This window comes from Carnobacterium sp. GW821-FHT04C06 (assembly GCF_059420345.1).
Window position 1 is genome coordinate 287032 of the sequence record NZ_JBWKTN010000005.1, and the last position, 57671, is coordinate 344702.

At 34.6% G+C, this 57671-nt stretch carries 51 protein-coding genes and 1 other annotated feature (2 of these 52 only partly in view); of the genes, 14 read left to right on the forward strand and 37 right to left on the reverse strand.

The genetic code is table 11. The features are described from left to right. Positions 1-735: the 3' portion of a rod shape-determining protein RodA gene (gene rodA, locus AC07SW_RS10815; RefSeq protein WP_494632863.1), read on the forward strand. The gene continues 423 nt to the left of window position 1, outside the view; only the last 735 of its 1158 coding nucleotides appear in the window; its start codon lies beyond the left edge, outside the window; its stop codon occupies positions 733-735. A 22-nt stretch (positions 736-757) separates the two neighbouring features. After that, complete coding sequence (locus AC07SW_RS10820) at positions 758-1888, forward strand: FtsW/RodA/SpoVE family cell cycle protein (RefSeq protein WP_034570551.1); 1131 nt, start codon at positions 758-760, stop codon at positions 1886-1888. Between the two features lie 115 nt (positions 1889-2003). Here AC07SW_RS10820 and trmB read toward each other — a convergent pair whose 3' ends face one another. The 5 genes from trmB to AC07SW_RS10845 form a co-directional block, all read right to left on the reverse strand. Continuing rightward, the gene (gene trmB, locus AC07SW_RS10825; RefSeq protein WP_034570554.1) at positions 2004-2648 is read right to left on the reverse strand and encodes a tRNA (guanosine(46)-N7)-methyltransferase TrmB; all 645 of its coding nucleotides are present in this window, start codon (positions 2646-2648) and stop codon (positions 2004-2006) included. 82 nt (positions 2649-2730) lie between these two features. After that, entirely contained in the window at positions 2731-3522 is a 792-nt protein-coding gene (locus AC07SW_RS10830) for a phosphotransferase family protein (protein ID WP_034570557.1), read from the reverse strand. A 220-nt stretch (positions 3523-3742) separates the two neighbouring features. Then, entirely contained in the window at positions 3743-5176 is a 1434-nt protein-coding gene (locus tag AC07SW_RS10835; protein WP_119907835.1) for an MDR family MFS transporter, read from the reverse strand. A 218-nt stretch (positions 5177-5394) separates the two neighbouring features. Next, positions 5395-6255, reverse strand: a complete 861-nt coding sequence (gene dat / locus AC07SW_RS10840; RefSeq protein ID WP_034570563.1) for a D-amino-acid transaminase — start codon at positions 6253-6255, stop codon at positions 5395-5397. Between the two features lie 105 nt (positions 6256-6360). Further along, positions 6361-7329 (reverse strand): LacI family DNA-binding transcriptional regulator, encoded by a 969-nt coding sequence (locus tag AC07SW_RS10845; protein ID WP_119907834.1) that lies wholly within the window; start codon positions 7327-7329, stop codon positions 6361-6363. A gap of 143 nt (positions 7330-7472) precedes the next feature. On the opposite strand from AC07SW_RS10845, the gene AC07SW_RS10850 reads away from it, so the two are divergent. Beyond that, positions 7473-8918 (forward strand): glycoside hydrolase family 1 protein, encoded by a 1446-nt coding sequence (locus AC07SW_RS10850; protein WP_485401618.1) that lies wholly within the window; start codon positions 7473-7475, stop codon positions 8916-8918. Positions 8919-9091: 173 nt separating this feature from the next. Here AC07SW_RS10850 and AC07SW_RS10855 read toward each other — a convergent pair whose 3' ends face one another. From AC07SW_RS10855 to AC07SW_RS10870, 4 genes are all read right to left on the reverse strand, one after another. Further along, positions 9092-10243 (reverse strand): pyridoxal phosphate-dependent aminotransferase, encoded by a 1152-nt coding sequence (locus AC07SW_RS10855; protein ID WP_494632866.1) that lies wholly within the window; start codon positions 10241-10243, stop codon positions 9092-9094. A 13-nt stretch (positions 10244-10256) separates the two neighbouring features. Beyond that, entirely contained in the window at positions 10257-11882 is a 1626-nt protein-coding gene (locus AC07SW_RS10860) for a pyridoxal phosphate-dependent decarboxylase family protein (protein ID WP_311907224.1), read from the reverse strand. 212 nt (positions 11883-12094) lie between these two features. Further along, positions 12095-13327: an ABC transporter permease gene (locus AC07SW_RS10865; protein WP_119907830.1), complete on the reverse strand. Its 1233-nt coding sequence runs from the start codon at positions 13325-13327 to the stop codon at positions 12095-12097. Then, entirely contained in the window at positions 13328-14062 is a 735-nt protein-coding gene (locus AC07SW_RS10870; protein ID WP_119907829.1) for an ABC transporter ATP-binding protein, read from the reverse strand. A 171-nt stretch (positions 14063-14233) separates the two neighbouring features. On the opposite strand from AC07SW_RS10870, the gene AC07SW_RS10875 reads away from it, so the two are divergent. From AC07SW_RS10875 to AC07SW_RS10890, 4 genes are all read left to right on the forward strand, one after another. Then, positions 14234-14662: an HIT family protein gene (locus AC07SW_RS10875; protein WP_119907828.1), complete on the forward strand. Its 429-nt coding sequence runs from the start codon at positions 14234-14236 to the stop codon at positions 14660-14662. Positions 14663-14665: 3 nt separating this feature from the next. Then, the gene (locus tag AC07SW_RS10880) at positions 14666-15040 is read left to right on the forward strand and encodes a YtxH domain-containing protein (protein ID WP_034570581.1); all 375 of its coding nucleotides are present in this window, start codon (positions 14666-14668) and stop codon (positions 15038-15040) included. Positions 15041-15237: 197 nt separating this feature from the next. Next, a complete protein-coding gene (locus AC07SW_RS10885; RefSeq protein ID WP_463684916.1) occupies positions 15238-16125 on the forward strand; it encodes a peptidylprolyl isomerase in 888 nt (295 codons plus the stop codon). 153 nt (positions 16126-16278) lie between these two features. After that, complete coding sequence (locus AC07SW_RS10890) at positions 16279-17202, forward strand: peptidylprolyl isomerase (RefSeq protein ID WP_034570587.1); 924 nt, start codon at positions 16279-16281, stop codon at positions 17200-17202. 35 nt (positions 17203-17237) lie between these two features. On the opposite strand, the gene AC07SW_RS10895 is transcribed toward AC07SW_RS10890, so the two are convergent. From AC07SW_RS10895 to AC07SW_RS10915, 5 genes are all read right to left on the reverse strand, one after another. Next, positions 17238-18200, reverse strand: a complete 963-nt coding sequence (locus tag AC07SW_RS10895) for a 3'-5' exoribonuclease YhaM family protein (protein ID WP_119907825.1) — start codon at positions 18198-18200, stop codon at positions 17238-17240. A gap of 39 nt (positions 18201-18239) precedes the next feature. Next, complete coding sequence (locus AC07SW_RS10900) at positions 18240-21047, reverse strand: ATP-binding protein (protein ID WP_494632870.1); 2808 nt, start codon at positions 21045-21047, stop codon at positions 18240-18242. Next, positions 21037-22278: a metallophosphoesterase family protein gene (locus AC07SW_RS10905; RefSeq protein WP_119907823.1), complete on the reverse strand. Its 1242-nt coding sequence runs from the start codon at positions 22276-22278 to the stop codon at positions 21037-21039. The genes AC07SW_RS10900 and AC07SW_RS10905 overlap by 11 nt, the downstream gene beginning before the upstream one ends. A 125-nt stretch (positions 22279-22403) precedes the next feature. Further along, positions 22404-22751 carry a YlbF/YmcA family competence regulator gene (locus AC07SW_RS10910; RefSeq protein ID WP_034570596.1) on the reverse strand — a complete coding sequence of 116 codons (348 nt, stop codon included), beginning with the start codon at positions 22749-22751 and terminating at the stop codon, positions 22404-22406. 101 nt (positions 22752-22852) lie between these two features. Further along, entirely contained in the window at positions 22853-24979 is a 2127-nt protein-coding gene (locus AC07SW_RS10915; RefSeq protein WP_034570598.1) for a PBP1A family penicillin-binding protein, read from the reverse strand. A 450-nt stretch (positions 24980-25429) separates the two neighbouring features. Between AC07SW_RS10915 and AC07SW_RS10920 the strand changes: the two genes are divergently transcribed. Beyond that, positions 25430-26767: a hemolysin family protein gene (locus AC07SW_RS10920; protein WP_238328314.1), complete on the forward strand. Its 1338-nt coding sequence runs from the start codon at positions 25430-25432 to the stop codon at positions 26765-26767. A gap of 45 nt (positions 26768-26812) precedes the next feature. On the opposite strand, the gene AC07SW_RS10925 is transcribed toward AC07SW_RS10920, so the two are convergent. The 3 genes from AC07SW_RS10925 to argR form a co-directional block, all read right to left on the reverse strand. After that, the gene (locus AC07SW_RS10925) at positions 26813-27673 is read right to left on the reverse strand and encodes an aldo/keto reductase (protein WP_494632872.1); all 861 of its coding nucleotides are present in this window, start codon (positions 27671-27673) and stop codon (positions 26813-26815) included. Positions 27674-27752: 79 nt separating this feature from the next. Beyond that, the gene (locus AC07SW_RS10930) at positions 27753-29288 is read right to left on the reverse strand and encodes a phosphohexomutase domain-containing protein (protein ID WP_034570602.1); all 1536 of its coding nucleotides are present in this window, start codon (positions 29286-29288) and stop codon (positions 27753-27755) included. Positions 29289-29333: 45 nt separating this feature from the next. After that, positions 29334-29789, reverse strand: coding sequence for an arginine repressor (argR, locus tag AC07SW_RS10935; protein WP_034570604.1), 456 nt, complete (start codon positions 29787-29789; stop codon positions 29334-29336). 169 nt (positions 29790-29958) lie between these two features. Further along, positions 29959-30181, forward strand: a binding site (T-box leader). An 85-nt stretch (positions 30182-30266) separates the two neighbouring features. On the opposite strand from argR, the gene argS reads away from it, so the two are divergent. Beyond that, the gene (gene argS / locus AC07SW_RS10940) at positions 30267-31958 is read left to right on the forward strand and encodes an arginine--tRNA ligase (RefSeq protein WP_494632873.1); all 1692 of its coding nucleotides are present in this window, start codon (positions 30267-30269) and stop codon (positions 31956-31958) included. A 49-nt stretch (positions 31959-32007) separates the two neighbouring features. Here the strand turns inward: argS and AC07SW_RS10945 are convergent, their stop codons facing one another. The 6 genes from AC07SW_RS10945 to arcA all read right to left on the reverse strand — a co-directional run bounded on the left by AC07SW_RS10945 (position 32008) and on the right by arcA (position 38446). Next, positions 32008-32469 carry a hypothetical protein gene (locus AC07SW_RS10945; protein ID WP_119907820.1) on the reverse strand — a complete coding sequence of 154 codons (462 nt, stop codon included), beginning with the start codon at positions 32467-32469 and terminating at the stop codon, positions 32008-32010. Positions 32470-32646: 177 nt separating this feature from the next. Continuing rightward, positions 32647-33348: a Crp/Fnr family transcriptional regulator gene (locus AC07SW_RS10950; RefSeq protein WP_051915652.1), complete on the reverse strand. Its 702-nt coding sequence runs from the start codon at positions 33346-33348 to the stop codon at positions 32647-32649. A gap of 280 nt (positions 33349-33628) precedes the next feature. Further along, positions 33629-34573 carry a carbamate kinase gene (gene arcC / locus AC07SW_RS10955; protein WP_119907819.1) on the reverse strand — a complete coding sequence of 315 codons (945 nt, stop codon included), beginning with the start codon at positions 34571-34573 and terminating at the stop codon, positions 33629-33631. A gap of 26 nt (positions 34574-34599) precedes the next feature. Further along, complete coding sequence (gene arcD / locus AC07SW_RS10960; RefSeq protein WP_034570611.1) at positions 34600-36042, reverse strand: arginine-ornithine antiporter; 1443 nt, start codon at positions 36040-36042, stop codon at positions 34600-34602. A 118-nt stretch (positions 36043-36160) separates the two neighbouring features. Beyond that, a complete protein-coding gene (gene argF, locus AC07SW_RS10965; protein WP_034570615.1) occupies positions 36161-37177 on the reverse strand; it encodes an ornithine carbamoyltransferase in 1017 nt (338 codons plus the stop codon). Positions 37178-37207: 30 nt separating this feature from the next. Beyond that, positions 37208-38446 carry an arginine deiminase gene (gene arcA, locus AC07SW_RS10970; protein ID WP_034570618.1) on the reverse strand — a complete coding sequence of 413 codons (1239 nt, stop codon included), beginning with the start codon at positions 38444-38446 and terminating at the stop codon, positions 37208-37210. 508 nt (positions 38447-38954) lie between these two features. Here arcA and AC07SW_RS10975 point away from each other — a divergent pair. Continuing rightward, complete coding sequence (locus tag AC07SW_RS10975; RefSeq protein WP_135018377.1) at positions 38955-40256, forward strand: NCS2 family permease; 1302 nt, start codon at positions 38955-38957, stop codon at positions 40254-40256. Between the two features lie 48 nt (positions 40257-40304). Here the strand turns inward: AC07SW_RS10975 and AC07SW_RS10980 are convergent, their stop codons facing one another. The 4 genes from AC07SW_RS10980 to AC07SW_RS10995 all read right to left on the reverse strand — a co-directional run bounded on the left by AC07SW_RS10980 (position 40305) and on the right by AC07SW_RS10995 (position 44114). Then, positions 40305-41111, reverse strand: a complete 807-nt coding sequence (locus tag AC07SW_RS10980; RefSeq protein ID WP_463684912.1) for a TraX family protein — start codon at positions 41109-41111, stop codon at positions 40305-40307. A gap of 149 nt (positions 41112-41260) precedes the next feature. After that, positions 41261-41773 (reverse strand): tRNA (uridine(34)/cytosine(34)/5-carboxymethylaminomethyluridine(34)-2'-O)-methyltransferase TrmL, encoded by a 513-nt coding sequence (gene trmL / locus AC07SW_RS10985; protein WP_034570624.1) that lies wholly within the window; start codon positions 41771-41773, stop codon positions 41261-41263. A 27-nt stretch (positions 41774-41800) separates the two neighbouring features. Then, a complete protein-coding gene (queG, locus tag AC07SW_RS10990) occupies positions 41801-42952 on the reverse strand; it encodes a tRNA epoxyqueuosine(34) reductase QueG (protein ID WP_238328681.1) in 1152 nt (383 codons plus the stop codon). A gap of 304 nt (positions 42953-43256) precedes the next feature. Next, positions 43257-44114, reverse strand: coding sequence for a methyltransferase domain-containing protein (locus tag AC07SW_RS10995; protein ID WP_034570627.1), 858 nt, complete (start codon positions 44112-44114; stop codon positions 43257-43259). A 229-nt stretch (positions 44115-44343) separates the two neighbouring features. Here AC07SW_RS10995 and AC07SW_RS11000 point away from each other — a divergent pair, with 229 nt between their 5' ends. Together AC07SW_RS11000 and AC07SW_RS11005 are read left to right on the forward strand one after the other, a co-directional pair. After that, positions 44344-45297, forward strand: a complete 954-nt coding sequence (locus AC07SW_RS11000) for a LacI family DNA-binding transcriptional regulator (RefSeq protein WP_494632874.1) — start codon at positions 44344-44346, stop codon at positions 45295-45297. An 86-nt stretch (positions 45298-45383) separates the two neighbouring features. Continuing rightward, a complete protein-coding gene (locus AC07SW_RS11005; RefSeq protein WP_034570632.1) occupies positions 45384-45854 on the forward strand; it encodes a Dps family protein in 471 nt (156 codons plus the stop codon). A 35-nt stretch (positions 45855-45889) separates the two neighbouring features. Here the strand turns inward: AC07SW_RS11005 and AC07SW_RS11010 are convergent, their stop codons facing one another. Beyond that, positions 45890-47314, reverse strand: a complete 1425-nt coding sequence (locus AC07SW_RS11010; protein ID WP_135023335.1) for a cryptochrome/photolyase family protein — start codon at positions 47312-47314, stop codon at positions 45890-45892. Between the two features lie 155 nt (positions 47315-47469). Here AC07SW_RS11010 and AC07SW_RS11015 point away from each other — a divergent pair, with 155 nt between their 5' ends. Both AC07SW_RS11015 and AC07SW_RS11020 read left to right on the forward strand, forming a co-directional pair. After that, on the forward strand, positions 47470-48042 hold the full coding sequence (locus AC07SW_RS11015; protein WP_135023337.1) for a DUF1836 domain-containing protein: 573 nt from the start codon (positions 47470-47472) through the stop codon (positions 48040-48042). Further along, positions 48039-48896 carry a DegV family protein gene (locus tag AC07SW_RS11020; protein WP_034570640.1) on the forward strand — a complete coding sequence of 286 codons (858 nt, stop codon included), beginning with the start codon at positions 48039-48041 and terminating at the stop codon, positions 48894-48896. The genes AC07SW_RS11015 and AC07SW_RS11020 overlap by 4 nt, the downstream gene beginning before the upstream one ends. A 39-nt stretch (positions 48897-48935) precedes the next feature. Here AC07SW_RS11020 and helD read toward each other — a convergent pair whose 3' ends face one another. The 9 genes from helD to AC07SW_RS11065 form a co-directional block, all read right to left on the reverse strand. Further along, positions 48936-51230, reverse strand: coding sequence for an RNA polymerase recycling motor HelD (helD, locus tag AC07SW_RS11025; RefSeq protein WP_494632876.1), 2295 nt, complete (start codon positions 51228-51230; stop codon positions 48936-48938). Positions 51231-51354: 124 nt separating this feature from the next. Beyond that, the gene (locus AC07SW_RS11030) at positions 51355-51768 is read right to left on the reverse strand and encodes an acyl-CoA thioesterase (protein WP_135023341.1); all 414 of its coding nucleotides are present in this window, start codon (positions 51766-51768) and stop codon (positions 51355-51357) included. Positions 51769-51770: 2 nt separating this feature from the next. Continuing rightward, positions 51771-52475 (reverse strand): YjjG family noncanonical pyrimidine nucleotidase, encoded by a 705-nt coding sequence (locus tag AC07SW_RS11035; protein WP_034570648.1) that lies wholly within the window; start codon positions 52473-52475, stop codon positions 51771-51773. 20 nt (positions 52476-52495) lie between these two features. Then, entirely contained in the window at positions 52496-52978 is a 483-nt protein-coding gene (locus tag AC07SW_RS11040) for a nucleoside deaminase (RefSeq protein ID WP_119907809.1), read from the reverse strand. 134 nt (positions 52979-53112) lie between these two features. Further along, on the reverse strand, positions 53113-54465 hold the full coding sequence (locus AC07SW_RS11045; protein WP_135023345.1) for an Nramp family divalent metal transporter: 1353 nt from the start codon (positions 54463-54465) through the stop codon (positions 53113-53115). Between the two features lie 150 nt (positions 54466-54615). Continuing rightward, the gene (locus AC07SW_RS11050) at positions 54616-54777 is read right to left on the reverse strand and encodes a hypothetical protein (protein ID WP_167736715.1); all 162 of its coding nucleotides are present in this window, start codon (positions 54775-54777) and stop codon (positions 54616-54618) included. Positions 54778-54797: 20 nt separating this feature from the next. Then, on the reverse strand, positions 54798-55961 hold the full coding sequence (locus AC07SW_RS11055) for a hypothetical protein (protein ID WP_494632879.1): 1164 nt from the start codon (positions 55959-55961) through the stop codon (positions 54798-54800). A 21-nt stretch (positions 55962-55982) separates the two neighbouring features. Beyond that, positions 55983-56822, reverse strand: a complete 840-nt coding sequence (locus tag AC07SW_RS11060; protein ID WP_034570660.1) for a YitT family protein — start codon at positions 56820-56822, stop codon at positions 55983-55985. Between the two features lie 26 nt (positions 56823-56848). Further along, positions 56849-57671, reverse strand: partial view of a M20/M25/M40 family metallo-hydrolase gene (locus AC07SW_RS11065; protein ID WP_119907807.1) — the 3' portion only. 290 nt of this gene lie beyond the right edge of the window; the window shows 823 of its 1113 coding nt (coding positions 291-1113); its start codon lies off the right edge, out of view; the stop codon is at positions 56849-56851.

Here is a 57671-nt window from a genome sequence, read left to right on the forward strand (position 1 = left end):
ATTGTAGCTATCAGTATTCCTCCAGTAGTATTGGTTATGTTACAGCCAGATTTGGGAACCACAATCGTTTTTTTAGCCATCATTAGTGGGATCACTCTTTTATCAGGTATTTCTTGGAAAATCCTACTCCCTTTATTTTCAACCTTTGTTGGGATTATTACTACGCTATTCTATTTTGTTTTATTTAACCGACCGATTCTTTATCGTTTTGGATTTCACAGCTATCAATTTGATCGAGTTGATGTTTGGCTTGAACCTTATAAGGATATTTCGGGCGATTCTTATCAAACCATTCAAAGTATGAAAGCAATTGGTTCTGGACAAATTACTGGAAAAGGTTTGGGAATTTCAGAAGTTCACGTGCCCGAAAACCATACTGATTTTATTTTTACTGCTATTGGTGAAAATTTTGGATTTGTAGGCGGTGGTATCTTGTTACTAATTTACTTTTTATTGATTTATCGCTTGGTGGTTACATGCTTTTTAACGAAAAGTGAATTTTATACGTATATTGTCACAGGGGTTTTAATGCTAATTTGTTTTCATATTTTTGAAAACATTGGCATGACGATTGGCATCTTGCCCGTTACTGGGATTCCGTTGCCTTTTATTAGTTACGGTGGCTCTTCTTTGTTGGGGAATATGGCGGCTGTAGGTTTAGTTTTATCCATGAACAAGCACAACCGCGAGTATGTATTCTCGACAAATCATAAAAAATGGCATTTTTTGACATAGTTTGTTGTCCTAGGAGGTTTACATGAAAAAAACAAATCGTTTCTTTTTATTGATTTATTTTTTGCTACTTTGTTTCGGTATTTTAATGGTTTATTCAGCAAGTAGCGATAGCGCTCAAACAAATACTGGAAGCAGTATCACTTATTTTAGAAATCAGGGAATCTATGCAATTGTTGGAATTCTTTCACTGTTTTTCGTAAGCAAATTAAAAAAATCCTTTCTTGTTCATCCAAACTTATTAAAGACCCTTCTTACTGGAATGTTTGCCTTGTTAGGTTTTGTTCTTTTAACTGGCAAAATAAACGGAGCCAGTCGCTGGATCAATATTGGTTTTTTTAATATTCAACCTGTTGAGCTAGCTAAGATTATTTTGATTTGGTACACTGCCTTTATTCTTTCAAAAAAACAAAAACAGTTAACAAGTAATTGGGTGCAAGTTATTTGGGCGCCTTTGATTGTTTTAAGTTTGGTCGGAATGTTATTATTTCTTCAGCCTGATACAGGCAGTGTTTTGATTTTAGCTGGGATTGTTCTGGTACAAATTTTTGCATCTGGGATTCCTTTTTATTTAGGGGTGTTAAGTTCACTCTTTATCTGTTCTGTGATGTCCGGTTATATTTTCTTAGTCAGCCGTTACGGAACCTCTGTAATAGGCATGTCTGCTTATCGATTTGATCGCTTTAAAGCTTTTTGGTCACCTTTTGAATTAGAAAATGGTGCAGGTCATCAACTGGTGAATTCTTACTATGCGCTAGATCGCGGTGGACTGTTTGGCGTCGGTTTAGGAAAAAGTGTTCAAAAAACGGGTTATTTGCCTGAACCACACACTGATTTTATTTTAGCGGTGATTGGAGAAGAGCTAGGCCTACTAGGAATTATTTTTGTTTTAACCTTACTTTTCAGTTTAATCTTATGGGTATTCTACTTAGGTATCAAGTTGAAAGATCCTTTCGCATCCTTACTATGTATTGGTGTCGGAATGATGTTTTTAATTCAAAGTTGCATCAATATTGGCGGTGTCACTGGGTGGCTTCCCATTAGTGGGGTAACTTTACCTTTTGTTAGCTATGGTGGCTCTAGCTTGATTATTTCCTCAATTGCGATTGGTTTAGTTTTAAATGTTAGCGATACTTTTCGCGCTGTTAAAACCTAACTTTATAGTATATAAATAAGGCTTTGGTTGACTAGTTTGTTTGTTTAATGAACCAAAATTTATAAAAAACCAGACAAAAGATAACACTATCTTTTGTCTGGTTTTTAGATTGCTTTTATTTTTTAGGAAAACTGGCTACAACTCTGTATATACGTTGTCCACGATTTGAGAATTTTTCTTCATACTCAGTCATTACATTGCCTTCAAAATCACTTTCATGTAAATTCAACCAAACTTTTTCAATTAACATGCCATATTTTGAAAAGCTATGAAGTGAATATTCAAATAAGCCTTGATTATCTGTTTTAAAATGAATTTCACCTTGTGGAATCAATATTTCCTCATAGCCAACTAAGAAATCATGATACATCAAACGACGTTTTTCGTGCTTTGTTTTAGGCCATGGGTCTGAAAAATTCAAGTAAACTTGACTCACTTCGCCCTTTGCAAAGTATTGTGTTAAGGCTCCACCATTTACATGAAGCAATTGTAGATTTGGTAAGTCTTCAGCAATTAATTTATCAAGTGCTACTACTACGACACTCATTTGCAGTTCAATTCCGATGTAGTTGATTTCTGGATGAAGTTTGGCCATTTCAGTAACAAAACGTCCTTTTCCAGTTCCAACTTCAATGTGAATAGGATTATTATTACCAAAACGTTCCTTCCAACGTCCTTGCCATTTTTCAGGTGTATCTACCACGTATTGGGGATAATTTGCAATTTTTGCAGGTGCTCCTGGTTTATTTCTTAAACGCATTTAATTCTCCTCTTTCGCTTCTATAATTATTATTGGGTTAAAAAACAGAATTCTCTTCAGTAAAAAGAAGAGAATTCCATTGCTAAGCTTCTTTAGTGCTTTGATAAATAGCTTGTAAAGTTAAAATATCTTGATTCATCTCGTGAAAACGCGATTGATAATGATGACGTTTTGTCTGTTGTAAAAAATTAATAAGTGCATACCACTCAATTCGTTTGATAACTTCATCTGTTACGACAGTTCCATAGTTTTCTAACCATTCTCGCCAGCTTTCTTTGGGTACATATTGACACAACAACATGCTTAAATCCATTGCTGGATCAGCCAAAACAGCCATATCCCAGTCTACTAAATACAATCGGTTCTCATCAGATAGCAACCAATTTTTACGGTAAATATCCCCATGGCATACTTGTGGTTTTACAGATTCCATTTGAGATACTTCCTGAGTTAGTTTAGCTAAAATTTCTTTTAATAAGGGATGAATCGCTAAGTCATGCGGCAAAGCCATTTTATATGAACGTAATAATTTTTCTGGTGACACTTCTTCTCCACCGACACGATACAGCATCTTACGCAGCGTTTCTGAGTGATGAATTTTATATAATAATTTTGCAACGCTTGGTGAAGACATCTCTTCACTTGCCAAGGTACGACCATTTAGCCATTCTTGAGCCGTTAAAACATCTCCGTTACCGATGCGTTTCGTCCAAACAAGTCTAGGGGTAATACCTTCGACAGAAAGTGCAGCTAAAAAAGGCGAAGAATTTCGCTTCAAAAAAAGCTTTTCTTCTGCTCTAATTCCCATATATGCTTGGCCAGTATCTCCACCAACTGGAAGCAATTTCCATCCTGTATCTATTTCAAAATCCATCTTAATCATTCCCTAACTTAAATTAACGAACTTACGTACTAGAGCCAAAAATGATAGACATCAATAAGATATCTATCATTCTATTCACTCCTTATTTTAGGTTGCTTCTGCTTCTACGTCAAGCATATATACACTGTTTTACCAAAAAAAATAAAAAAAGCTTGAAAACTCACATTTTCATCTCTAAAAAATGAGTTTTTCTAAGCTAATTTTAACGAATTTAATTCGTATTTTCTTGAACAACTTTTATTTTTGATTTTGGTGCTTCATCTCGAACAAACAAACTGAGTATCAAACCAATTAATGAAAAGATTCCGACTACGAAAAAGACAGCTTGAAAACCACTTAGCGAAGCTAACTGCGGGCTTCCTTTATGAGCTGCTGCTGCACTATTTGATACCATCATCATGATGACAACAAATAGTGCCGTTCCCATTGAACCAGCTAACTGTCGTTGAGTATTAAACATCGCACTTGCATGTCCTGCCATTGATAAGGGAACCGCATTAAAAGCACCTGTTTGAAGAGGCATTAAAGTCAAAGCAATTCCTAATGAACGAACTAGCTGAATCCCAATAATTGTTGAAAGAGATGATGTTAATGTTAAACGTCCGATCATAAAAGTAGTAACTGTTATTAAAAACAGTCCTGTAATGGCTAATATTTTTCCTCCGTATCGATCAAATAAGCGCCCAGTAATAGGGCTCATTACAGCGATGACGATTGAACCTGGCAGTAAAATCATACCTGATTTCATAGGGTCGAAACCACGAATACTTTGGAAGTAAATTGGAAATAAAATAATCCCACCATACATTCCAGCCAAAATAATAAAGGAAATGATCACATTTAATCTAAAGCCTCGGAATTTAAATACCTTAAAATTGAGCAAAGGGTGCTCTGAAGCATTGCATCGTTTAATTAGTAATAAAATAGAAGCAATACCGACTAGCAGGACACCTCCAACATTGATACTAAAGAAATCATGAGAAGCCGCATTGCTGAAACCAAATAGCAAGCCACCAAATCCTAATGTAGAGTAAACGACACTTAACCAGTCTAAACGAGGCTTTCCAACCTCACTCACATTTTTCAGAACAAAGTATGCTACAACTACATCAAGAATTGCAAATGGTAAAATAAAGTAAAAAAGCATATTCCAACTGTAATTTTGAACAACCCAACCGGAAAAGGTAGGACCAATTGCTGGCGCGAAGTTCATGGCAAGTCCAATTAATCCCATTGCGGAACCTCTTTTTTCAATTGGAAACATATACAGAACCACAATCGTTTGTAATGGTAAGACAATTCCAGCTCCAATTGCTTGAATCATTCTTCCTCCAATCAATACCCAATAGACACTAGAAGTTGCCGCAATCAATGTTCCTATTGTAAAACAAATCATGGCAAATAAGTAAAGCTGCCTTGTTGTAAATCGTTCAACTAAGTAAGCCGTAATTGGAATCATAATCCCATTAATCAGCATATAGGATGTGGTTAACCATTGACCACCTACTGCTGTAATCGAGAATTCTTTCATAATACTTGGGAGCGCTGTGCTCATCAAGGTTTGGTTTAATATTGTTACAAATGTCCCCATAATAATAACGCCTAAAATCGTTACAATATGGGATTTTTGATGCTCATGTTCCACATCGATTCCCCCAATCATCATTTGATTTGCGATGTAGATTTTAATTAAACAGCTTTAAAATACCAACTGTTTTTTTATAATTTCAACGAACCTTTATTGGACTAGTTAGAAATAATCAAACTTCCACATCACAAAAGACGCTACTCTGGATAGAGCTAGCGCCTTGTTTGCTTTTATAATCGTATCATAAATTTCTCATGCAATCAATAGTTAGATATTTATCGAACTTTCCCACAAACTTCTTCAACTGCTTTTACATATAAATCTTGAAGTTGCTTCACAACAGGTCCTCGTTTGCCATCATTCACTTTAACCCCATCAATTTCAACAATTGGCATTGCTTCAATCGTTGTACTTGATGAAAAGACTTCATCCGCATTTTTCAATTGTTCTAATGTAAAGGCTTCTTCTTTAACTGGAATACCTGCTTTTCTAGCAACATCTAATAAGACAATTTTAGTGATTCCTGGTAACACTAAATTGCCATCTGGATGAGTATAAATGACGCCATCTTTGACCATCCACATATTTGTCGAAGCTCCTTCAGTGACAATACCATCACGATGCTGTATTGCTTCTTCTGCTCCAACTTTGTGGGCTTCATGCTTAGCCATTACATTTCCCAGCAAACTAATTGATTTAATATCACAGTGCAACCAACGCATATCAGGCAACGTAATCACTGAAATACCACGATCCATTTTTGCTTGATCTCTTGGGACTTTAGTAGTTGACGCCGTAAAAACAGCGGGCACTTTTATTGGATCTGGGTAAGAGTGGTCTCTTGGAATCGCAATTCCTCTTGTTACTTGGAAGTAAATATTACCAGTTTCAATTTCATTTTCTTTCATTAACTTGTATAGGCGTTCTTTTAATTCATTTTTAGTGAAGGGAAGGACTAAGTCAATTTTTTTAGCTCCTGTAAAGAGACGGTCAATATGTTCGTCAGCTGTAAAAAAAGTGCCATTATATGCACGAATAACTTCATATAACCCATCACCAAATTGATAGCCTCTATCTTCCATATCAATTTTCACTTCATTGCGTTCTACTATTTTATCATCCAATAAGACTTTCATAATTAGTCCCCTCTCAATACACATTCATCTATTTTGAAGCTATCATATCAAAAATCACCCTGCAACGCACGTCATTTATCTGAAAATTCAAAAAATCTTAAACTTTTAGGTTGTTCCGCGTTCAATTAATTTAAATTCAAGCTTATGCAACGGTAATTCTTTATGTTTTAATTGATTGTACAGTTTAAAAAAAGCATTCTCTGCTTGTAAGTGCATGGGATAATCTATGGTTGTTAAATTAAATAGTTCAGAAATAAAAGTGTTGTCAAACCCTATAATTGCGACTTGATTAGGAACAACGATTTCTAATTCTCTTGCTTCTGCTAAAAAGCCCACCGCTACATTATCTGTTGGAAATAAAACTGCCGTTGGAGGCGTTGTTTCCTTTACCCACCATTGAGCAATTTTTCTCCCATCATTTGAGCTATGCAAATCATAAATAATATCGTCTAGCTTAGGATCAAGTTGCTTTTCGAGACAGAAATCGTGCCATGCTTTTACTCGTGCGACTGTATTGAGACTTTTTTCAATGCCAAAAAAGGGTTTGATTTTACGATGACCTTTTTCATACAAATGATACAGCCCTAATTTGAACCCTTCATAATGATCCATAAAAATAGTGTCAATTTTTGTTGATTGAACTCTTTGCCAAGTCACAATGGGTCCATATTTACTGTATTTTTCAAGTACTTCCCATTCATTTGAGCGAACAATATGAAAAATGCCATCAATTTGTTTTTGTTTTAATTTTTGAAAAGCTTCCACTTCACTTTTTTTATCATAATCTGTCAATAATAAAGTCACTTGGTAGCCATATTTTTTAGCAATTGTTGCAAAACTACTTAGAAAAATGGTAAGCACATCTGAAAAGTCTGGTGATACAATGCCAATATTCTTGGTTTCACCGTTTTTTAAATAAATGGCATTCTGATTGGGTGTGTAATCAAGTTCGTCAATAATTTTTTGAACTTTTTTTCTAGTTTCTTCTTTTACATAGCCATTATTGGAAATCACTCGTGAAACAGTTGATCTTGAAACTTCTGCTAGCTTTGCAATTTCATTGATATTCGACATGCTAGCACTCTCCTTTTCGTTCGATTCATTACATATTGTAGCATTATTTAACTGGAATTTCAGAGAAGATTTTATTTTTATTTGACATGGGATGCATCTCATAGTTTATGCTAAGAGAAATAAATGAATTGAGGTGCTTTTTAATGTCAAATACAAAATCTATTTTCCCAAAAAACTTCTTGTGGGGTGGTGCTACGGCAGCAAATCAGCTGGAAGGCGCTTATTTGGAAGATGGCAGAGGCTTGTCTGTTGCAGATGCCTTACCTGGTGGAAAAGACCGCTTCAAAATCGTAGCAAGTCCTGACTTTAATTTTGAGCTTGATGAATCTAAATATGTCTACCCAAACCATAAAGGAATCGACCATTATCACCGCTACAAAGAAGATATCGCGTTATTTGCTAAAATGGGCTTCAAAGTCTACCGCTTATCTATTGCCTGGTCACGTATTTTTCCAAATGGTGATGAGACCACACCTAACGAAGCTGGTTTAGCCTTTTATGATAACATTTTTGATGAATGCTTAAAATACGGAATTGAACCTGTTGTGACAATTTCTCATTATGAAATGCCGTTACACTTAGCTAAAGAATATGGTGGCTGGGGCAATCGCAAATTAGTTGATTTTTATGAGCGCTATGCAAAAGTTGTTTTAGAGCGTTACCATACAAAAGTAAAGTATTGGATGACATTTAACGAAATTAATAGTGCGTTGCATTTCCCAGTGATGAGTCAAGGCTTGGTAATGAAAACTGGCGCAGGTAGCAAGCAAACCATTTATCAAGGATTGCACCATCAATTTTTAGCAAGTAGTAAGGCTGTCAAAATTGCTCATGACTTAAATCCTGATTTAGAGGTTGGCTGTATGATTATTTATGCAACCACATATGCTTACGACTCAAATCCAATCAATCATTTAAAAGCTTTAGAGTACAATCAAGCCTTTAATTTTTATTGTGCAGACGTTCAAGCCAAAGGGGAATATCCTCATTACGCCAAACGTATCTGGAAAGAAGAAAATGTTACTTTAGATATTCATGATGGCGATTTAGCGTTATTAAAAGCATATCCTGTCGATTATGTTGGGTTTAGCTACTATATGTCTACTGTTGTGACGACTGACGAAGACGTTATGGCAAAATCTGAAGGGAATTTATTGTCTGGCGTTAGCAATCCTTTCTTAGAAGCTTCTGAATGGGGCTGGCAAATTGATCCACTTGGCTTGCGTTTAGCTTTAAATGAATTATATGGGCGTTATCAGAAACCATTGTTCATTGTTGAAAATGGCTTAGGAGCAAAAGACGTTCTTGATGAAAATAATTTTGTTGAAGATGATTATCGCATCGACTATCTAAGAAGTCATATTGAAGCAATGGGTGAAGCTATTGGTGATGGAGTTGATTTAATGGGATACACTCCTTGGGGCTGTATTGACTTAGTCAGCGCTTCTACAGGTGAAATGTCTAAACGTTACGGATTCATTTACGTTGATCTTGACGACAATATTGAAGGCTCTGGAGATCGTTATGAGAAGAAATCCTTTAATTGGTATAAAAAAGTCATTGAAACTAATGGCTCTGACTTAGCTTAATTTTAACTGAATAAATAAGCTCAATTACAAAAATTAAACAATCTATTTAGTAAAAAAGAAAGAAACGGGAATTCAGTTGAATTTTCGTTTCTTTCTTTTTTATTTAAAATCAGCTAAAGCGATTATTTCCCCTCAATCGCTAACATTCTCCACAATCATCTCACTTACATAACCTAATCCAATAATTGTTTTAATTTAGTTACCACTACTTCCATCACACTCATCTCTTGAACCATCGCGATTCTAATGTATCCTTTTCCACCTGATCCAAAACCACTTCCTGGTGAAAATAAAATATCTGTTTTTTCTAAAATAAAGGTAACAAACTCTTTATCACTCATATAGTCATATTGCTTTGGAATCTTAGTCCATATGAAAAAAGAAGCAGCTGGTTTTTTTATTTTCCATCCGACTTTATTCATTTCTGCAATAAAGTAATCAATTCTTTCTTCATACTTGGCTATTTCAACACCAGCTAACATGGGTAAATGTTCAAGGGCTGTAATGGCCGTTTTTTGTAAAGGAAGAAATAGTCCAAATTCAATATTAAATTGTAACGCTTTTAATTGTTTGATGATTTCTTTATTCCCACAAACAAATCCAATTCGCCACCCTGCAATATTACAAGACTTACTCAGACTATAAAGCTCAACTGCCACCTCTTGTGATCCTTCAATTGAAAGAATACTAGGTACTTCTGCATCGGTATATCGAACTTCTGCGTACGCTAAATCATTTATAATCATAAACTGATATTTTTTTGCTAGTAAAACAACCTCTTCATAAAAGGCGCTTGATAAAACTGTGCTAGTTGGATTTCCTGGTGAACATAGAATCATAAGTTTCGCCTCTTTGAAGGCCGTTTCAGAAATTTTACTTAAATCCGGATAAAAATCATCTGGATTACAAGGAAAATAGAGGATTTCTCCATCTAAAAGCTCAATGCATTTTGTGTATACACTATAGGATGGAGTGGGAAGTAAAACCTTCTCATTTTTACCAATAAGTAACGAAATCAAACGATATATTGCTACCTTCGTTCCTGGAACTTCTAAAAAATGACTGTCTGGCGTTAAATTAACTCCAAATCTCGATTGATAATAGTTAGCAATACTTTTTCTAAGGCTGTTTGTTAGTTCAGGTGAAAAGCATCCGTACCCATGCATATCCTCTTCTTGGATACACTGACTTAATGTATCAATCAAAAGTTTATTTGGTTTTCCATCTGGATTTCCTACTGCTAAATTTATGATATTTTTGTTGTTCTCTAATTTTCGATCAATAAAATCAAAAGCATCTTCTTTGTATGCGTTAGTGGCTTTCAAATGATTACCTCCTTTAACGAATCGGTTTTTCAATAGCTTTTTCGCTGAGTTCATAATTTCCAGTTAAAACATCCTGTTCAAAATCAGCAATGACTCCTTTTAATGAATCTATTATCTCTGTTGCTTCATTTCTCGATGCTAAATTAATGGGATACAATAAATAAGCCACTTGTTCCACTGATTCAGCGTGAACCTTATATGCTGGGACAAAGCTTATTAGTGGCACCATTTCCCCTTGATTGCATTTGTTCCAACAATAATTTATAAAGCCTTGTGCAATTATGCCTTCATTATGTTTTGTTTCTTCAATTAAAATATGAAAATCAATTAAAAATACCAGTTCCCATCCTAAAGAATAGTCATTAATCACAGTCAATTTATCTTCTTTTTTCATTTCATTTTTAAAGTGTAAACTCATTTCATGTAATTCAATTAAGTAGTTTTGAAAACCAGAAATCCCTAATCTTTTAAGAGTAATATAAGCTGCCGAAATCCCCATTGCCGGTCGTGAATTTTCAATGGTATAGCGATAGGCTCTGAATTTCCCATACTGATAATCTTCATCAGAATATTCATAACTCCCATCATTCAGTGCTGTAAAAGCCTCTTTAGATTTCGTTATAAAAAAGCTTGTTGAATAGGGGCAAAGTCCATTTTTATGAAAATCAACACCGAAAGAATCGAATTTTGATAGCCCCGCTTGTCGCTGTACCACTTGATTAATTTTAGATTGAATCGATTTTTCTGTTGTTTCTAAATTTGAGCCAGCTATTTTAAAATTAAACCATAACCAACCAATTACGCTGTCTAAATGAAAATGTGGGACATACTTTTCACCTAAGGCTTCCAAAGTTTTGGTTACGACCGTGTAAGCTTTATCTGTATCATCATGAGCAAAATTTATCGTTGTTCCCCCACAACAAATGACGGCTGCTATTTGTTTTCCTTTAGAAACTTGTAACGTTACAATCTCCTCAAGTTGCTGGTAATCCATCTGCCAATCTTTTTGAGCGGGTACTCTAACACACTGTTCAGACCCTATTCCAAGAATGGAACAGACATGCTCCACACAGTAATGCGAAGATTCATTTGTTAAGACAACTAGATTTGAAGGAACCCCCTTTTTATTTGAATTTGGAACTAACTTTGCAATCGCAAGTTTTATTGCATAAAGTAAGGTTAATTTCCCACCATTGCATGAAATTCCAACTGCCTCATTCCAACCTACAAGCTTTCCAACTCCTCTTGAAATTTGTTGCTCAGTTAGTAACAATTGTCCACCAAAATCGTCCATTAAACTGTTTACGTTATAGAGTTGAGTTAAGGTTGTTGCTGCAACCGCATCTAATAAAGGAGTCGGAACCATATTAAATAACGAATACGTTGAGTGTGGTCTGATAGAGCCATTAAAGACCGCTTGAAAATTATCTAATACTTTTTCACTATCCTCTCCGTCGAATGCTAATGCAAACTTGCTTAGTTCGGCATCATAATTAAAATCAATTATTGGTACCTTAGGCGATTGTGATTTATTTTTATTGCCTTGTATTTCAGACAACTTATTCAAAAATAAATCAAAGTTATCCTCGTTAGCATTCAGGAACTCATCTTCTAATTTAAAAAAACTATTTGTTCTCATAAAACACCTCCTGTGTTATTTTTTATCATAACATGGCTGGTAAGTTGGAATGAATTCGTATGTCATACATGTTAGACTTTCAATCAAATTCACTATCTAATTTAAAAATAAATAACCTCTTATTTCCCCCAATATTTTACAGGGGGACTCTAGTCTAAATAAAAAAAGCCCTCTTTCCTTTCATATCAATTGAAAGAAAAAGGGCTTCCTTTTTAATATCGTTTTGCAAGTTTCATTTTTTTAATCCTGCTTGGTAAGTAAAATTGGCAAAATACAACACTAAAAACAAGTGCAACAATTCCCATTAATAAACTTTCAGTAATGGAAAGAACTAGCAAGCTAGCAATTACAATAATCACTGATTGGCAAAGTAAAATCATCATTAATAACCTCTTCAAAGCGCCTGTTTTCACTGTTTCTTTAACTGGGTACAAATTCGTCAGCGCCATATTGTCATAGTGAAAATAAAGAGGCAATAGTTGAAAGCCCGTTAAGTAAATAAAAATAACAGCTAAGAAAAGACCCACGTAAAATGAATGAGTAACCACAATCAAGATAGCCGCAATTCCAGTCAATCGAATAAATAACCCACTGTACTCCGTTCCTCGTAAAAACGTTCGAGCATAGAGGTAGTCAAATGTTTTTTGATGAACTGGTTTAATGCCTTTTAAAAATCCATCTAAATATTTGCGACGTCTAACTTTTCCTTTTAATGAAGGAATATCTGTAAATAAATTAATAAATTGATAGATACGGTGCATTCGTTGTTGTTCACTTGAAACCATCCATTCCCATTGATAAACTTGATGACTGCTTTTTTTACTAAGCCAGTTTCTACTTCCAATGGACACTAAAATCGCCAATGCAACACCTATAATAGGGTAGCTAAACAAAGAAACTCCACTAAGAATGGCTACTGTTACTACCTTAATAAGCGTAAGCAGATGTCGTTCTTCTTTTTGACTTACTTTTAACGCATAAATTTGTAAATCTAATTCCCAGTTTTTCAACATTAGCAACATTACGATAAAATAAACCATATCGAAAAAAGTAAGAGTTGTTGTGGCTACTAATAATGGCATTAAAAAGGCTGTTATTAATACAATGATAAAGCTTGGCAATAAGCTACTATACATTTTTGCTCCTTTGAAATAGTCCTTCATCTGCTCTTCTTTTGGTAGTAAGAATACAGCATCTGCTGGTTGAATCAAGGTTGCTAATTTTCCTGTTAGAATCAATAAAACAAAAATAACTAACACAATGGGCCGACCCCAAATAAAATCTCCTGCTAAGCTTTTTAAAAAGTTAGAATACGCATAACCTAGTGCACCTATTAAAAATAAACATACTAATACAAAATGGTCATTAAAAACATACTTCATATAACGCATCATTTTCTTTTGATGTAAACGAACTCGTTTTTTCCAAATTTCAATCATGTTCATCTATTTGTCCTCTTCTTTAGTTAATTGGATATAAATTTCATCTAAAGTAGCTTCCGGCATATTAAAACTTGCTCGAATTTCTGCTAAGGTCCCTTCTGCTTTCACTTCGCCATTGTGTAGCAACACAAAACCATCACACTGTCTTTCAGCAGTTGCCAAAATATGGGTTGACATTAAAATAGAAGCTCCTTGTGCTTTCATATCATTCATTAGTTCTAATAAAGCATTGATTCCTAATGGGTCTAAACCTAAAAAAGGCTCATCGATAATATACAAACTAGGTTCTACCAAAAAAGCACACAAAATCATGACTTTTTGTTTCATTCCTTTTGAAAAATGTGCTGGAAACCATTCCAGTTTATTTTCTAAACGAAATGTTTTTAATAACTTTCCAGCTCTTTCAAAAGCAATTTCAGTCGGCACATCGTACGCCATTGCAGTTAGTTCAATATGCTCTTTTAAAGTCAATTCATCATATAAAACAGGCGTTTCAGGAATAAAAGCAAATTTCTTTCGATAACTTTCAGTATCCTCCTGCACCGTCAACCCATCAATTGAAATCGATCCTTTTGTTGGTGACATTAAGCCGATAATATGTTTAATTGCTGTACTTTTACCAGCTCCATTTAATCCTATCAATCCTATCAATTTTCCTTCGCCAACTTCAAATGAAATATCTTTTAAAACAGGTATTTGGCTGTAACCCCCTGTTACATTCCTTACATTTAAACTCATTATAGTATATCCTCCCGTAAATTTATTCTATCTTAGTATATCATAGCCTGACTTCTGTCGGTTGACTTTTCTATTTTTTCAGCATTAGCGTTTCACTTTCAATCATTTTTATGATACATTTAAACTATCAAAACGAAACATTTTTGGAACAAAGAAAGAAGGTTAAGTTAGATGAACGATTGCGTATTTTGTAAAATTATTAATCACGAAATTCCAAGCCATGTTGTTTATGAAGATGACGATGTGTTAGCCTTTTTAGACATCACACAAGTCACTCCTGGTCACACTTTGGTGATTCCTAAAAAACATGTAACCGATATTTTTGAATACGACGAAACCTTAGCTCAAACTGTTTTTAGCCGTATCCCTAAAATCGCTCGTGGTATTGAAAAATCAAATCCTGCTATTCAAGGAATGAATATTATTAACAATAATCGTGAAATGGCTTATCAGTCTGTTTTCCATTCACATTTCCATTTAATTCCTCGCTATGGCAAAAAGGATGATTTTACTATGCACTTTGGCAACAATATGAAAAAATACACACCTGAAAAATTAGCTGAAATTGCAGCGACTATTCAACATGAATTGGAGGACTAACACATGGCACATCCATTTTTTAAAGGTTTACTTTTTGGTTCTATTATCGGTGGGGTTTCCGCTTTATTAACTAACCCTCGCTCAGGTAAAGAAAATCGGGATTTAGCATTGAGTTACATTGACGATACGACTTTGCTCGTTGAAGATGTCTCAAACAGCATTCATTCTTTAAAGGGGGCTATCACTGAATTAAGTACAGAAGGCCTTTCTCTCTTAAATGAATTTACAGAAGAAATGACTGATTCTGTAGAAGAATTTACTATTCAAAATGAACCTCGTATGCGTCGAATTGAAGAAAAAGCAACTAAACTAACTGCCGATTTAGAAGAGTTTTCTGAATTGATGCCTGATTTAGAAGAATTAACTTCAAAAGAATAAAAATCCCTAACGCCAGTTGCCCTTAAACAACTGGCGTTTTTATTTTGCTCTTTAAATATGATTTTTTTGTGACTTTATCTTGATTTTATACGGAACTCTTTAAATTAGTAAACTTTTTTGTATATAGATATGTTATATTAAGTAAGGTACGTTTTACTTAAAAATGTAAACAATCAATTTTGAGAGGAATGAAGAAAATGAAAAAATTAATGATTGCAGGTGCAGCCTTATTATTAGCTGTCACAATTGCTGGTTGTTCAGGAGACAAAACCGTTGCTTCAACGACGGCTGGTAAAATTAAACAAGAAGAATTATACAACAAAATGAAAGGGAAATACGGTGAAGCAACCCTTCGTCAAATGTTAATTTCAGCTGCTTTAGAAGATCAATATGGCGATAAAGTCTCTAAAAAAGACGGTGAAGCTGAATTTAACAAAACGAAAAAACAACTTGGCGATCAATTTGCCGCAGCGCTTCAACAAAACAATGTCACTGAAAGTGACTTTAAAGAAACTTCTCGTACAAGAGCTCTTATAAAAGTAGCTGTTACCGATCAAAAGAAATTTAAAGATGCTGATTACAAAAAAGCCTTCAAAACTTGGGTTCCTAAAATGTCTGCTCAACAAATCGTTGTCGCTGATGAAGATAAAGCAAAAGAAGTTATTGCTAAACTAGATGCTGGTGAGGATTTCACAAAATTAGTCAAAGAATACTCAACAGATACAACAACTAAAGACAAAGAAGGAAAAATTGAAAACTTCGATAATTCTACTGGTCTTGATGCCACTCTCGTAGAAGCAGCAAGTAAACTTAAAGATGGCGAATATACAAAAGAAGCTGTTCAAGGTCAAACTGGCTATACGATTCTAAAAATGACTAAAAACCCAGGCAAAGGCAAATGGGAAGATCATAAAAAAGAATTGAAAGAACAAATGATTGATGAAATCGCAAACGACCAAGCTCAATTACAACCAATCTTAGCTAAAATAATTAAAAAAGCAAACGTACAAATCGAAGATAAAGATATGAAAAATGCAGTAGCTTCTATATTAGAACCAACTACTAACACTACTTCTACTAAGTAATGTTAACTAAGAGAATAAGCTTTTTTCACACTTATTCTCTTTTTAACGTAATATTAAGAATATTAGATTGGTGTTTTCCTTTTAAATCTAGGTTGGATTATGCTATATTTAATAGAGTGCTTCGCAATTATAAAATGAAATGGACGTGTTCAAATGAAGAAATTTATGCTTTCTTGTGTAGCTGTACTTGCAGTCATCACAATCGCAGGTTGTTCAAACAGTACAGTAGCTACTACTAAGGGTGGAAAAGTAACACAAGAAGATTTATATGAATCAATGAAAGAAACAGCAGGCCCTGCTGCTCTTCAAAAATTAATCTTAAAAGATGTTTTAGAAGAAAATTATGGAAAAGATGTAACAGATAAGAAAATCAATGCAGAATTCGACAAACAAAAGAAAAGTTATGGCGAACAATTTGATACATTGCTAAAACAAGCAAACTTAACTGAAAAATCATACAAAGATACCATTCGCATGAATCTATTAGTTGAAGCAGCTGTTAAAGCAAACACAAAATTCACCGATGATGATTACAAAAAAGCTTGGGAAGACTGGACTCCTAAAATGACAGCTCAACACATTTTAGTAGCAGATGAAGCAGCAGCAAAAGATTTAATTGCTAAAATCAATGCTGGTGAAGATTTTGATACCTTAGCAAAAGAAAATTCATTAGATACTGGCTCTAAAGAAGACGGTGGAAAATTACCTGAATTTGATGCTACTACAGGATATGATCCAGCTTTCGTTGCAGCTGCGGCAAAACTTAAAGATGGCGAAGTAACCGCTGAACCCGTTCAAGGTCAAAATGGTTACCACATCATTAAAATGATCAAAAATCCTGAAAAAGGAAACATGAAAGATCATAAAAAAGAGTTAGAAACAGCAATGCTTGATGCAAAATTAAAAGACAATGAATACATTCAATCAGTTCTTGCTAAACTTGTTAAAAAAGCAGATGTAAAAATCAAAGATGAAGACTTAAAAGATGTAATGGACAGTTATACTGGAAAATCATCTGATAAAAAAGAAAGTACTACTAAAAAAGAGTCAACTGACAAAAAAGAGTCAACTAAATAATAAAAAAAGAAACGTGCCGATGCACGTTTCTTTTTTTATTCCCCTAACTCAGTTGATTCTTTTGGTTTATAAAACGTACGATTATCCATTCCAAAAATACGTTCTGTAAAGGTTCCTGGCTCAGTACGATTCAAAGCCGAATTTAACATGTTAATAGAAGCATCCATGTTATCAATTTGATGTAAAATCTCAGCTTCTCGTAAACGTGGTCGTACAGGTGAGCCATAATCTAACTGACCATGATGAGATAAAATCATATGTTTTAATAAAATAATATCTTCATTCTTATCGTCAATTTTTAGAGCTAAACAAGCTTTTGTGATTTCTTCATCGACGATTACAATATGACCAATCAAATTTCCTTCAAGAGTGTACTCTGTTGAGATGGCTCCTGAAAGCTCCATTACTTTCCCAAGATCATGCAAAATAACTCCTGAGTACAATAAGGCTTTATTTATTTCTTCGTATTGACTGGCAATTGTTTTAGCAAGGCGCAACATGGATATTGTATGAAAAGACAAGCCTCCCATATATGCATGATGGTGTTTTTTGGCTGCAGGAAATTGGAAAAATTCCGTTTGATATTGATTTAATAAATAACGCACTACTCTTTGCATATTTGCATTAGTAATGTCAAACAACGTACTGTTTATCTCTTCAGCAATATCTTCTTTTTTTATTGGCGCGCGTTCCATGTAGAGTTCTGGCGCATGGGGTTCATTTTCGCTTGCTAGTCGAAGTTTAAAGAGCTTTAATTGTGGATTTCCTTGATAAAGTTCCCGCTTTCCTGAAACTTTAATAACACTTCCAGCTGTAAATGCTGCAATATCTTCTTCAGAAGCATCCCAATATTTTCCATCGATCTGACCACTCTTATCTTGAAAAGTAAAGGCAATAAATTTTTTGCCATTTTTTGCAATTCGGATATCGGCTCCCTTAATCAATAAAAAAAGATCAACGGTATCGTCAACATTATAATCGTATATTTTTTTGTCCATACATCTCCCACTCTCTTATTTCATTTTAGTTCGTTACCTCTATTGTAACACTTTCACCTGTTCTTTAGGGAATACATCTTGAATTTTTTTATCACATGTGAAATAAAGAACCTGATTGCTCTCACTCATTTTCACAATCAGCTTCAACATCTGTTCTTGACGGTCAAAATCAAAATTAACAAAACCGTCATCAATCAAAATGGGCATTTGAATTAAATCAGCTGCATTTTTAATAAATGCAAAACGCAACGCAATATAAAGTTGCTCGGCTGTTCCTTGACTTAATTCACTGACATCAAAAATGAGGCCTTCGTGATGCTGGACTTGAATTTGATTTTCACTTAAAAGAATACGATGGTAATTTTCATTTGTTAACAATTTAAAATACGTTGTTGCATCTTGAAGCGTTTGAGGGAGACGGTCTTTTTTTGCATAGGTTAATGATCGTTCAATTAAATCAGCTGCAATTTGGTAACTACTCCATTTATCTACTAAATCTTGTAGTTCTGATTTTAAATTGGCAAATTCTTGTAACAATACAGAATACTGTCCGCCTTCTTCTAAATTTTTCAGTGCAACTTCACATTGAATTTTTTGATTAATCATTTCTTCAATCTTTATTTTTTGTTGGGATAGCTCTTGTTTTTGTTCTTGAATCGCATCTTGTAATTCTTGTTCATCTCTAAACGTTTCAAGTAATTCTTGGTTTATTGCAATTTGATTTTCTAATAACGTGACTCTGGCTTTTTTACTTTTTAATTGATCGTTTAACAAAAACTTCTTACGAAAAGACTCTTCATCTTGTACATAAACAAGTTGAAATAAATCAATTCTTTTTTTTTGGTAGATTTTGTTCTTCTTCAACCAATCTGATTTTTCTTGATTCAATTCTTCAATGGATGCTTTTACCTTATTTTGATGTTCAAGTTCTCCTTCGATTGCTTTTACTAGATGCTTAATTCCAATCAGAACAGCTGATACATGATTCCAATCTGCTACAACAACGGATTTAAGAAATTCAGCTTTCTTTAACCACACTTGAAACTGATCATTGATTACTTGTATTATCCGTTGATTTTCTGTAACTTCATTTTTTAATTGTCGAATTAACTCAAACGGATCAGATTCTGATAAAAAATCAGTAATTGCATACTGTTTTGGCAACTGCCATTCTGATTGTACTTGATTGATTTCCAAAAGAATCCCTTGTTTTCCAACCGTCATTTCTTCAAGTTTATGGGTGACTTGATTTACTGAAATCGTTACCTCATCTGATTTTGCAAGTAGTTCTCGCCACTGTTTTCGAAGTTCTTGTTGACGAATAAATTCCTCATATGAGTAAGCTGGTGCATCTAGTGTGCTTTTTTTCTTTTTTTCTTTTAGCGAAAGAACTCGATACCCACTGAAAGCGATCAAAGCTAGACCAAATAAGATAAAAAAACGACTAGTGACAAATCCAAGTCCTATTGAAACAAAACCCGCTAATTGCATGAAAATAGTAGCGAATGTAGGCTTTGTGGACTGAGTTTTTTGACGTTGGATTTTATTGACTGAATAAAATTCTTCTACTTGTTGAAATTGTTGATTTTCCCATAGTAGTCGCTCCACTTGATCTAGTTGCTGATTAAAAGCATTGTTTTCAAAGTTTAACTGTTGATACTTTTCGGATAATGATTGTTGCTCTTTTGTATAAAAATCTTGTCGTACTTGTAATTCTCTTAGTTTTTCTAATTGCTCGTTACCTAGTTTAAGTGGGATAGGAGTGTCTATAGCTAAGTTTAAATAACGATATTCTTGTTGAATTTGCTGGAAAAGTTGTTCATTTTTCTGGTTCACTTGCTGCTCTTTTACTAAATATGCCTCTATAGTTGGAATCGTTTCTAACAGTTTAGTTAGATTTTCATTATGCGTTTCATAAAAGTCTAGCTCTTTGGAAGGAGCTAATTGCTTTGTTAACGAACTTAGCTGCTCTTCTTTTTTTATCAGTTCATTTTTGATTTGCTGCAATTCTTGGTTAAAATGTTGCAACTGATAAAGTCCATCTTCGGGTAATTTCTTTAATTGAGCTTCGCTAATTTGTTTTTGAATAGCTTTCATTTCTACAAAATATTGCCAGTTATTCGTTAATTCATTTAATTTTTCAAGATGGGTTTCAATTGCTTGCTGTTTTGTTCTTAGTTGATTGATGTTTTGTTCTAATTCTAGTTTTTGATTGACTAGTTGGTTATACTGATTATTTTGTGCCTTTACTGTTTTGAGCTGTTTTTCTTTTTTTCTAATTTCAACTATTTTTTTATTGATCTCAGGTACTCTTCCAGTTTGCTTGTAAAGCTTACTGGCTTCTTGCTTAAAGCGGTCAGCAATTTTTAAATAGCGTTCATTTCCCATCGTTCCTATACTTAAAAAATAGCGATTTAATTTTTCTTGATTTAGTTGACTGATTTTTTGTAATTCTAACAAATTAAAGGAAAATAAGGCTTGATACGTCGCTTTATCGATGCCGCTTACCAATTCATTTAAAACTGTTTCTGGTAGTTTACTTCCATCTGCTTTAGTCAACGTAAGTTTGCCGTTTCCTTTACCTTTAATTCGTTCAATATCAAGTTCACCATATTGTCTTGTGACAATCCGCAAACGACCACCATAGCGACTGCCTTTTCTGGGTTCATAGCGTAATTCAGAACTTTGTTTAGCAGGAAAACCAAATAATATACTATGAATAAAGGCCATTAACGTTGATTTTCCAGCTTCGTTTTTTCCATAAAAAATCTGCAAATCTGTTAGAGAATCAAATGGTTGATCTACCCATTTTCCATAACCATAAATCGTAATTTCTTTAATTTTCATGGTTATCCCTGCTTTCATTCACTAATTCTGTACTAATTTCCGTTAAACTTTGCTTCATAATTCTAGAACGATAATCCTCATCTCTTGATTCCAATAAATCTTCAATTAACGCAAAATCAAATAAGCTATTGGTGGATTGATTAAATTGGTTCTCTTTCGACAATTCTTCAATCCCATGAAGCCACTCTTCCATAATAAACATTTTTTCAGTGGTATCTTCTGTCGCTCTTTTTTGTATTTTTAGTTGATTTACCCAAATAAAAGGCTCTGTAGCTGAAATTTGTTGCAAGGCTTCTAGCAACTCTCCTTGGATTATTTTCTTTAAGACGTTTGGCAATAAGTCTTTTGTATCCACCAACTCAATGGTTAATAAATAATTTTTTTGACTGCCTTCTTTTATTTCAATTGTCTCTTTAATTTTCCGATACACGTCATCCAATGTTGACCGTTTAGCTAATGATATTTCTAACGTTTCCCATTGGATATCCTGAGTTTCTAGTGTTTCAATTGATGAATCCCCTAATGTTAGTGTGACTAATTCACACCCTTTGATGCCAGTTTCTTTACTACTTCTGCCTTGCGTATTCCCAGCGTACAGGATTGGTGGTTGTATTTCTAATACTTGTCTTGTATGAATATGTCCTAATGCCCAGTAATCGTACCCTTTGCTCTTTAACTCGTTGATTGTAAAAGGTGCATAGTGTCCGTGACTTGTTTCCAATCCTTCTGAAAAACCATGTAACATTCCAATATGAAAATCTGCCGTCTCATGCTTTTTAGGATATTCTGTAATCATGCGTTTCGTCATCCATCTACTGTTGTAACTGAAACTACTCACTGCTATGCGTTCTCCATTTTTTGTCGTCAACCATTTCGTTTCGACTGTTTCACTAAACAATTCAACATTTTCTGGCATCTTTAAATGTAACCCACTATTTTCTATGTAATCATGATTCCCATGACAAATAAAAACTGGGATCTCAGCTTGGTTTAATCGTTCCATTTCTGTCTTTAAAAAGGCTTGTGCTTTGACGCTTCGATCGTCACTATCATAAATATCGCCTGCCAGCATTACAAAATCAACTTGTTTATCAATGGCATGATTTACTAAATTTGTTAATGCAGTAAAGGTGGATTGGTATATTTTTTCCCACAAAAAATCAGGCAATGTTTTTAACCCAATAAAAGGGCTATCTAAATGCAAGTCAGCACCATGTATAAATTGAACCACTTGATTCACCCTTTCTTAAATGATTGTTTTATTTTAACAGAATGCACTGGAAAAATAAACAGATGTTCGTTTTTCTTTTAAAAAAGATTCACTATCACTGACGCAATAGTGAATCTTCCAATTGATTATTGACCTTGATATAATTCTTGGATTGGAGACATGATAATACGGTTAATATCGTCAATCAATAAGCTTAATTTTTGTTCTGCTTCCATTAAGTTTTTGATTGTTTCATTTTCTCCAGTTTTCATAGCCATTTCTTGAGCTTCTTTAATTTCTTCTTCTAGAATCTCTTCACCAGACATTTGTTTTTGTTGTAATTTCACTTGGATTCCTTGAAATTCTTGAAACATTTCGTTTGCTTCTGGATTTGCTTTGACTGCATCATAAGCCGCTTTTAAAGCTACATATGCATCTGTTTCTCTTAAATCTTTTTCAAGTTGGTTTGCTGTGTCGTAAATATTATTGCTCATTGATTGAACACTCCTCTAAATGAAATTGTTTATTTTTCTCCTATTAACTATAACATTTCTGACCTATTTAATCTATTCTAAAACGTTTTTTCATGAAATTTTTAGTTTAGCTTTTCTTTAAATTTATTAAACAGATTTCCCGACTTTTCTTTAAGGTAAGAAGATCCTTCTTTAAATTTATCGCCCCAATATTTTGCTCCTTTATCAAACTCATCTTTCCATTTATCAACAGAACCTTTGTTTTCTTCGGTTACTATATTTTGAGCACTTTCAGTATTAAACTTAGTCAGTGGAGTCAGAGGTAAAATATTGGCCATCTCTGATCTAAACAGTGGTGCAACGCCCTCTTCACTTAATCCTTGCAAGTAATGTTCTTCATCTGTTTTATCGTATCCAATCCATGTTGAAAGAACGATATCGGGAGTATACCCCACGATCCATTGATCTTTTGTTCCATTTTTTTCACCAAAGGTTAATTCGGTGCTTCCTGTTTTGCCGGCAATTGTATAACCATTTGGCAAGGCATTTTGTCCTGTCCCATCGTTAAAAACGCCCATCAACATACTCGTCATATCTTTAGCAACTTCTGGGGTTGTCACAGTTGTCATTTTAGGATCTTGATTGTCAACGACTACCGCTCCTGTTGCATCTACAATTTTAGTGATTAAATGGCCGTCTGCGCGCTTGCCTTCATTTGCAAAGGTTGTATAAGCGCTGGCCATTTGAAGAGGTGAGACTCCTTTTGTAAGTCCTCCTAACGCTAACCCTAGGTAACGGTCATCTTCAGTTAACGGAATCCCAAATTTTTCTACCTTATTATAGCCTTTGTCTACGCCGATTTCATCTAGTAACCAGACTGCAGGTGCGTTGATACTGTTGGCTACGGCTTGATACATTGGAACCTCCCCTAAATAAACGTCGTTGTAATTTTGCGGTGTGTAATGGTCAGATCCATAAGAATCTTTCTCGTCTTTTAACATAGAATCTATTTTATACCCTGATTCCAAAGCCGGTGTGTATACAGCTAATGGTTTCATGATCGAACCTGGCTGTACACGAATTTGAGTTGCCCGGTTGTACCCTCTAAAGACATGTTCTCCTCGACCTCCAACTAACGCATAGACACCACCATTTTTAGGATTCATTGCAACTGAACCACTTTGAACAAGTGTCCCATCTGCTGAATATTGGAACAAGTTGTTATTTTGATAGGTTAACTCCATTTTTTGCTGATAGTCTTGATTTAAAGCGGTGTATATTTTATACCCTTTGTTCATAATGTCTTCTTCTTTTAGATCATATTTGTTAACTGCTTCATCAATCACTGCATCAAAGTAATATTTATAGCGATAACCATCAGTGGGATTGTAAGTATCTTCCAATAATAATGGTAAATTTTTAGCTTCCGTTGCTTCTTCTTTAGTTATTTTTTGATTGTCTGCCATTAGGTCTAAAATCAAATTTCGACGTTCAATTGAATGATCCATATGATCAATTGGATTGTAGTAACTTGGTGATTTTAAAATAGCCGCAATTGAAGCTGCTTCAGTTGTTGTGATTTCAGAAGCATGTTTGCCGTAATATTTTTGAGCAGCATCTTCCACACCCCACACACCATTTCCAAAGTAGGCATTATTTAAATACATTTCTAAAATATCTTGTTTGCTGTATTTTTTTTCAATTTCAACAGCTAAAAAAAGTTCTTGTGCTTTTCTGGTCAATGTTTGATTTTGAGATAAGAAAGCATTTTTTGCCAATTGTTGCGTCAAGGTACTTCCCCCGCCCACAACGTTTCCTCGATTTACTACATACCCAACTGCTGCTCTAGCAATTCCTCGCACATCAAATCCGCCATGTTGATAAAATCGTTTGTCTTCTGTTGAAATAACAGCATCTTGAATTGCAGGTGCAATCTTATCTAACGTAACGAAACTGCCTTTTTGAGCATAGAGGCTTCCTGCTTCTTCCCCTTTTTCATCATAAACTTTAGTAGTCTGCTCTAAACCTGCTTTTAAGGATTCTACATTCGCTGACTTCGCTAAATAAAGCAAATAAATGCTCGTTACTAATACTACAACTAATAATGCCAACAAAAATATTTTATGAATATGGTATTTTTTCCAAATACGTTTTCTTGTATGATGGATTTTAATTAGATAGGGTTTTAGCCATTTCCAAAAAACTGCTAAACCCTGTTTTAACTTTTCAAAAAAAGTCGGTTCATTCATGTTTGTTCATCCTTTATATGTTCTAAATTTAGTATTCTTGTTCGATTTTAAACTCTTTCTTATTCTACCAAACATCTCTTCAATTATAAATACATCTCAAGTTGGATAGCACTTTTTAAGCTAACTGTTGGTATTTTTTAGATTTTACTTTATAATTCTATCGTAACGGAGTAAAATTAGATTAAAGAGTTTCTTAAGTTTCTTGCAAATTTTGCTCTTTCCTACTTTAAACTAGAAAAGTGAGGTGAGCCCCTTGGGACAGAAAAACTAACTACATTTCATCTATTTGCTTCTTTTAGTCTTTTAAAACCACCAATGGTGCGCTTATTTGCTCTTTTTGGTTGTCTTAACTACTTAAAAAGAAATCATTCATTACTATTATAACATCAAGGAGGTGGAGTTTACGTTTTTTTACAAAACGTGAACGCACATTTGTCAGTAGGTACCGGTATGATCATATTTTTTATTATTTTAGCCATTGCAGCTTTATTTGTAATGTCTGAATTTGTCTTAGTTCGGATCCGTCCAACAAGACTGGATTTTTTAATTGAAAATGGCAACAAAAATGCGATTTTATTAAAAAAAATGACGAAACATTTAGACACGTATTTATCCGCAACACAATTAGGCGTCACTATCACATCTCTTGCCTTAGGTTGGTTAGGTGACCCTACATTTAAAAAGTTATTTGATACTCTATTTAGCACTATCGATATGCCTTCCTCGGTTTCGAGTATTTTGTCGATCATCGTTTCTTTTTCACTTTTAACTTTTGTTCAAGTGATTGTTGGAGAGCTCGTTCCAAAAAACTTTGCCATCAATAAAACTGAAAAAATTGGTTTATTAATTGCTCGTCCATTACAAGTTTGGTATCGTTTAATGTACCCGATTGTCTTTGTTTTAAATGGCGTAGCTAATGGAATTTCTCGTTCATTTGGCTTGAAAAGTGTTAGTGAATCAGATGAAAGTGTTTCTGAAGAAGAATTGCGAATTATCATGAGCGAAAGCTTAAAAAGTGGTGAAATCAATCGCGATGAGTATCAATTTGTTGAAAATGTATTTGCTTTTGACAATCGAATGAGTCGAGAAATTATGGTTCCCAGAACTGAAATGGTTACTGTTTCAACGGAAATGTCCTTGAAAGAAATCAGTGAGTTAGTTCGAACAGAACGTTACACTCGCTATCCTGTAATTGAAAATGGCGATAAGGATTCTGTGATTGGCGTCATTAATACAAAAGAAATTTTCGCAGCCTATGTCAATTACGTAGAAGCTGGTATTTCTGAAAAATTTAATATTAATAAGTATGTCCGTCCTGTTATTTCTGTTATTGAAACGATTCCGATTAAAGAAATTTTAGTTAAAATGCAGAAAGAACGAAATCAAGTCGCTATTCTAGTTGATGAGTACGGCGGCACAAGTGGGATGATTTCGATTGAAGATATCGTAGAAGAAATTGTTGGCGATATCAATGACGATTATGAAACTTCAGAAGAAGCTGAAATTAGAAAAATTGACGATCATCACTACATTGTGAGTGCGAGAATGTTAATTGATGAGATCAACGAATTATTCGGGCTTTCAATTGAAGAAGATAATGTGGATACGATTGGTGGCTGGATGATGAATGAAAAATATGACATTCAAGAAGGCGACTCTTTAGTCAGTGGAGACTATGTTTTTACCGTCATCAAATCTGCTAAAAGTACGATTGAAACGATTGAAATTAGCCATAAAGAATTAGAAGAACCTTTAACCGAAGTTGAAGTAGAATCTACTGAAGCGTAAATAAAAGAGAGCTTCTTGAACAAACTCGTTCAAGAAGCTCTCTTTTTAATTTGGTCTAATAGAAGATTCTAGTAAGAACGCTTCGTCATCAGGATCTTTAGCATAACGAGTGCCGGTATTTAATGTAGCAATTTCTGCCATATCTTCTTTTGTTAATGAGAAATCAAAAATAGCTGCATTTTCACGAATACGATGTGGCGTCACTGATTTTGGAATCACCACAACGCCGCGTTCAAGGTGCCAGCGTAAAATAATTTGTGCCGCTGTTTTATTGTATTTTTCTCCCAATTTTACTAGGACTGGATTGTTTAATAAATCATTTTTCCCTTGACCTAGCGGGCCCCATGCTTCATGGACAATCCCGTGTTCTTTCATAAAGTCATGTAGTTCGTTTTGCGGAAACTCAGGGTGTGTTTCAATTTGATTAATCATTGGCCTGATCGTTGAATGAGCCATCAAATCTTCAAGATGATGAATTTGAAAATTAGAAACCCCGATTGCTTTAATTTTCCCTTCATTGTACAGCTCTTCCATTGCTTTCCAAGTTTCAATGTAATGAGGTGACGCCCAATGAATTAAATATAAATCAAGATAATCTACACCTAGCCGGTCAATACTCACTTGAAAAGCTGCTTTTGTTTCTTCATATCCATGGTCGTAATTCCAAACTTTTGATGTAATGAAAATTTCTTCTCTTGGAATTTCTAAGCCTTTTAAGGCCTCCCCAACATATTGTTCATTTCCATATATCATTGCTGTATCTACATGGCGATAACCATCTAAAACAGCCGTCATCACTGCTTGAATCAATTCATTTTCTTCTTTTACAAGAAATACTCCTAAACCTAGCTGAGGAATCTTAACACCATTTGCAAGTGTAATACTTTGAGTTAATGCTTTTTCCATTAAATTCTTCACTCCTTTGGGTTCATTAGATAGCACGTCGACTATCTTATTCTCTTAGTTTAACGTAAAAGATTGAAACTTACAAAAAAGAAGCATCTAAATCAGATTGACCGTTGAAAAAAGTTTTTAAGACTTCTTTTAATCTAGCAATAGCTCCCAGTTCATCATTTTCCATTGTCAGAACAAGTAGCGGTTCATGCAAACTGAGACGTAAAATAAACCAACCTTCGCCAAAAACGCCAGTCGTGTTCACTCGGACACCTTCAAAATTTTGCGGTTCTATTGTTAAGTCTGGCGTTTCTCGAATAAAATCACGAAAATCCTCCAGAACATTCGCACCAATTAAAGCAACATCTTCGCCTTCAATTTTAAAGCGAACTTCCTCAGTCTCGACAGGTTGTTTTAAATTGCTGATTAAATCACTTAGCGTTTTTCCAACTTTTTTTAATTTTGCATCTGCAATTAATAACTTCGCAATCAAAAAGGCCCCATCATCTAAAAAATAATTCTCTTTTAGGGCAGCATGTCCACTTGTTTCAATCGCAAGACTTGTTGGAATGCCTTCTTTATTCAAGGCTATGCCTTTATTGATTACATTACGGTAACCTGTGATATAACGGTTTTGTCTACCACCTAATGCTTCAATAAACGTTTTTAAATGTTCTGAAGTTGCTGAATTTGTTACAATCGTCGTTCCCGGGTTTTCTTCAATTAAGATAGCTGAAATCAGTCCAATTAAGTTGTTTCGATTGATTGGTTCGCCATTACTGGAAACGATCGCTGAACGATCAACATCCGTATCAAAAATAATGCCTAAATCTGCACGATTCGTTAAAACAGCGGTTTGAATACTCTTCATCGCTTCTTTGTTATCTGGATTAGGCACATGATTAGGAAAATGACCATCTGGTTCTAAATATTGGCTGCCAGAAGTTGTGGCTCCTAACGGCTCTAAGACAGCGGTTGCAAAAAATCCACCTGCGCCATTTCCTGCATCTACAACAATATGTCGTCCTTTTAAAGGTTCGTTGTAATGCTCTGGATCGTTAATCCCTTGACGAATTTTATCAACTAAATCTGCTGCATAATCTTTTAACAAATAACGAGGTACTACTGAGCCTGACATATTTCCCCAATAGACATAGCTCCAATCCGCGTGTTCTAACATAAACTGAATATCTTCGTGCTCTGCTCCTCCATCTTTTGTAAAAAACTTCAATCCATTGTACTGAAAGGGCAAATGACTTGCGGTAATCATAATCGCTGCATCACAATCATATTCAATATATTGAGTTGCCATAAACATGGCTGGTGTCGTTGCCAATCCAACATCAATAACTTCAAAATTAGCATTAACTAGCCCTTCAATTAAAGCGCTTTTAATTCGTTCGCTAGACAAGCGACTGTCGTGTCCCACTGCAATTCGTAGCGGATAATGCGGGTCATCCACGGCTAATTTTTTAACTTCCTTTAGCCAAAAAGCAAACCCATAGGCTATTCGTTCAATTCGATCATTCGTTAATGTAACAACTTGGTTAGGGGTCTCCAAAGCGACCCCTCTTACATCAGAACCGTTTTGTAATTCGGTTAATACAGGAATGGTTGATTCATTCATAGATAGATGTCCTCCTTAGCAATTGAGCTTTTTTAACAACTTCTCTTAAAAAGAAGTCCATTTACTAAAATAATCGTATAACTTTTTAGCATCTTCTTGATCTTTTGAAATAATCAAAACGGTATCGTTCCCGCCAACGGTTCCTACCATTTCAGGAAAATCAATGGCATCTAATAATGCTGCAATCACATGGGCATTTCCAGGGATGGTCATAACGATTGTCATAAATTCAACTCTTGTTAATTTGATTACCACTTCTCCAATCGTTTGCTCCAATTTTTCTTCTTCTGACATTTTATTATGTTGGAAAATCGTGTATTTAACATTTCCATTTGCAGAGTTGGTTTTAACTAAATTCATCTCTTTGATGTCTCTTGAAATCGTCGCTTGAGTAGCTTCTACACCTTCTTCTTTTAAATAATGAAGCAATTCTTCTTGTGTTGAAATCGCATGGTTGTTAATAATTTGTTTAATAATCATTTGTCGGCTTGATTTTTTCATAATGATAAACGCCTCCTTTATTTTCTCTCCTTTTTTATTATACCAAAACAAAGCTCATTCTGCTTTTATTTCCCACTAACTTTTCATTAAATAGTCAAAAATAACATATTTTAGTAAGATAATGATAGAATTCCGACGGGTTATTTGTTATACTGATAGCAAGTTCATATCACTTTTGTTGAAGAAGAGAGTACTTTTTTAGGGAGTTTTTAGCGAGTTGGGACAGTGAAAGCCAATAACGAAGCAAAAAAGGAAGCGCACTTTGGAAAAAATAATTTGAAATTAAAGTAGAATTATTCGGATTTGTTATCCGTTATCAGTAAACAAGCGGTTTGTGCCTTTATGGTATAGACAATTAGAGTGGTACCGCGGGATAATACCTCGTCTCTTTTTTGACATAAGTCAAAATTGGGCGTTTTTTTTATGCTCTTTTTTCCAAAATTGATTGATAAATAGACACATTAGGAGGAATTTAACATGGATTACAAATTAATTATCGCTGAAACGTTACAAGATCAAATTGGCGACACTTTAACAACTGAAGAAATTTATACCTTGTTAGAAAAACCAAAATCAGTGGATCATGGTGACGTTGCGTTCCCAACTTTTTCATTGGCTAAAATTTTCCGTAAAGCACCACAGCAAATTGCAACAGATTTAGGTGAAAAAATCAGCAATCCAATTATTGCTAAAGTAGAGGTTGTTGGACCTTACTTAAATTTCTTTTTAAATAAAGAAATCATAAGTGACACTATTTTAAAAACAGTCCTTGAAGAAGGTGCTCACTACGGCGACCAACAAATTGGACATGGTGAAAGTATTCCAATCGATATGTCTTCTCCTAATATTGCAAAACCTATTTCAATGGGTCACTTACGTTCAACAGTAATTGGGAATTCCATCGCTGAAATTGTACGCAAAGTTGGATTTAAACCCATTAAAATTAATCACCTTGGTGACTGGGGGACTCAATTTGGGAAATTAATTGTTGCCTACAAACTTTGGGGTTCTGAGGAAAAAGTTAAAGCTGAACCAATCAATGAATTATTGCGTTTATATGTAAAATTCCACGAAGTTGCTGAAACTCAACCTGAATTAGATGACGAAGCTCGTGCTTGGTTTAAAAAACTAGAGGACAATGATGAAGAAGCGGTTGCATTGTGGACTTGGTTTAGAGAAGAATCCCTAACTGAATTCAATCATATCTATGATATGTTAGGTATTACATTTGATTCATTTAACGGAGAAGCCTTCTACAATGATAAAATGGAAGAAGTTGTCTCTATTTTAGAAGAAAAAAATATTTTAAGCATTGATCGTGGCGCAACGATTGTAGATTTAGAAAAATACAACTTAAATCCTGCCTTAATTCGCAAGTCTGATGGTGCAACTCTTTACATCACTCGTGACCTTGCTGCTGCCCTTTATCGTAAACGCAATTACAACTTTGCCAAATCATTGTATGTAGTAGGAAATGAACAAAGCAATCATTTCAAACAATTAAAAGCTGTTTTAAAAGAAGCTGGCTTTGATTGGGCAGAAGATATGCACCACATTCCGTTTGGTTTAATCACGCAAGGTGGTAAAAAATTATCTACTCGTAAAGGGAAAATTGTTCTATTAGAAGAAGTATTAAACGAAGCTGTTGCTTCTGCTAACGAACAAATTTCTGCTAAAAATCCATATTTAAAAGACAAAGAAAAAGTAGCTGATCAAGTTGGGATTGGCGCGGTTGTCTTCCACGATCTTAAAAATGATCGTTTAAACAACTTTGACTTTACTATTGAAGAAGTTGTACGTTTTGAGGGAGAAACAGGGCCTTACGTTCAATACACTAGAGCTCGTGCAATGAGTATTTTACGTAAAGCTAATGTTGAAATAGACTTAACTGCCCCACTTGCTTTATCAGATAGCTACAGCTGGGAAGTTGTAAAATTATTACAAGAATATCCAGACACCATTTCAAGAGCCTATGAAAAATTTGAACCATCTGTAATTGCTAAACACGCGATTCACTTGGCACAAGCCTTCAACAAATATTATGCAAATAGCAAAGTTCTTGCTGATGATGCTGAAAAACCAGCACGTTTAGCTTTAGTTCAAGCAGTTGCAACTATTTTAAAAGAAGATTTACGTTTGCTTGGCGTAGAAGCACCTGACGAAATGTAATAAAAAAACTGGCAGATTCGATAAATACGAATCTGCCAGTTTTTTCTTATTAATTCAATTGTTCGATTGTATAGCCGCTAAATGATGACGTTCCGTATGAGCCAAAGCTAATTTTAGCTGTTTTTGGTCCTTCAATTGATCCTTTTTGTAAGACGAAACTATAGTCAACCGTTTCTTGGTTTGCTAAATCAAAACTTTTCACATCCAAGAGTCCTCCAAAAATAGTTAACTTTCCTTGTGCTTTTTTCAAAGTAACTTTGTACTTATGATTGACGGGTAATTCAACTGTATTGCCAACTCTTCCATCTGTAACCGTTAAGCGATTGCCTTTAAATTCGACTTTACTTGACCACATATCAACTAAATGATACTTCGCTAAATTTGGAGCAGATGTCTCAAAGTTGAAGTCCTCCACAATTGCCGCTGCTTTTGTTGCTTGATTGTTAACTAATAACCCTCCAACGCTTAAAATAGCCATAAAAAGTACACTTAGTAATAGATTTTTTTTCACTTATATCATCCTCTCTTCTTTTGATAATATAACTATATATTATATTTTAAAAAAATAAAAAGATTTATTTACAACTTGCAACGCAATCATTTTTTTTTAGAACTAATCTGACTTTTTTTACTACAAATTGGAATTTAAACCAAAAAAATAAGAAAAAATCAATTCATTGATTTTTTCTTATAAATGATCTTTAAAGTAATCGCTGTCTAGAAAAACAAAAATTTTATGATGATACTCGATTTTTTTTTCTTCTTTCAGCTTCTTCATAGTATGACCCACAGTCTCTCTCGTCGTACCGCTTAAACTGGCCAATTCTTTTAACGTAATCGGATAGGGAATCTCAATCAATTCTGGTGTAATTGGCTCTCCAAGTTTATCCATTAAAATCCCGATTGTTTGAATCACACGGTCCGTCGCACTAGATGTCACACAGTTTTGCAGGCGAACTTCGTGATTTAATAATAATTTAGACAATCTTGTACAAATATAAATCATTTGCTCTTTGTTTTGTAAAACAACTTTCTCAAATACTTGCATCGGAATGTAATACAAGTCGATATCGGTAACAGCATATGCAGAATAATGATACTCCTTATCGGTAAACATGCCACCATAGGGAAATAGCCGTTCTGTTTTAACATAGTCAAAATAGCTGAATGTAGCACTAGCGTCATATCTTTCTAAGCGAACCAATCCTTTTTTCAAAAAATAGATCCGCTCTCTTTGGTCGCCCTCATCAAACAAAATTTGTCCTTTTTTATAATGTCGCATATAGAGATTGCTTTGTAATTCTTCAAATTCTAAATCAGAAAAACCAGCAAATACTTCCGTGTTACGAAGTTCATGAACTTGATTGATATAATTCTCGATTTTCTCCACGATTCTCAACTCCCAAAGGTAAAAAATTTTTTGAACTTTTCACTGACTCTTAAGAAGGTATTTAAGAAAAATGGGAGAAACCAAACCGGTTCACGCATCTTCCCTAAAAATGTATAAACACATTAATCTGTCGAATCCTCCTCTGTAGCAATAAAGGAAAATCCGACAGAAATTCTTTGATTTAATAAGATTTAAAGAAGTGAACCAACCTTACAAACACATTATACATAATGAATGTATAAAAGAGAAATGATACCCTTTTTCTCTCATTTAACTTTCACTATTTTGCAACAACTATCGTTCCCGCGTCTCCTTCTAAAACAGCCCCAATATTTTCTAAAGAAGTAATAATAGCCTTCCCTTGAGGATAATTTTCAACAAAGCTGATGGCTGCTTCTACTTTTGGCAACATGCTACCTGGTGCAAATTGATTGTCCGCAATGTACTCTTTTAATTCTGTCACCGTTACTTCTTCTAATTTCTTTTGATCCGGTTGATTGTAGTTCACATAAACATTGTCAACACCTGTTAATATAATTAACAAATCAGCTTTAACCAGTTCAGCTAGTTTTTGAGAAGCAAAATCTTTATCAATAACCGCTTCAACTCCAACAAGTTCAGCATCTTTTTCAATAACTGGAATACCTCCTCCACCTACTGAAATCGTTAAAACTCCACTTTCGACAAGATGATTGACAACACGATATTCTTTAATGCTGATTGGTTTTGGTGAAGCGACAACTTTACGCCAGCCTCGTCCTGCATCTTCTTTAAAAGTTGCACCGCTTGCTTGCATTTCAATTTTTGCTTCTTCTTCTGTTAAAAATGGACCAATCGGTTTTGTTGGGTTTGCAAAGGCAGGATCTTTTTCATCAACAATGACTTGAGTTACTAAGGCCACGACATCTTTATCAATATGTCGTTTTAGTAATGCACTATTTAACGCGTTTTGCATCCAATAACCAATACTTCCTTCTGTCATAGCTACACATGTATCTAGAGGCATTGCTGGATTTTTTTCACTATTCGCAGCAGCTTGTTGCAATAAGAGATTCCCAACTTGAGGACCATTTCCATGAGAGACAATTAAATCGTCTCCTTTTTCAATAAACTGCACTAAATATTCTGCTGTTTGGTGTAAGGCTTCTTGTTGCGCTTTAGCACTAGCATCTGTAGAAAGAATCGCATTTCCTCCAAGAGCTACTACAACTTTACGTTTTGTCATTCTAATTCATCCTCTCAGTATAAATTTTATAAGTTCGTTACATCGATGGCACCTGTTGCAATTTGGTAAATACAGAATAGGAAAAGGAGGACAATCACGCCTGCACAAATCCATTCTCCTTTTGTAAATATTTTTTCTTTGTTTTCTTTTTGGACCCATGCGTAGATAAAGATACCAGGAGCAAATAAAAGCATGGTAAGCAAGAAGAAGTCAATTCCACCCGCATATACTAACCAGACGCCATAAATACTTGCTAAAATCCCTATGGTAATATTTTGTGTTCTTCTTGGTGTCCCTATTTTTTCTTGAAGAGAATATTTCAATTGATAAAATCCAGTAAATACATAAGGAATCAAGATCGCAGAGGATGCTAATGAAAAAGCAAATTTATACGCTGCCGAGCTGATTAAAAATGTAAATAAGAAAATTTGGATGAGTACATTTGTGAAAATTAATGAATTGATCGGTGCGCCATTTTTATTTTCTTTTGCAAATAATTTAGGGAAGCTGCCTTGTTTTGCTGCTTGGAATGGCAACTCTGCTGCAAACATGGTCCATGCAAGCCATGCTCCTAGAACAGATACAATAACCCCTACATTAATTAACACAGCACCCCATTTACCTACCACACTTTCTAATAGATAAGCCATTGCTGGTTGTTTTAATTCTGCTAATTCTGGACGTGTCATAACGGCTAAAGATAAAACGGTTGTTAATAGATAGATTGCAATAACTGTGATTAAGCCTAGAATCGTTGCTTTCCCAATATCAGATTTCTTTTTCGCACGCCCAGAGAAAACCACTGCACCTTCGATTCCTGTAAATACCCAAACCGTCACAAGCATCGTTCCTCGAACTTGTCCCATCACACTGCCTAATTCAAAATGACCTGAGACTGTTCCCCAGAAATCTGTTGTGAAAACGTCTAATTTAAACGCAATAATCATTGTAACAAAGAAGATTGCAAGTGGAATCATTTTAGCAATTGTTACAACGGTATTAATAATTGAAGCTGTTTCGACACCTTTTAAAATCAAAGCATGAACCAACCACAACATAACGGATGCACCGATTACAGATGCTAAATTTTGACCATCGCCAAAAATAGAGAAAAAATACCCTACTGCACTAAATAAAAGTGTTCCATACGCTACGTTTCCAAGCCAAGCTGCTAGCCAATAGCCCCATGCAGCATTAAAGCCCATGTATTTACCAAAACCTTCACGAGCGTAACTATAAATCCCTGCATCTAAATCAGGACGTTTAGCAGTTAAGTTTTGGAAAGAAAAAGCTAACATTGCCATTCCAAATCCAGCAACTAACCACCCAATAATAATGCCGCCTAACGATGCTTCTTTTGCCATGTCCGTCATTAAATTAAAGACGCCACCGCCAACGATTGAGCCGACAACGAGAGCGACTAAGGGAATAAGACCTAATTTTTTTTCTTGTGTTTGTTGCTCTTCCATCATATTTTCCTCCTTAAATAAATCCACTACACTACTTTTTTATACTTGAAAAAAGAAAAGCACGAGGACTGCAAAACATCCTCATGCTTTTTTCTTCAGTAGTTTAAAACACTGATGATTAAACTCGAGGGATAAATAAATTTCCAAGAGTTGCTGCCATTATTGCTTTGATTGAATGCATACGGTTTTCAGCTTGTTCAAATTGACGACCATATTTGCTACGGAATACTTCATCTGTTATTTCCATTGCTGTAATGCCAAATTTTTCTTTAACATCTTGACCGTATTCTGTTTCTGCATCATGGAAAGCTGGTAAACAATGTAAAATAATTAAGTCTTCATTACCTGTTTTCTTCACCATATCCATATTGATTTGGTAAGGAGTTAGTAATTCAATACGTTCTGCAAATTTATCCTCTTCGCCCATTGAAACCCAAACGTCTGTGTACAAGACATCTGCACCTTTAACTGTTTCAGCAACATCGTCTGAAATCACTAATTTTGCACCAGACTCTTTAGCAAAGCCTTCCGCCATATCGACGATTTTTTGGTCTGTGAAAAGTGATTTAGGTGTACAAATACGAACATTTACCCCAAGAATTGCCCCTGTTACTAATAAGCTATTCGCCATATTGTTACGTCCATCACCTACATAAACTAAATTCACACCTTCAAGACGGCCTAAATTTTCTTTTACTGTTAAGAAATCGGCAATCATTTGTGTTGGATGCCATTCATCTGTTAAACCATTCCAAACAGGAACACCTGAAAACTCTGCTAAGCCTTCGACAACTTTTTGGCTAAAGCCACGGAATTCAATTCCATCAAACATGCTGCCTAATACTTTTGCGGTATCTTCAACAGATTCTTTTTTACCTAACTGAATATCATTTTTACCTAAATATTCAGGATGTGCTCCTAAATCAATCGAAGCTGTTGTAAATGCTGAACGTGTACGAGTAGAGGTTTTTTCAAATAGTAACGCAATATTTTTTCCTTCCAAATAGTGATGAGGAATGCCACGTTTTTTTAAATCTTTTAAATGTGCGGAAAAATCAACTAAATATTCTAATTCTGCACGGGTAAAATCTTTTTCTGCTAATAAACTACGTCCTTGAAATACTTGTTCTGTCATTTTATTTTCCTCCTAATAAATAGATATTAATTATTTTGGTAAATCTTCACGAACTAAAGGCATACTCATACAACGAGGACCCCCACGACCACGAACTAACTCGCTTCCTGGAATAACGTGTAGTTTAATTCCTGCTTCTTCTAGTTTTTTGTTCGTTACAGTATTACGATCATAAACGACTACTTCACCTGGAGCAATTGCTAACGTGTTAGAGCCATCATTCCATTGTTCACGAGCTGCTGCAGTAATGTTGCCACCACCACAACGAATCAAGGTTACTTTTTCTACATTCAAATTGTTTGCTAAAATTTCTTCTAAAGCACCTTTTTCAGCTGTAATAGTCAATTTCCCATTATCGCCTTCAGTAATAGAGTAGACGGTTAAGTCTCCTTCAATTTCTGGGTGGATGGAGAATTTATCATAATCGACCATTGTAAAAACAGTATCCAAATGCATAAATTTACGATTATTCGCAATTGAAAAGGCTAAGACTTTTTTAAAGCCTAATTTTTTAGCAAAGATATTTTTTGCTAATTTTTCAATTGAAGCAGCGTCGGTTCTTTGAGATATCCCAACAGCCATCACATCTTTTGAAAGAACTAATTCATCTCCGCCTTCAATACGAGTTGTTTCACTGCGGTCATACGTCATTGGTACATCTGCATCTTTAAATCTTGGATGATACATAAAAATGTATTTCCCATAAAGTGTTTCACGATTTCTAGTTACTGAGTACATATGATTTAATGAAACACCATTTCCCATAGTTGCAAATGGGTCCCGCGTAAAGTAAAGATTTGGCATTGGATCGATTGCAAATGGGTAATCTGAATCTACCATGTCTGATAAGTTTTTAGCGCCTAATTCAGGAAGTTCTGCTTTTTGAACACCTGCCATTGTTTTTTCAATTAATTCTTTGTTGTCTTTAATAGATAATAATAGTTGACGTAATTGTTCTTTTCTTCTTGATCCTTTAATGGAAGCTTCATTTAAATATTCATCAACAAATTGTTCCCGTAACTCTTGACTAGTTAAAGATTCTGCTGCTAAGTCTTCCAAGTAAACGACTTCAACATCATTGTCTCTTAGGACTTGTGCAAAATTATCATGTTCGATTTGTGCTTGCTCTAGATAAGGGATATCATCGAACAATAATCTTTCTAAATAATCAGGTACTAAATTTTCTAATTCTTTTCCCGGTCTGTGAAGCATAACTGTCTTCAGTTTACCAATTTCAGAAAACACATGAATGGGGTGAGTCATTTCCATTACCTCCTAATAATTTATCCTTGCTACACCCTTAATATACCCCTTTATTTTCTAGTCTATTTGATGGTTTTGGCATACCAAATGAGAAGGATTTCTCATTTTATCAGGCATATCTATATTTATTCTTTAAATCGTATACCAATTTGAAAACGATTACTTTATACTGTATATTTTAGATTTTATACATTTTTTATTAGAGAGTTTTTTTCACATTTTTTTTAAATTTATTAAAATCCCATTAAAAACTAAGTAATTCCAGCTTTTATTTAAGTAGAATCTATCTTATTGCTTCTTTTCTTTAAAATAAACGATAAAATTCTAATTAAATTTCTAGTTCTTTTATCGAAAATCCAGCACTAAAATCTTAACGTTCGGAATGTAAGGGTTTCATTCGTAAAAAAAAGCTTTTTTTTTAAGAAAACCATTAAATAGTCTTGCATTTAGCCTTCAAAGCGAATATCATTAAACATGTAATTATTAAATATTCGTTTTTAGGAGGATTTTCTTCATGTCTAAATTCTTTCGTTTGGAAGAACACGGTACTACGATTCAAACAGAAATTATCGCTGGGTTAACAACTTTTTTAACAATGGCCTATATCATTGTGGTGAATCCAGTTATTTTAAGTTCGGCAGGTGTCCCATTTAATCAAGTCTTTATGGCAACTATCCTTTCCGCTATTGTCGGTACAGGTTGGATGGCCTTATGCGCAAATTATCCTATTGCAATTGCTCCAGGATTAGGAATGAATGCTTACTTTGTAACGGTTGTTGCTAGTGGGGTTGATTACCGTGTTGCTTTTTCATCAGTCTTCTTGGCTGGTATTATTTTCTTACTATTATCCTTTACTTCTTTAAGAGAAAAACTGATTATCGCTATTCCAGAAACGTTAAAATCAGCAATTACAGCTGGTATTGGGTTGTTTATTGCTTTTGTAGGTTTACGTTTATCTGGCGTGATTGTTGGAGATGAGAGTAATCTTGTTAAACTAGGTGATCTACAAAGTATCGGAGTTATCTTAACGTTAATTGGTATTTTACTAAGTGTTGTTTTAATGATTTTAAATGTAAAAGGTTCTTTATTTATCAGTATGATTGTGATTGCAATTATCAGTTTCTTCACTGGTCAAATTCATTTTGACGGATTTATGGCTTTACCAAATTTTGGTCATGAATTAATGATTACAGATCCAATCACACCATTTAAAAATGTCATTGCAAATGGGCTATATGGAGCGGTTTTATCTTTCTTATTGATTACCATTTTTGATACAACCGGTACTATGATTGGTGTTACAAAAAAAGCTGGTTTAATGAAAGACGGCAATTTAGAAAATGCGAAACAAGCCTTACTTGCGGATGCAATTGGTACAACTGTTGGTTCTATTTTTGGAACAAGCCCAACAAGTGCTTATATTGAATCAGGTACTGGAGTTGCTGCAGGTGGACGTACAGGTTTAACAGCTTTAACAGTTGCTGCTATGTTTGCTATCTCAAGTTTCTTCTTTCCTGTTGTTAGTGCGATTTCAAGTGTTTCTGCAATTACATCTCCAGCATTAGTGATTGTTGGTTCAATGATGATGGCAAGTGCTGCTGAAATTGACTGGGAAGATTTATCTGAAGCCTTCCCCGCATTTATTGTAATCTTAACAATGCCGTTAACAAACAGTATTGCAACTGGGTTGGCTTTAGGATTTATCACGTATCCAATTACGAAAGCAATTAAAGGGGAAGCAAAATCTGTTCATCCTTTAGTTTATGCCTTTGCTGTTTTATTCTTCATTCAACTGTTCTTTTTAGGAGGACATTAAAAACAAAAAACACGATGTCTCTTTTGAATAAAAGAGGCATCGTGTTTTTTAATGCTGAATAAAATAAGCGATTAGGCAGAAGAGATAGATATGTGCTGGATAAAAATAATAGAAAAAGTTTCTCATTCCTCTTCCCTTTTTACCATTGTATAGAATGATCGGAACAGCAGCTAAACACATCATCCATTGATAATTTTCTGTAAAAGGATTTCCAGTTCCCGCAAAAAAACTAATGCCCGCTATCACTACTAAAGAAATAAGTTGCCCACTTTTTTTACCATGAAATAGATAAAATAAAACGGCTAGTAAAATAAACAAAGGACCTCCTTCAGATAGAATCGGTAAAGGAACAAGGGTTGTCAAAATTTGAAACAGTACTAAACTAGAATTCGAATTAAGGCCATTCATTAATAATATCGCTCCAAAACTTAATAAAATTGGAACTAAACCTAAAATAAAACCACCTAGTACCTTAACAGGTTTTTTTAATTTCCAATTTTTTCGAATCCCTTCAATAATCCACATATACAGAACTCCTAAAAATAAAGTTCCAAATATATTATTAATCAACACTTCGTTCTCGTTCATAAAGAATCTATTTGCAATTATATTTCCAATTCCCATAAACCAAAAACCATATAATAACCGTAATAAATATTTTTTTCGATTACTTGTATAAATAAATCCTTCTGAACTTGTAAATAAAAAAATTGGGGCTACTAATCGACCCATCCAATGAAACCAAACAGGTGCTCCTAAAAATCCAAAAAACTGTCCTAAATGATCAAAAACCATTAATATAATTCCTAGTAATTTAAGCTGAAAGCTTGTGATCCCTTTTGCTACTTTCTCCATAATAATCCTCACCTCTCCTTTTATCTCTTTTCTACTATAAAGAAGATAAATTGAATTTTAGTGGGATTGACCTTACAAGTAGGCTATTTAGCTTACAATTTTGTAATAAAAAAGGTTATTGCATAAACAACTCTGCAATAACCTTTTCATTAATCCAATTTATCTATCTCACCATAATGATGTGTTAATTCCATATTTTGAAACTCTTGTTGGCGTAGCGCTTCATATATTAAAATAGCTGCTGTATTTGATAAATTCAGAGAGCGAACATGTTCGTCATTCATCGGAATACGCAAACAATCTTCTTCATGCTCACGCATAAATTCTTCTGGTAAGCCAGTTGTTTCTTTTCCAAAGATAAAATAATGATCTTCCTTTGTATCTTTAAGATCAACATCGCTATATACTTCATGACCAAATTTAGTAATTAAGTGCAACTTTCCTTTATTTGCTACCTCTAAAAAAGCAGCTAAATTTTTATGATACTGAATTGCAACATCATTCCAATAATCTAATCCAGCACGTTTTAAATGCTTATCATCTGTCGAAAATCCCAATGGTTCAATTAAGTGTAACGTTGTATTTGTTGCTGCGCAAGTTCTTGCAATATTTCCAGTATTAGCTGGTATTTGTGGTTCATATAATACAATATGGTTTGGCATAATAAAAAATCCTCCTAAAGTAAACAGTTAATCTGCTATTGTTAATCGTTCAATTGCTTTTTTTAATTCTAATTTTGCTTCTTCGTCAGTTTCCTTTTCAAAAGCATCTTTCATAAAAGCAATCAATTCCTCAGTTTTTATTCCAATTTCTCCAATTGCCCAAGCGGCAGTACCTCGAATAACAGGTCTTGGATCTTCTGCGACACATTTTAATAAGTCTGGAACGGCTGATTTATCACGATAATTTGCTAACGCAATAATCGCATTTCGTTGAATAGGTTTTTTCCCGCGCCATGAACCCGCCATCACACCAAAACGCTCTTTAAATTCTCGATTGCTGATGGTTAACAAAGGTTTTAATAACGGTGCTACGTCTTCTGGAACAGGTTCCATTTGCTCATGAAAATGAAAATTTTTGCCTTTATTATAAGGACAAACCATTTGACAAATATCGCACCCATAAATGACATGCCCCATTTTTTTACGATACTCTAACGGCATCATACCTTTAGTCTGTGTTTGATAGGATAGACAGCGTTTCGCATTCATTCGACCATCTCCAAGTAAAGCAGTTGTTGGACACCCTACAATACAGCGGGTACAGTCTCCACAACCATTAGGAACAGGTTTATCTACTGAAAAGGAGATATTCGTAATGATCTCGCCTAAATAAACGTAAGAACCAAATTCTTCTGTAATCAAAAGCCCATTTTTCCCAATAAATCCAAGACCGGCTCTTTGAGCAACTGCGACATCGATTAATTCTCCAGTATCCACCATCGGTTTAAAAGAAACGTCTGCAGCTTCTTCTTTAATGTATGCAATCAATTGATCCATTTTTTCTCTTAAGATGTCGTGATAGTCAGTTCCCCACGAAGCTCGCGCAAATTGACCACGTCGTTCCCCCTTCACCTTTTCTGGCGCTTCCGCCATTTTAGTTGGGTAGGCTAATGCAATTGAAATAATTGAACGTGGTTCTTCAAAAATCAATTCTGGATAAATTCGTTCTTTAATATTTGAATGTTCAAAGCCTGAATGGTGACCTTTTTCCTGTTGTTTTTCTAATTTTTCTTCCAATTCAGTAAAAGGATCGGCAGATGTAAAACCAATTTTGTCAATTCCAATCCGCTTGCTTTCAAGAATGATCTTTTCCTTTAAAGTAATTTCTAAAGCACACACTGAAATCAACTCCTTGTCCATATTCACCTGACTATTATAGCATCTTTTTTAATATTATGTAGGTTCGAACAAAAACAAAAAAAACGTATCGCTTCGGTGTCCAGCACTGCGAAACGATACGTTAGTGAAGCTCATTTTTATTCATTAACTTTTATCAAAATCTGATGGATCTCTGATAAAAACGAATGAATTTAAACAACTTAGGAATAATATAACACCACCATGGAACTGTTGCAACAAAAAAAGTCAGATTAGTACGGTTCTCATTCATTTTTGTTAAAAAAAGTTCACAATTCATTCACATTTAACTAATTTGCTTTTTTCCAACTAAAATACAGACATCTACGGTAATCATTTTCAGAGGATTTAATAACGCATACTTTGTCGCTTCCTCGCTTGCGCCCCAGCCTAATGGCGTCATCTCCATTAATGCTTGAAACTGCTCTTCATTCAGCGGGAACTCATAGCTACAACGATGTTGTTCCATTTCCGGGAAATGTTCTTGAAATTTTTCAATCACTAAATCATTTTGATACGTTTGTTTTTCTTTTTGATCTTGATAAAATAAATGACGAAGTTCAATTAAATAATTTTTTTCAGGGACTACTTTTATAACCGTTCCATTATCTTTTAAAATCCGTTTAAATTCTTGATAATTTGAAGGTGAAAAAATATTTAGAAGCGTATCATATTGATTAGTAGCAAACGGTGATTTTGCTAAATCTGCTACACACCAAAAAGCACTTGTAAAATGACTACTGGCTAATTGAATCGCATCCTTTGAAATATCAAATCCAATTTTAGTTCCTTTTAGCCCTTTTTCAGTTAAATAATCTAATTGTGAACCTTCTCCACAACCAACATCAATGGTCGTCCCTTGATAATTTGGCCCCATTAAATCAAAAATAACATCCAAAATTGGATTGAATAAACCATCTTGTGCAATTTTAAAGCGAGAAGTTAACATTTCTTTATCATATTCATTCTTTGCTTGATGTGCTAAAAAGAAAACAGTTCCTTTTTTTGATACATCGAAATGATGGTTTTGTTCACAACACAAACTATGCCCTTTTATTTCTATAAATTGAGCATGACAAACGGGACACTGAAATAATTGCATATAATCCGTTAAAAATTGAATTCCCTGATCGATTTTTTTCACTAGTAAGCCTTCTTTCTATTCTCGATACATAAATCCCCCTTTGAATGGTCTTCATGTACAACTTATCTTTACTATCCGTCACTATCCATCTATTTTCAATATTATGTAACACAAAATAGCTTCTTACGACGATTTATTATACCATAATTTTTACAATAAAAAGGAGCAAGTTACTCTAAATAAGGTATAATCATAAAAAAGAGCTTTTTTTACCGAAAGGAATGATTCCATGACATCCATTAGAGATATCGCAAGATTGTCTGGCTATTCTGTCAGTATGGTGTCTCGTGTTTTGAACCATCACCCTTATGTGAATGAGGAAAAACGAGCATCTATTCAAAAAATCATTGATGACTTAGATTATACTTCGAATCAAAATGCTGTCAATCTCAGTATTGGAAAAACAAAATTAATTGGTGTTATTTCCCCTTATACAAACCACGCTTGCTTTGATAAAATTATTAAAGGTGTTCTTTCAGAAGCTTTTAAATTAAATTATAATATTTTACTGCTTCCAACTAATTACGACCCTCAAAAAGAGAAAAAACATATGGAACTTTTAAAACAAAAACGAATTGATGGACTAATTATTACTTCAAGAGCCAATTCTTGGGAAACTATCAAAACATACACTACTTATGGCCCTGTTACTGTCTGCGAAGAAACAAATCATCCTGAAGTATCCGCAGCATTTAGCAATCGAAAAGCTTCATATGAAGCCGTGTTTAGTTACTTAAAACAGCTTGGACATTCTAAAGTAGCCTTCACCTCTGTTCGAGAAAAATCAATCAGTAACAGTACCCAACAGTTAGTCAATGCCTACCAAACTATTTTTCAAATGTCAGCAGAGTCACATTACCTGATAAATTGTTACACCTATGAAGATGGTCTCAGAGTTGGTAAAATTTTACTTGAGAAAAAAGATCGCCCAACTGCAATTTATGCAAATGGAGATGAGGTAGCTGCAGGAATTTACTCAATTGCCGTGAAAAAAGGTATAAAAATACCAGATGATTTGCTACTAGTCGGTGAAGAAGTTCTTCCAATCGGAAAAGCACTTCACTTTCCATCAATGAATCATCAATTAGAAGACCTTGGTAAAGTTGCATTGCAACTAGTATTAAATCCTACTATAAAAAAGCAACTCATTCCTCATTTTTTAAAATTGCCGGATGAAACATGATCAAAGTAGCTTTTATTTTACTTTTTTCGCAATTAGCGATACCATTAGATTGTAAGAAGTTTAACAAACAAGAGGAGGAATAAATAATGAACAGTCTTTATCCAAAAACTCAAACAAATTTAAATCAATTGGTAGCTGACATTAGCCAACTCACTTTAATCGTGCATCAAACACATTGGTACATGCGTGGAAAAACTTTTTTTACTATGCATCCTAAAATGGACGAATTGATGGCTGATTTAGACGATCAGTTAGATCAAATTGCAGAACGCTTAATTGCTATTGGTGGTGAACCCTTATCTACTTTTGGTGAGTTCTTAGAAACAACAAAATTAGAAGAAAAAAAAGGAAAATTCGGTATCCCAATGGAAAACTTAATTCAACATTTAGTTGAAGATTACCGTTATTTAAAAGATGTCTTCCAAGAGGGCATTGACATAAGTGGCAAAGAAGATGACTATTCCACTCAAGATATGCTTATTGGCATGAAAACAGATATTGAAAAAACAATCTGGATGTTACAAGCTTTTCTAGATAAGTCTCCTTTAGCAGAATAAACCAAAAAGCTACGATATAAAATCGTAGCTTTTTTTTACTGTCCTTTAAATAAACTTAAAATTTCACTTCGCATTTTTTGATGATCCACAATAGGTTCAGGATAATCAGTTCCAATGATGCACCCTACTTGCTTTTGAATGTCAAGGGGCATTTTTTGAGGTTCATGTAAATAGGCGATTGGCACATTCGCTAATTCTGGTACATAAAAACGAATAAAGGTTCCATCAGAATCAAATTTTTTTCCTTGTAAGGTAGGATTAAAAATTCTGAAATATGGAACAGCGTCCGTTCCAGTTGACGCTGCCCACTGCCAACCACCAATATTGCTAGCTGAATCATAATCGACTAATTGCTGGCTAAAATAGGCTTCTCCCAAACGCCAATCGGTTAATAAATCTTTTGTTAAAAAGGAGGCGACAATCATTCGTAATCGATTGTGCATCCAACCGGTTTGATTTAATTGACGCATTCCAGCATCTACGATTGGAAAGCCAGTCTTTCCTTCTTTCCAAGCAATTAACATCCCTTGATTTTGATTCCAATGAAGACCACGATACTGTTCTTTAATTTCCAGCGTTTGTTGCTCTGGATTTTCAGCATAAATCATATTATAAAAATCACGCCAACAGAGTTCCTTGAGATAAGTATCTCTGCTATTTTCGTCCTCATCGCTTTCACTTAAACGATGATATACCTCTCGTATGGACATCTCTCCTGTTCTTAGGAAACGAGATATCCGACTCGTACCTTTAATAGCTGGATAATCACGATCTACTTCATATGACGCCACTTTTTTGTCAATAAAACGACTTAAATACCCTCTGGCACGCTGTAGTCCAACTTCGCCTTTCAATTCTGTAGGTATTTCTGCTAACAATTCAGACACATATTTTTGTTCCTCTTTAAATAACTGTCTAAAATCAGCTCCCTTTACACCAAAATCAGCAAATTCTTCTTTTTGAAAAATAGGCTTTCTAAGTTTTTTCCAGCGATTGTAATACGGTGTAAATACTTTAAACGCTTCTCCATTATCTTTTTTTATCTCTGTTACTCCATGTAAATGGCTGTCTTGAAAATGATTTGCTTGAATTTTATAGCCCGAAAAAAAGGTCAGCATCGCTTCATCTCTTTTTTTTCCATATCCTCGTTCATCACGATTAAAATAGATTTTAGTCAATTCTGGAATTGCTTTTTTTAATGTTTCAAATGCTTTTTCAGGTTCCCCCACAATAAAGTGAATGGGCAATCCTGCTTTTTCTGCTTCTTGACTAAACTCTTCAACTGCTGCAAAAAAGGCTTGATGGTTAAGAGTTCCTTTTTTTAATTGAAGTGGGTTGATGTTAAAAATACCAATAACGGATTCGTTGACATTTCGTTCTTTCATCAACGCAATCAACGCTGTATTATCTACCAAACGCAAATCTTTTCTAAACCACATTCCTGTAATCGTTCTGCTCATTCATTAACCTCCTTGATTGCTTGTCTTCTTCCATTATCAATAAAGTTGTTTCAGATATCAAGAAAAAACACTTTTTTAATCTAGTTTCGATAATTACATTGCGTAATTAAACCAATTATGTTAAATTGTATTTACATTCATTAAAGAAGGTGCCTATGTTGAAAAATACAAATGAAGAATTAGCCCTTTGGGGACAAACCATTGAAGAATTTCAATTGCCTCGATGGAATTTATTACCTGATATCGAACTTTATATGGATCAAGTCTTAACCTTGATTGAGAAATACCTGTCACCGTTAATCGTGCAACCGAATCAAAAAATCATTACAGCTGCCATGATTAATAATTATGTGAAGCTAGGGCTAATTCCAGCTCCTATCAAAAAGAAATACAATCGAAAACATCTCGCATTTTTAATTGCGATTACCATTTTAAAGCAAGTCTTTACTATTCAAGAAATTAAGGATGGGATTCTGTTTCAAGCATCTGTCAGTGGCATTAATGCCTCATTTAATCTCTTTTGTGATGAACAGGAACAAGCCTTAAAAGTCGTCGCTCGTCAAGCAACTGGTGAAAAGAGTATCGCGATTTTTGATCACCCCATTTCGGCAGATTTTATCGCCTTAAAAACAGCGACCCTTGCCTTTGCTAGTCAGTTATTAGCCAAAAAGGCAATCTCACTTGGAAAAAATCAATTACGAACACATCCTGAGGAGGAATTAGAATGAACCAAGAAAAAATTGCGTTATTAGTCGATTCATGTACCGATGTACCAGAAGAATTTATTGAAAAGTATGGAATGTTTGTGATTCCTTTAAATATTATATACAAAGATCGGGTTTACACTGATAAAGTTGATATTACTGCGGAAGAGGTATACCAAAACTTGAAAAATGAAGTACCAACTACTTCGTTACCTGATGGTCAAGTGATTACAGATATCTTTGAATCAATCAAAAAAGACGGGTATCAAAAGGTAATCGTGGTAACTATTTCAAGTGGGCTAAGCGGAACAAATAATCTTGTGCGCTTAATTGCAGAAGATTTTACTGACTTAGATGTTTTTGTTTTAGACACTAAAAATATCGGCATCGGAAGTGGCATTCAGGCAGTTGAAGCTGCAAAACTAATAGAAGAAGGCCTCTCTTTTTCAGCTATCAAAGAACAATTAACGCTTAACGTCTCTAAAACAAAAGTCTTCTTTTCAGTTGCAACATTGGAATATTTAAAAAAAGGTGGTAGAATCGGGTTAGTTTCTTCTATTTTAGGAAATGCGCTTAATCTAAGACCCATTATTTCCTGTAATGAACAAGGTGTTTACTACACTGTTTCAAAAGCTAGAGGACGTAAAAAGAGTTTAGAAAATGCGATTCAATTAGTTAAAGAATACATTGGCGATCACCAAAAATTCAGACTAGCTGTTGTTAATGGTGACGCAGTTCCTGAAGCAAGTATAATCAAAGCACACTTGCAACATCTTTTCCCAAATAGCCTTGCAATGTTTGAAGGACCTGTTAGTCCAGCTTTAGGGGTTCATACAGGACCTGGCTTAATTGGCATCTGCGTCCAGCTATTAGATTAAAAAAAAAAGCGATAGAATCTAAGATTCTATCGCTTATTTTTATTTTTTTAGATACAGATCAGGTGACACATTATCAAACAAGAAAGAAGCATCTCCAAAGCTATTTACAATCAAACGATGCATGGCTCTAGAACAAATAGTGTACATCAAGGTGCGTTCCTCTTCCAACGAATAATTTTTAGCTGAGGCATTTGCAACAATCACAGTATCAAATTCAAGACCTTTAGCTAGATAGGATGGAATAATCAAGATTCCTTCTACTAATTGTTGATTTTCAAAACTGATTAGATTTACGGAAAGGACATCTTTTAATTGGTTATAAAGATAGTCACACTCTTTTTTTGTTTTGCCAATAATTGCTGTTAGCTGTGACTCAGTTTCATATTTTTTTGCTTGCGTCAAAATATTATTTAACCAACTGCGATTTGAATGCGTTATAACTAATTCAGGTATCTCTCCCAATCGGTCGAAGGGCTCTATTAATGAATCGTCCATTAAAATACCTTTAGTAAAATTTGTGATTTCTTTCGTTGAACGGTATGTTTTCGTCAACTGGATGGCTTTGACTTTTGTTTCGTCAAACATTGGTTTGATTTCTTCCAGCAATGTATTTTTTGCCAGTTTATTTTTGAAAATAGCTTGGTTTAAATCTCCAAGCATGGTAAAGCGACCATTTGGAAACAAAGATTTTAAATAGGCGATTTGTAACACGGAGTAATCTTGAATTTCATCAATAAAGATGTATTTGATTTTTCTTAAAGGCTCTTTACCGATAATCGCATCTCTTAAATACAAGTAAGGAACTACGTCTTCCATCAATAAAACACGTTGATTTAAATCTAGGATTACTCGTTTTTGCTCCGTTATCCATTGCTCATGTGTAATAGAATATTTTTCTAATGAGACTAATTTAGGAAGAACCTTTAAAAAATTTGCATACTGAGCCTTGTAGTGGAAAAAATTAAACTGGGCAATCATACGTCTTACTTTTTTTAATTGACGATTTACAATTTTAGTTCCAATAAACAACACTTCTTCTTGGTAATTTTTAAACTTCTGATGAGTGGGAATCATTCGTTGATATTCTTCTTCATTCAACAATTGAATTTGAGCTTCTACCCAGCTTCGTTTAGCTTCTACTTTAGCAATTTCATCTAATCGATCGTTTAATTTTTGAGTTGTATAAAGCAATCGTTGAGGCAATGTATAGTGTTCTGGAAAAGAATAAAACAATGTCTTAATTTTTTCCTTACTCATTAGTACCTTGTTACGAAAGACAATATCTTTAAAAATCATTCCTTGAGTTTCTAATAATTGAGCATAGCGTTCTAATGCTTTAAAAAAAATAGGCTCTTCTTTAAACGCTATAATATTTTTACGCTTTTGGTTTTTTTCATTTTCAAATTGCTCGAATAAATCTTTAATTTCCATGTTTTTAATTCGTGAAGAGGCAAAATCTAAAAAGGTAGTGTGTTGAATATTCGCTTCACCTAATTCAGGTAACACATTGGAAATATAATGATTGAATAACTTATTAGGTGAAAAAATCATCATTTGGTTTGAATCAACTTCATTTCTAAATTGATACAATAGATAGGCAATTCGTTGTAAAATCGCAGAGGTTTTCCCACTTCCTGCTGCTCCTTGAACAAATAACAGATGACTTTTGGTGTCGCGAATAATTTTATTTTGTTCTTTTTGAATTGTTGATACAATGGATTTCATTTGAGCATTTGATTGATCTCCTAAGATATCTTGCAACATCTCATCGCCAATCGTTTCACTTGAATCAAACATCGTTTGAATTTGAGCTTTTTTAATTAGAAATTGTCGTTTTAAAGAAACATCTACTAACTGTTCACCAACAGGTGTTTGATAGGCTACTTCCCCTATACTGCCGTCATAGTACACGCTCGAAATAGGCGCACGCCAATCGTAAACCAAAAAATGATCCTCATCATCAATAAATGAAGAGGTTCCAATATAAATCGATTCTATTTCGCCTTCTTTTTCTTTTAAATCAATCCGAGCAAAATAAGGCGAATCTTTTAATTGCTGGAATGAGCTTAATTGTTTTTCGACATGTTTATAGTTTTGCTCTCGTTCTCGTAGCAATTGTTCTTGCTGTCTAATACTGATTTCAGTCTCAATCACATCGTCAGAACTACTTAAATTGACTGTTACGTCATTCCAAAAATTAGTTCGAATTTCTTTGGCTTCTTCTCTAACATGATCAATTGAAACATCAAGTATAGCCTCACGTTTTTTGATTTCCTTGACGGTATAATCTACTCGATTTTGTTCATATTGTAATTCATTTTCATTGTTTCCCATAATAGACCTCCACAATTGAATAGTTGTCAGTATACCACTTGGTTATTGAATTTGCTAGTTATTTTAACCCAAAAGTACAAAGAAGAAAGATTTTTTAGTCACTAAAAAATCTTTCTTCTTATGTTTATATGATTTCATTTAACAGCTGATAAAGTTCTGGAAATTGACGTTGAATGGAAATGATTTTTCCAGCTTCATTTAAAAAACAATGGGAACTTTCTCCAGTAGCATGCACCACTTGATCTTGTGTTCCTACAACTTGATAAGAAAAAGTCAATTTTGCCTTCGAGCATTCTCGAACAACTACTTGAATCGCTATTTCTTCATTGAAACGAGTCATTGCCTTGTACTGACAGTTTACATTTAAAACGGGACTTCCTAACTTTTCACGTTCTAAAAAATCACTTCCATAGCCGATTTGCTCAAGTAAATCAAATCGTGCCTCTTCGAACCAGCGAATGTAATTTGAATGGTGGATAATACCCATTTGATCGGTTTCATAAAAAAATGTTTTTCTTGTATAGGGTTTTAATTTCATCGTTACCCCTCATTTCTGCCATTTGCTAAAATTTCATAAAGCTCTTCTAATTTTTTGATTTCATAAGTAGGATTACAGCCCGTTGTATTTGGCAAAGAATACGGATTAAACCAGCAAGTGTCAAGTCCTGCCAGTTCACCACCTTTAATGTCAGAGCTTAACGAATCCCCAATAATGATGCTTCTTTCAACAGAAAAATCAGGAATTCGCTTAAATACATAGTCAAAATACTCCGGCATCGGCTTTTGAAAACCAGTTGCCTCTGATACAAAGATATCTTTAAAGAAGGGATGCAAACCTGCATCTTTTAAGCGCTTATCTTGAGTCGTAGAGACACCATTTGTTACAATATATAACTCATAGTCATCTTTTAAATTTGTAATCAATTCAAATGCTCCAGCAACTAATTGATGCCCCTCTTCTAAAAATTTTCGATAATGCTTTTCCATTAATGGGCCATCTACCTCTTTCCCATAGTCTTTAAACAGCAATGAAAAACGACTATTTACAAGCTCATCACGACTCATTTCACCTGCTTCAAAAGAGCGCCACATGCCTTGATTCATCTGTTTATAATGTGCTTCAATTTCCTTTGTTAATTGAAAACCTTGTTCTTCAAAAAGTAAGCGCAACGCTAAATCCTCTGCTGCACCAAAATCAAGTAAGGTATCATCTACATCAAATAATAATGTTTGATAGGCTGTCATTTTCTTATCCCCCTAAAAATTTAGTTCCAATAGCCTTCATGAACGGCTGCTGCTGCTTTTTCGACTGCTGGAAAGGGTCCAAGAACCTGAATGTCCTTTTGTCCATGAGCTAAAATAGTACTACTTGGCAAATCAAAAGTTGGATTTTGTTCATCGTCACCTGTCAATTCCAATAAACGCTTTTCAGTCATGCCAAACACAATTCGACCAATATTGCCCCAATAAATCGTTCCCGTACACATCGCACAGGGCTCGGCTGTTGTATAAAGTGTGCAATCCCATAAAAATTCTTTAGAGTACTTCTGTGAAGCACGAGCTGCTAAAGTGGTTTCCGCATGACCCGTACAAATATTTTCTGTAATTTCAATATTCTCTTGTTCCAAAAGTATGGTACCCTCTTTATCAATTAATAACGCACCAAAGGGTGTATTGCCATGTTCCCTTGCCAATTTTGAAAGTTCAACGCAACGCATTAAGTACTCTTCATGTGTTTGAAATCCCATTTTATTCTTCCTCCTAAGTCAAAATCATTTCTTCTATTTTACCTTATTTACGAATCAAATACTTCTTTTTAACGCTATTTTTTTAATAAAAGTATCAAAAAAAGCCAACTTCAAAAGTTGACTCTTTCTTTTTATTAGCCTAAATCTTGACCAGTCATTAAAATATAGCCTACTAAGAAAATATTTAACGCAATAATCAAAACCGTTGCAAACCAAGCAATCACTTTGACCCACATTGGATTAACAAAACTGCCCATTTTCTTTTTATCACTGGTAAACAACACTAAAGGTACGACTGCAAAAGGCAGTTGCAAGCTCAAGATTACTTGACTCCACAACAGCAATTCACCTGTTCCTTTTGCTCCCATTAACCATGTCACAATAAAGACCGGTACAACAGCAATAAGACGAGTAATCACACGTCTTACCCAAGGCTCTACACGCATATGAATAAAGCCTTCCATCACGATTTGACCGCTCAATGTTCCTGTAATCGTTGAGTTTTGACCCGAAGCAAGCAATGCTATCGCAAATAAAGTACTCGCTGCTGCGACGCCAAACGTTGGACTTAATAATTGATACGCATCTTGAATTTCATTAATCGTATTTGTTGTTCCATGGAAAGCTGCTGCTCCTAATATTAAAATCAACGAATTAATAATGAAGGCACCTGTTAAAGATAAAAAGGAATCAATTTTAGCAAATTTAACCGCTTCTTTTCTACCAACTAAGTTACGTTCATACTGTCTTGTTTGGATAATTGAAGAGTGGAGATACAAATTATGCGGCATAACAGTCGCACCTAAAATCCCTAGCGCAATAAATAACATTTTAGGATTGGTTACAATTTGTGTACTTGGAACATACCCTTTTAATAATTCTGCCATTTCAGGTTTTGACAAAATCACTTCAAATAAAAATACAACAAAGATTGTTATCATCAATATAACGACAATCGATTCAATAATACGAAATCCTTTTTTTTGTAGCAACAATAAAACCAGTACATCTAACGTCGTAATGGCGACACCTACAATTAATGGCAAACCAAATAATAAATTTAAGGCAATGGCTGAACCAATAACCTCCGCAATATCTGTTGCAATAATGGCTAACTCCGTTAAAATCCATAAAGGAATGGCTACTTTTTTTCCAACAGAATTTCGCGTTGCTTGTGCTAAATCCATATCGGTGGCAATCCCTAAACGAGCGGACATTTCTTGTAACAGCATGGCAATTAAATTAGAAATTAAAATTACACTCAAAAGAGTATAACCAAATTGCGCACCCCCAGCAATGGATGTCGCCCAATTTCCTGGATCAACATAGCCGACAGCAACAAGAGCTCCTGGGCCCATAAATGCAAATAGCTTTCTGAAAAAACCTGCATTTTTAGGGATTTTAATCGTACTATTTACTTCTTCTAAACTAACATTATGTGATTTTCGAATCCAACCACTGGATTCATGTTTCTCTCCATTAGACATATTTAATCCTCCTGTCCCCTCATGTTTTCTTAATTCTAGTTTAGTATGAACCTATTTTATTTATTTGTCAATTTATTTTTTCGGTATACCTAAATTAATAAAAAAATAAAAAAACTGATCTCGTAAAAGACCAGCTTTTCCCTATTTAAATCAACGGTATACAATGGCGTAATAAATAACATACACCCAACCAAACACACCATGAATCATCGCCCATAAAATAGATTGCCACTTCACATAGGAGATGACAATAGCTAAGGCTGTTCCAAATGAAACGCCCGTCTTAACTGTCGCTCTAACACCATTCTTCATTTTCTAGTCACTTCCATTTCTTATTGAATCCAGCCTGCTAAAATACTAGTAATAAAAACCGACGTAATCGTTACTGTTGAAAAACCCGCAATGATCATTTTCGGTAAAATTTGAGCTTCAATTGCAAGCCTCTCTTCTTCCGTTTCCGCAATACTTTTCGCTGCCTCTTGACTCAAAATCATTGTTCCAGGAAAACCATAAAGTGACGTTAACCCTACCGCAATTGACATTAATAAACTATACCCTAACAACTTTCCAGTGACGATTGCAAATAAAATACTGCCACTTACCCCAACTAAGAAGGATAATGAAATCGGTACAATCAAGTCAATTAAATCCTGAGGTTCAATCGTTGCTAATGGACCAAAAATAATGATTAAAATGGCTAACATCATCAACCCATATGCATCAATTCCAGTTAAAATATTAGGCTTTAAAATTCCAAAGGCACGCAACGTAACTCCCAATAATAAGACCACAATAAAGGTATTGAGTAACCCTCCAGTGAGATTGTTAACCAAAGTGGAAATCAAGACAATAACGCCTACTACAAACAATGTACCCGCAGTCGTTTGAAAAGCTTCAGGTAATTTGCTTTTTTGCTCGTTCTCCTTTGCTTCTACCTTTACCGTTTTTAAGGTTCCGGCCCGATACTCCCCTTGCAATCTTTTTGCTTCTTTTCTTAAAATAATGGATGTCAACGGAAACCCAATTAATCCTTGCAAAGCAGAAATTAAAACCGGTAAAACTGCTACAGACAACAAGCCTAATGCTAAAGCAGCTTCTTGAACAATAATAATTGAAATCGTTCCACCACTAACTGCACCGATTGCTGCAATTGCATAGTTGCGACTTTCAAATAAAGCGCCCACTAGTAACAAGGCAACTGCAATTCCAATAATTGCCGAAACACCAACTACCACTGTCTTCCATTGCTGTTTCAATTCTTCAATACTAATCATCGTTCCAATATGGACGATGATAAATCCGACTACCGTTGTTCCTAAAGCTAGTAAAGAAGAGTTTGGCAAAATATCTTTGGGTAGAAGATTAGATTTAAATCCAATCAGAAAAATAATAGATGCTACCAGTAAAGAAGAGAGCAACGACTTCGTTTTCTTTGAAACAAAATCACTAATGGTCCAAATAAGCATTACAATCGTAAAAGCCAACACTGCATTCATAACAAATCACTCCTTTTTTATTTATCCTAATGGCTGATATGTGAACTCTAACCCATGAACTTCTGAAACATTATAGGCAATTACAAAGGCTTTACTATCGACCTCATTAATCAACTTTAATAGTCCAGGATATTCTTGATTATCCATCACAATCATCAACATATTTTTTTCGGTTCCCGTATACCCACCAGATACTGAAAATACCGTAATTCCACGATTACTATTTGCTTGTAAAACCAATTTTATAGCTTCGATGTGGGTTTCACTCATAATCATAATCGCTTTTCTTCTCTTCAAACCAGTTTCAATGTAACTCATGACAATCGACGTAATTACAATTGATAAAATGGCATATAAGAATTCTTCCACACCAAACACAAAAATATTGAATAGTACGATAATAGCATCTGTAAACAGTAACCCCACCGAAGTATTTAAGCCAAAGTACTTTTTAAAAATCAAAGGAGGAATCGTTGTCCCACCACTTGACGCTCCAATTTTATAAAGTATGGCAACGCCAACTGCAAATAATGCGCTTCCAAATATAACAGAGAGCAAACGATCTTGCGTAACCATTACTTCCGGTACGACAGCTAAGGAAAGGGGCAACAACATACTCCCTATTACCGTACGGATAAAAACAGTATTTCCTAAAAAAAAGAAGGTTAAAATTAACATTACTACATTTAATACTAAAACGACCAGTGCTCGATCAATACCGAATGCCTGCTCAGCTAAAATTCCAATTCCACTAACACCACCAGCAGCTATATGATGAGGTGCTAAAAACATATTAATGCTCACACCTAAAATCGCAATTGCTAGTGTAACAATAGGAATCTGCTTCATCGTATTTTTCATATTATTCACCTCTTTCTTAAGGAAAGCTACTCTACTTCTTTCACTAATTGAACCGCTAATTCGACTGCTTTTTCTAATTCATCAATTGGCAAATACTCATCCAATGTATGAATTTTTTCATAACCGATAGATAAATTGGCAACTTCTTTGCCTTTACTATTAAAGACATTGGCATCACTTCCGCCACCACTAACATCATAATTGACTTGACAGCCTATTTTTTGAAGTGCTTTAGCAGCTAACTTGACTGTAGTATGTTCTGGTGTTAAGCGATAGCCTGTTGATTTTGTATCCTGAGTAATTGTAACCGAACCTCCCATTGCGGCTGCAGTATCTTCAAAGGCCGCCACCATCGCTTCCACTTGTGTAACACACGCCTCGTGAGAAATCGAACGCGCTTCAGCAGTAATTTTTACTTCATCCGCAACAATATTACTCGCAACACCCCCATTAATTGTCCCAATATTTGCAGTTGTTTCTTCATCTAAGCGACCTAATTTCATTTTAGCAATCGCAATACCTACGATTTCAATAGCAGAAACACCTTTTTCAGGCTCTAATCCTGCATGGGCCGTTTTACCTTTAATTTCAACATCTAAGCCCATTAAGGTTGGACTGGCAACCGTAATACTTCCAACCGGTCCTCCGTTATCTAAGACAAACCCAATTTCTGACTCCAAAAGAGTGCAATCAAACGCATTTGCTCCAACAAGACCTATTTCTTCACCAGGAGATAAAATAAATTCTAGTCCACCATGAGGAATAGCTTCCTCTTTTATTCGTTGAATTAACTCCAACATTACTGCAATTCCCGCTTTATCATCTGCTGCTAAAATAGTTTCACCTTTT

Bases quoted from the DNA above. Each gene is read 5' to 3' on its own strand.
- AC07SW_RS10860 (WP_311907224.1), bottom strand. From the start codon at position 11,882: ATGAGAACAAATAGTTTTTTTAAATTAGAAGATGAGTTCCTGAATGCT.
- AC07SW_RS10910 (WP_034570596.1), bottom strand. From the start codon at position 22,751: ATGAGCAATAATATTTACGACACAGCAAACCAACTTGAAAAAGATTTA.
- trmB (WP_034570554.1), bottom strand. From the start codon at position 2,648: ATGCGTTTAAGAAATAAACCAGGAGCACCTGCAAAAATTGCAAATTAT.
- AC07SW_RS11010 (WP_135023335.1), bottom strand. From the start codon at position 47,314: ATGAGCAGAACGATTACAGGAATGTGGTTTAGAAAAGATTTGCGTTTG.
- AC07SW_RS11030 (WP_135023341.1), bottom strand. From the start codon at position 51,768: ATGAAATTAAAACCCTATACAAGAAAAACATTTTTTTATGAAACCGAT.
- arcC (WP_119907819.1), bottom strand. From the start codon at position 34,573: ATGACAAAACGTAAAGTTGTAGTAGCTCTTGGAGGAAATGCGATTCTT.
- AC07SW_RS10880 (WP_034570581.1), top strand. From the start codon at position 14,666: ATGGCACATCCATTTTTTAAAGGTTTACTTTTTGGTTCTATTATCGGT.
- argS (WP_494632873.1), top strand. From the start codon at position 30,267: ATGGATTACAAATTAATTATCGCTGAAACGTTACAAGATCAAATTGGC.
- AC07SW_RS10870 (WP_119907829.1), bottom strand. From the start codon at position 14,062: ATGAGTTTAAATGTAAGGAATGTAACAGGGGGTTACAGCCAAATACCT.
- AC07SW_RS10850 (WP_485401618.1), top strand. From the start codon at position 7,473: ATGTCAAATACAAAATCTATTTTCCCAAAAAACTTCTTGTGGGGTGGT.
- argR (WP_034570604.1), bottom strand. From the start codon at position 29,789: ATGAAAAAATCAAGCCGACAAATGATTATTAAACAAATTATTAACAAC.
- AC07SW_RS10820 (WP_034570551.1), top strand. From the start codon at position 758: ATGAAAAAAACAAATCGTTTCTTTTTATTGATTTATTTTTTGCTACTT.
- AC07SW_RS11055 (WP_494632879.1), bottom strand. From the start codon at position 55,961: ATGAATGCAGTGTTGGCTTTTACGATTGTAATGCTTATTTGGACCATT.
- AC07SW_RS10900 (WP_494632870.1), bottom strand. From the start codon at position 21,047: ATGAAAATTAAAGAAATTACGATTTATGGTTATGGAAAATGGGTAGAT.
- AC07SW_RS11060 (WP_034570660.1), bottom strand. From the start codon at position 56,822: ATGAAAAATACGATGAAGCAGATTCCTATTGTTACACTAGCAATTGCG.
- AC07SW_RS10895 (WP_119907825.1), bottom strand. From the start codon at position 18,200: ATGGACAAAAAAATATACGATTATAATGTTGACGATACCGTTGATCTT.
- AC07SW_RS11040 (WP_119907809.1), bottom strand. From the start codon at position 52,978: ATGGGATTTCAAACACATGAAGAGTACTTAATGCGTTGCGTTGAACTT.
- AC07SW_RS10925 (WP_494632872.1), bottom strand. From the start codon at position 27,673: ATGGAAAAAGCATTAACTCAAAGTATTACACTTGCAAATGGTGTTAAG.
- AC07SW_RS10975 (WP_135018377.1), top strand. From the start codon at position 38,955: ATGTCTAAATTCTTTCGTTTGGAAGAACACGGTACTACGATTCAAACA.
- AC07SW_RS10930 (WP_034570602.1), bottom strand. From the start codon at position 29,288: ATGAATGAATCAACCATTCCTGTATTAACCGAATTACAAAACGGTTCT.
- dat (WP_034570563.1), bottom strand. From the start codon at position 6,255: ATGAAAGTCTTATTGGATGATAAAATAGTAGAACGCAATGAAGTGAAA.
- AC07SW_RS11050 (WP_167736715.1), bottom strand. From the start codon at position 54,777: ATGAAGAATGGTGTTAGAGCGACAGTTAAGACGGGCGTTTCATTTGGA.
- AC07SW_RS10885 (WP_463684916.1), top strand. From the start codon at position 15,238: ATGAAAAAATTAATGATTGCAGGTGCAGCCTTATTATTAGCTGTCACA.
- helD (WP_494632876.1), bottom strand. From the start codon at position 51,230: ATGGGAAACAATGAAAATGAATTACAATATGAACAAAATCGAGTAGAT.
- arcA (WP_034570618.1), bottom strand. From the start codon at position 38,446: ATGGAAATGACTCACCCCATTCATGTGTTTTCTGAAATTGGTAAACTG.
- AC07SW_RS11005 (WP_034570632.1), top strand. From the start codon at position 45,384: ATGAACAGTCTTTATCCAAAAACTCAAACAAATTTAAATCAATTGGTA.
- AC07SW_RS10980 (WP_463684912.1), bottom strand. From the start codon at position 41,111: ATGGAGAAAGTAGCAAAAGGGATCACAAGCTTTCAGCTTAAATTACTA.
- AC07SW_RS11000 (WP_494632874.1), top strand. From the start codon at position 44,344: ATGACATCCATTAGAGATATCGCAAGATTGTCTGGCTATTCTGTCAGT.
- arcD (WP_034570611.1), bottom strand. From the start codon at position 36,042: ATGGAAGAGCAACAAACACAAGAAAAAAAATTAGGTCTTATTCCCTTA.
- AC07SW_RS10845 (WP_119907834.1), bottom strand. From the start codon at position 7,329: ATGTCGAATATCAATGAAATTGCAAAGCTAGCAGAAGTTTCAAGATCA.
- AC07SW_RS10865 (WP_119907830.1), bottom strand. From the start codon at position 13,327: ATGAACATGATTGAAATTTGGAAAAAACGAGTTCGTTTACATCAAAAG.
- AC07SW_RS11045 (WP_135023345.1), bottom strand. From the start codon at position 54,465: ATGTCTAATGGAGAGAAACATGAATCCAGTGGTTGGATTCGAAAATCA.
- AC07SW_RS10890 (WP_034570587.1), top strand. From the start codon at position 16,279: ATGAAGAAATTTATGCTTTCTTGTGTAGCTGTACTTGCAGTCATCACA.
- AC07SW_RS11015 (WP_135023337.1), top strand. From the start codon at position 47,470: ATGTTGAAAAATACAAATGAAGAATTAGCCCTTTGGGGACAAACCATT.
- AC07SW_RS10830 (WP_034570557.1), bottom strand. From the start codon at position 3,522: ATGGATTTTGAAATAGATACAGGATGGAAATTGCTTCCAGTTGGTGGA.
- AC07SW_RS11020 (WP_034570640.1), top strand. From the start codon at position 48,039: ATGAACCAAGAAAAAATTGCGTTATTAGTCGATTCATGTACCGATGTA.
- AC07SW_RS10920 (WP_238328314.1), top strand. From the start codon at position 25,430: ATGATCATATTTTTTATTATTTTAGCCATTGCAGCTTTATTTGTAATG.
- trmL (WP_034570624.1), bottom strand. From the start codon at position 41,773: ATGCCAAACCATATTGTATTATATGAACCACAAATACCAGCTAATACT.
- AC07SW_RS10915 (WP_034570598.1), bottom strand. From the start codon at position 24,979: ATGAATGAACCGACTTTTTTTGAAAAGTTAAAACAGGGTTTAGCAGTT.
- AC07SW_RS10875 (WP_119907828.1), top strand. From the start codon at position 14,234: ATGAACGATTGCGTATTTTGTAAAATTATTAATCACGAAATTCCAAGC.
- argF (WP_034570615.1), bottom strand. From the start codon at position 37,177: ATGACAGAACAAGTATTTCAAGGACGTAGTTTATTAGCAGAAAAAGAT.
- AC07SW_RS11035 (WP_034570648.1), bottom strand. From the start codon at position 52,475: ATGACAGCCTATCAAACATTATTATTTGATGTAGATGATACCTTACTT.